This is a genomic window from Pseudoalteromonas sp. T1lg88 (assembly GCF_002964765.1).
Classification (GTDB): Bacteria; Pseudomonadota; Gammaproteobacteria; order Enterobacterales; family Alteromonadaceae; genus Pseudoalteromonas.
Map to the genome: position 1 here is coordinate 165,011 of NZ_PQCF01000006.1, position 57,671 is coordinate 222,681.

50 protein-coding genes, 2 pseudogenes and 1 riboswitch (2 of these 53 running past the window's edge) are annotated in these 57,671 nt (G+C 50.2%); of the genes and pseudogenes, 20 read left to right on the plus strand and 32 right to left on the minus strand.

Annotated features, from left to right (window positions below; genetic code table 11):
- Positions 1–670, plus strand: the 3' portion of a protein-coding gene (gene sfsA / locus C2M34_RS02470) for a DNA/RNA nuclease SfsA (RefSeq protein ID WP_105257980.1). 35 nt of this gene lie to the left of the window's left edge; only the last 670 of its 705 coding nucleotides appear in the window; its start codon lies off the left edge, out of view; the stop codon is at positions 668–670.
- A gap of 108 nt (positions 671–778) precedes the next feature.
- On the opposite strand, the gene C2M34_RS02475 is transcribed toward sfsA, so the two are convergent.
- Positions 779–3,325 (minus strand): penicillin acylase family protein, encoded by a 2,547-nt coding sequence (locus C2M34_RS02475; protein ID WP_105258122.1) that lies wholly within the window; start codon positions 3,323–3,325, stop codon positions 779–781.
- Between the two features lie 168 nt (positions 3,326–3,493).
- Here C2M34_RS02475 and C2M34_RS02480 point away from each other — a divergent pair, with 168 nt between their 5' ends.
- The 8 genes from C2M34_RS02480 (at position 3,494) to C2M34_RS02515 (ending at position 10,044) form a co-directional block, all read left to right on the plus strand.
- Positions 3,494–4,552, plus strand: a complete 1,059-nt coding sequence (locus C2M34_RS02480; protein WP_105199515.1) for an AraC family transcriptional regulator — start codon at positions 3,494–3,496, stop codon at positions 4,550–4,552.
- Between the two features lie 141 nt (positions 4,553–4,693).
- The gene (gene dksA, locus C2M34_RS02485; RefSeq protein WP_105199514.1) at positions 4,694–5,137 is read left to right on the plus strand and encodes an RNA polymerase-binding protein DksA; all 444 of its coding nucleotides are present in this window, start codon (positions 4,694–4,696) and stop codon (positions 5,135–5,137) included.
- A 6-nt stretch (positions 5,138–5,143) separates the two neighbouring features.
- The gene (gene gluQRS, locus C2M34_RS02490; protein ID WP_105257981.1) at positions 5,144–6,079 is read left to right on the plus strand and encodes a tRNA glutamyl-Q(34) synthetase GluQRS; all 936 of its coding nucleotides are present in this window, start codon (positions 5,144–5,146) and stop codon (positions 6,077–6,079) included.
- Positions 6,080–6,295: 216 nt separating this feature from the next.
- Positions 6,296–7,621 (plus strand): polynucleotide adenylyltransferase PcnB, encoded by a 1,326-nt coding sequence (pcnB, locus tag C2M34_RS02495; RefSeq protein ID WP_105199758.1) that lies wholly within the window; start codon positions 6,296–6,298, stop codon positions 7,619–7,621.
- A complete protein-coding gene (gene folK / locus C2M34_RS02500) occupies positions 7,618–8,106 on the plus strand; it encodes a 2-amino-4-hydroxy-6-hydroxymethyldihydropteridine diphosphokinase (protein WP_105257982.1) in 489 nt (162 codons plus the stop codon). The genes pcnB and folK overlap by 4 nt, the downstream gene beginning before the upstream one ends.
- Before the next feature lie 9 nt (positions 8,107–8,115).
- Positions 8,116–8,910 (plus strand): 3-methyl-2-oxobutanoate hydroxymethyltransferase, encoded by a 795-nt coding sequence (gene panB, locus C2M34_RS02505; RefSeq protein ID WP_105257983.1) that lies wholly within the window; start codon positions 8,116–8,118, stop codon positions 8,908–8,910.
- A 13-nt stretch (positions 8,911–8,923) separates the two neighbouring features.
- Positions 8,924–9,775, plus strand: coding sequence for a pantoate--beta-alanine ligase (gene panC / locus C2M34_RS02510; RefSeq protein ID WP_105199510.1), 852 nt, complete (start codon positions 8,924–8,926; stop codon positions 9,773–9,775).
- A gap of 26 nt (positions 9,776–9,801) precedes the next feature.
- On the plus strand, positions 9,802–10,044 hold the full coding sequence (locus C2M34_RS02515; RefSeq protein WP_105199509.1) for a hypothetical protein: 243 nt from the start codon (positions 9,802–9,804) through the stop codon (positions 10,042–10,044).
- A 43-nt stretch (positions 10,045–10,087) separates the two neighbouring features.
- Here the strand turns inward: C2M34_RS02515 and C2M34_RS02520 are convergent, their stop codons facing one another.
- Positions 10,088–10,483, minus strand: coding sequence for an HIT domain-containing protein (locus C2M34_RS02520; protein WP_105199508.1), 396 nt, complete (start codon positions 10,481–10,483; stop codon positions 10,088–10,090).
- A gap of 108 nt (positions 10,484–10,591) precedes the next feature.
- Here C2M34_RS02520 and C2M34_RS02525 point away from each other — a divergent pair, with 108 nt between their 5' ends.
- Positions 10,592–12,823: a S9 family peptidase gene (locus C2M34_RS02525; protein WP_105257984.1), complete on the plus strand. Its 2,232-nt coding sequence runs from the start codon at positions 10,592–10,594 to the stop codon at positions 12,821–12,823.
- A gap of 272 nt (positions 12,824–13,095) precedes the next feature.
- Here C2M34_RS02525 and C2M34_RS02530 read toward each other — a convergent pair whose 3' ends face one another.
- The 4 genes from C2M34_RS02530 to C2M34_RS02545 all read right to left on the minus strand — a co-directional run bounded on the left by C2M34_RS02530 (position 13,096) and on the right by C2M34_RS02545 (position 18,440).
- On the minus strand, positions 13,096–14,637 hold the full coding sequence (locus C2M34_RS02530; protein ID WP_105257985.1) for a M17 family metallopeptidase: 1,542 nt from the start codon (positions 14,635–14,637) through the stop codon (positions 13,096–13,098).
- A 115-nt stretch (positions 14,638–14,752) separates the two neighbouring features.
- Entirely contained in the window at positions 14,753–16,438 is a 1,686-nt protein-coding gene (locus C2M34_RS02535; RefSeq protein ID WP_105199505.1) for a carbon starvation CstA family protein, read from the minus strand.
- 109 nt (positions 16,439–16,547) lie between these two features.
- Complete coding sequence (gene dinB / locus C2M34_RS02540) at positions 16,548–17,600, minus strand: DNA polymerase IV (protein ID WP_105257986.1); 1,053 nt, start codon at positions 17,598–17,600, stop codon at positions 16,548–16,550.
- A gap of 174 nt (positions 17,601–17,774) precedes the next feature.
- Positions 17,775–18,440 (minus strand): hypothetical protein, encoded by a 666-nt coding sequence (locus tag C2M34_RS02545; RefSeq protein ID WP_105257987.1) that lies wholly within the window; start codon positions 18,438–18,440, stop codon positions 17,775–17,777.
- Between the two features lie 344 nt (positions 18,441–18,784).
- Between C2M34_RS02545 and C2M34_RS02550 the strand changes: the two genes are divergently transcribed.
- The gene (locus C2M34_RS02550; RefSeq protein WP_105257988.1) at positions 18,785–20,107 is read left to right on the plus strand and encodes a hypothetical protein; all 1,323 of its coding nucleotides are present in this window, start codon (positions 18,785–18,787) and stop codon (positions 20,105–20,107) included.
- Here the strand turns inward: C2M34_RS02550 and C2M34_RS15740 are convergent.
- Positions 20,104–20,274, minus strand: a complete 171-nt coding sequence (locus C2M34_RS15740; RefSeq protein WP_199878765.1) for a hypothetical protein — start codon at positions 20,272–20,274, stop codon at positions 20,104–20,106. The genes C2M34_RS02550 and C2M34_RS15740 overlap by 4 nt on opposite strands.
- Positions 20,275–20,431: 157 nt before the next feature.
- Positions 20,432–21,208, minus strand: a complete 777-nt coding sequence (locus C2M34_RS02555) for a DUF2982 domain-containing protein (RefSeq protein WP_105257989.1) — start codon at positions 21,206–21,208, stop codon at positions 20,432–20,434.
- A gap of 382 nt (positions 21,209–21,590) precedes the next feature.
- Here C2M34_RS02555 and C2M34_RS02560 point away from each other — a divergent pair, with 382 nt between their 5' ends.
- From C2M34_RS02560 to C2M34_RS02575, 4 genes are all read left to right on the plus strand, one after another.
- A complete protein-coding gene (locus C2M34_RS02560) occupies positions 21,591–22,655 on the plus strand; it encodes an efflux RND transporter periplasmic adaptor subunit (RefSeq protein WP_105199500.1) in 1,065 nt (354 codons plus the stop codon).
- Positions 22,652–25,750, plus strand: coding sequence for an efflux RND transporter permease subunit (locus tag C2M34_RS02565; RefSeq protein ID WP_105199499.1), 3,099 nt, complete (start codon positions 22,652–22,654; stop codon positions 25,748–25,750). The genes C2M34_RS02560 and C2M34_RS02565 overlap by 4 nt, the downstream gene beginning before the upstream one ends.
- A 93-nt stretch (positions 25,751–25,843) precedes the next feature.
- Positions 25,844–26,374: a peptide-methionine (S)-S-oxide reductase MsrA gene (msrA, locus tag C2M34_RS02570; RefSeq protein WP_105257990.1), complete on the plus strand. Its 531-nt coding sequence runs from the start codon at positions 25,844–25,846 to the stop codon at positions 26,372–26,374.
- Positions 26,375–26,802: 428 nt separating this feature from the next.
- Entirely contained in the window at positions 26,803–28,767 is a 1,965-nt protein-coding gene (locus C2M34_RS02575; RefSeq protein ID WP_105257991.1) for an ATP-binding protein, read from the plus strand.
- A 353-nt stretch (positions 28,768–29,120) separates the two neighbouring features.
- Here the strand turns inward: C2M34_RS02575 and C2M34_RS02580 are convergent, their stop codons facing one another.
- On the minus strand, positions 29,121–30,965 hold the full coding sequence (locus C2M34_RS02580) for a TonB-dependent receptor domain-containing protein (protein WP_105257992.1): 1,845 nt from the start codon (positions 30,963–30,965) through the stop codon (positions 29,121–29,123).
- Between the two features lie 41 nt (positions 30,966–31,006).
- Positions 31,007–31,162: riboswitch (cobalamin riboswitch) on the minus strand.
- An 81-nt stretch (positions 31,163–31,243) separates the two neighbouring features.
- A pseudogene (locus tag C2M34_RS02585) lies at positions 31,244–31,725 on the minus strand (YajQ family cyclic di-GMP-binding protein).
- Between the two features lie 130 nt (positions 31,726–31,855).
- Here C2M34_RS02585 and C2M34_RS02590 point away from each other — a divergent pair.
- Together C2M34_RS02590 and C2M34_RS02595 are read left to right on the plus strand one after the other, a co-directional pair.
- Positions 31,856–32,209 carry a VanZ family protein gene (locus C2M34_RS02590; protein ID WP_105213355.1) on the plus strand — a complete coding sequence of 118 codons (354 nt, stop codon included), beginning with the start codon at positions 31,856–31,858 and terminating at the stop codon, positions 32,207–32,209.
- Positions 32,188–33,108, plus strand: a complete 921-nt coding sequence (locus C2M34_RS02595) for a ketopantoate reductase family protein (protein WP_105257993.1) — start codon at positions 32,188–32,190, stop codon at positions 33,106–33,108. Before C2M34_RS02590 ends, C2M34_RS02595 begins: the two co-directional genes overlap by 22 nt.
- On the opposite strand, the gene thiI is transcribed toward C2M34_RS02595, so the two are convergent.
- Both thiI and C2M34_RS02605 read right to left on the minus strand, forming a co-directional pair.
- Positions 33,089–34,546, minus strand: coding sequence for a tRNA uracil 4-sulfurtransferase ThiI (thiI, locus tag C2M34_RS02600; protein WP_105199493.1), 1,458 nt, complete (start codon positions 34,544–34,546; stop codon positions 33,089–33,091). The two genes, C2M34_RS02595 and thiI, sit on opposite strands and share 20 nt — an antisense overlap.
- Positions 34,547–34,695: 149 nt before the next feature.
- Positions 34,696–35,337: a TetR/AcrR family transcriptional regulator gene (locus tag C2M34_RS02605; protein ID WP_105257994.1), complete on the minus strand. Its 642-nt coding sequence runs from the start codon at positions 35,335–35,337 to the stop codon at positions 34,696–34,698.
- Between the two features lie 150 nt (positions 35,338–35,487).
- On the opposite strand from C2M34_RS02605, the gene coaD reads away from it, so the two are divergent.
- Both coaD and C2M34_RS02615 read left to right on the plus strand, forming a co-directional pair.
- Entirely contained in the window at positions 35,488–35,970 is a 483-nt protein-coding gene (coaD, locus tag C2M34_RS02610; RefSeq protein ID WP_105199491.1) for a pantetheine-phosphate adenylyltransferase, read from the plus strand.
- Positions 35,967–37,364, plus strand: a complete 1,398-nt coding sequence (locus tag C2M34_RS02615) for a capsule assembly Wzi family protein (RefSeq protein WP_105257995.1) — start codon at positions 35,967–35,969, stop codon at positions 37,362–37,364. The genes coaD and C2M34_RS02615 overlap by 4 nt, the downstream gene beginning before the upstream one ends.
- Here the strand turns inward: C2M34_RS02615 and C2M34_RS02620 are convergent.
- The 7 genes from C2M34_RS02620 to argC all read right to left on the minus strand — a co-directional run bounded on the left by C2M34_RS02620 (position 37,329) and on the right by argC (position 44,889).
- A complete protein-coding gene (locus tag C2M34_RS02620; protein ID WP_105257996.1) occupies positions 37,329–37,835 on the minus strand; it encodes a hypothetical protein in 507 nt (168 codons plus the stop codon). The two genes, C2M34_RS02615 and C2M34_RS02620, sit on opposite strands and share 36 nt — an antisense overlap.
- Positions 37,836–38,274: 439 nt before the next feature.
- A complete protein-coding gene (locus tag C2M34_RS02625; protein WP_105199488.1) occupies positions 38,275–38,805 on the minus strand; it encodes a hypothetical protein in 531 nt (176 codons plus the stop codon).
- A gap of 279 nt (positions 38,806–39,084) precedes the next feature.
- Positions 39,085–40,950, minus strand: a complete 1,866-nt coding sequence (gene argH, locus C2M34_RS02630) for an argininosuccinate lyase (RefSeq protein ID WP_105199487.1) — start codon at positions 40,948–40,950, stop codon at positions 39,085–39,087.
- Positions 40,951–40,964: 14 nt separating this feature from the next.
- Positions 40,965–42,164 carry an argininosuccinate synthase gene (locus C2M34_RS02635; protein WP_105213359.1) on the minus strand — a complete coding sequence of 400 codons (1,200 nt, stop codon included), beginning with the start codon at positions 42,162–42,164 and terminating at the stop codon, positions 40,965–40,967.
- Between the two features lie 9 nt (positions 42,165–42,173).
- A complete protein-coding gene (locus C2M34_RS02640; RefSeq protein WP_105257997.1) occupies positions 42,174–43,091 on the minus strand; it encodes an ornithine carbamoyltransferase in 918 nt (305 codons plus the stop codon).
- Positions 43,092–43,100: 9 nt separating this feature from the next.
- Positions 43,101–43,871, minus strand: coding sequence for an acetylglutamate kinase (gene argB / locus C2M34_RS02645; protein ID WP_105199484.1), 771 nt, complete (start codon positions 43,869–43,871; stop codon positions 43,101–43,103).
- A 10-nt stretch (positions 43,872–43,881) separates the two neighbouring features.
- Positions 43,882–44,889, minus strand: a complete 1,008-nt coding sequence (gene argC / locus C2M34_RS02650) for an N-acetyl-gamma-glutamyl-phosphate reductase (RefSeq protein WP_105213361.1) — start codon at positions 44,887–44,889, stop codon at positions 43,882–43,884.
- A 226-nt stretch (positions 44,890–45,115) separates the two neighbouring features.
- Here argC and argE point away from each other — a divergent pair, with 226 nt between their 5' ends.
- Positions 45,116–46,261: an acetylornithine deacetylase gene (gene argE / locus C2M34_RS02655; RefSeq protein WP_105257998.1), complete on the plus strand. Its 1,146-nt coding sequence runs from the start codon at positions 45,116–45,118 to the stop codon at positions 46,259–46,261.
- Positions 46,262–46,325: 64 nt separating this feature from the next.
- Here argE and C2M34_RS02660 read toward each other — a convergent pair whose 3' ends face one another.
- From C2M34_RS02660 to C2M34_RS02720, 13 genes and pseudogenes are all read right to left on the minus strand, one after another.
- Positions 46,326–47,294 carry a PstS family phosphate ABC transporter substrate-binding protein gene (locus tag C2M34_RS02660; protein ID WP_105199481.1) on the minus strand — a complete coding sequence of 323 codons (969 nt, stop codon included), beginning with the start codon at positions 47,292–47,294 and terminating at the stop codon, positions 46,326–46,328.
- 87 nt (positions 47,295–47,381) lie between these two features.
- Positions 47,382–48,713 (minus strand): annotated as a pseudogene (gene phoR / locus C2M34_RS02665) (phosphate regulon sensor histidine kinase PhoR).
- 67 nt (positions 48,714–48,780) lie between these two features.
- Complete coding sequence (gene phoB, locus C2M34_RS02670) at positions 48,781–49,470, minus strand: phosphate regulon transcriptional regulator PhoB (protein ID WP_105199479.1); 690 nt, start codon at positions 49,468–49,470, stop codon at positions 48,781–48,783.
- A 436-nt stretch (positions 49,471–49,906) separates the two neighbouring features.
- Positions 49,907–50,971, minus strand: a complete 1,065-nt coding sequence (gene fba / locus C2M34_RS02675; protein ID WP_105213364.1) for a class II fructose-bisphosphate aldolase — start codon at positions 50,969–50,971, stop codon at positions 49,907–49,909.
- Positions 50,972–51,107: 136 nt separating this feature from the next.
- The gene (locus C2M34_RS02680) at positions 51,108–52,286 is read right to left on the minus strand and encodes a phosphoglycerate kinase (RefSeq protein WP_105199477.1); all 1,179 of its coding nucleotides are present in this window, start codon (positions 52,284–52,286) and stop codon (positions 51,108–51,110) included.
- 41 nt (positions 52,287–52,327) lie between these two features.
- Entirely contained in the window at positions 52,328–53,338 is a 1,011-nt protein-coding gene (gene epd, locus C2M34_RS02685) for an erythrose-4-phosphate dehydrogenase (protein ID WP_105213365.1), read from the minus strand.
- A gap of 151 nt (positions 53,339–53,489) precedes the next feature.
- Entirely contained in the window at positions 53,490–54,338 is an 849-nt protein-coding gene (gene ampE / locus C2M34_RS02690) for a beta-lactamase regulator AmpE (protein ID WP_105257999.1), read from the minus strand.
- Positions 54,339–54,356: 18 nt separating this feature from the next.
- Positions 54,357–54,929: a 1,6-anhydro-N-acetylmuramyl-L-alanine amidase AmpD gene (gene ampD, locus C2M34_RS02695; RefSeq protein ID WP_105199474.1), complete on the minus strand. Its 573-nt coding sequence runs from the start codon at positions 54,927–54,929 to the stop codon at positions 54,357–54,359.
- A 35-nt stretch (positions 54,930–54,964) separates the two neighbouring features.
- Positions 54,965–55,222 carry a hypothetical protein gene (locus C2M34_RS02700; protein WP_105258000.1) on the minus strand — a complete coding sequence of 86 codons (258 nt, stop codon included), beginning with the start codon at positions 55,220–55,222 and terminating at the stop codon, positions 54,965–54,967.
- A gap of 267 nt (positions 55,223–55,489) precedes the next feature.
- Complete coding sequence (gene gpsA, locus C2M34_RS02705; protein ID WP_105199472.1) at positions 55,490–56,500, minus strand: NAD(P)H-dependent glycerol-3-phosphate dehydrogenase; 1,011 nt, start codon at positions 56,498–56,500, stop codon at positions 55,490–55,492.
- Between the two features lie 3 nt (positions 56,501–56,503).
- Complete coding sequence (gene secB, locus C2M34_RS02710) at positions 56,504–56,986, minus strand: protein-export chaperone SecB (RefSeq protein ID WP_105199471.1); 483 nt, start codon at positions 56,984–56,986, stop codon at positions 56,504–56,506.
- Between the two features lie 67 nt (positions 56,987–57,053).
- Positions 57,054–57,311 carry a glutaredoxin 3 gene (grxC, locus tag C2M34_RS02715; protein WP_105199470.1) on the minus strand — a complete coding sequence of 86 codons (258 nt, stop codon included), beginning with the start codon at positions 57,309–57,311 and terminating at the stop codon, positions 57,054–57,056.
- Positions 57,312–57,330: 19 nt separating this feature from the next.
- On the minus strand, positions 57,331–57,671 hold the 3' portion of the coding sequence (locus C2M34_RS02720; protein WP_105199469.1) for a rhodanese-like domain-containing protein. Its footprint extends 91 nt past the window's final position; only the last 341 of its 432 coding nucleotides appear in the window; its start codon lies beyond the right edge, outside the window; the stop codon is at positions 57,331–57,333.

A 57,671-nucleotide genomic window follows, 5' to 3' on the forward strand; every position in this document is an offset into this window, starting at 1 on the left:
GTTAAAACGCTACAAGCGTTTTTTAGTGGATTTACACCATCCCGACGGCCATGAATTTACCGTGCACTGCGCCAATACCGGCAAGATGACCGGCTGCGCCGAGCCAGGCGTTAGCGCATACTACTCCACCAGTGATAACGCCAAACGCAAGTACCCGCATTCCTTGGAGCTCTCCAGCAATCAAGCCGGCGACTTGATCTGCGTAAACACCGCCGTGGCCAACAAGGTGGCCATCGAAGCCATTGAACAAGGCGTGATTACAGAGCTGCAAGGATACGATGAGCTGCTGAGCGAAGTGAAATACGGCGATGAAAACAGCCGTATCGATATTTTGCTGCGCGATGCCAACAAAGCCGATTGCTATATCGAAGTGAAGTCCGTGACCTTACTGGAAGAAAACGGCCAGGGTTACTTCCCCGATGCGCAAACCCTGCGTGGGCAAAAGCACCTACGCGAGTTGATGGCGATGAAGGCGCAAGGCCATAGAGCGGTACTCTTGTTTGCGGTATTGCATACAGGTATCGAAGGCGTGAGCGCAGCGGCACATATCGACCCTAAGTATGCACAATTGCTTGAAGAAGCGGTGACGGCCGGTGTGGAAGTACTGGCGTATAAGGCGGAGATCAGCGCCGAGAAAGTGGTTTTAACCCAAGCCCTGCCTTTTGCCTGAGGCCCCTGGCCTATTTGAAATTAAAAAAACGGCTTACCTCAGGTAGACCGTTTTAGTTGGGAAAGCGGGAACTGGCGCACTTACCGGTTCCCTCTGATGTTGCTTTAATTACTCGCTGGGCTTGGCGTAACTCAGCGACATTTCGGCTATCAGGTTGTTGGTAATATCCCCTTCACTAAAATACAGTGGCCGTAATGCCGCACTCTGTGAGTAATAGCGACTTTGATCGTCGAAGTGATCCGAGTCCGAGTGCGAGCTTTGCGACATGGTCAACAAACCCTTGGCTACCGGACCATTGTCGGTAAAGTTCATCACAAACATCCAGCTCGAACCATAGTTAACCGGGTAACCATCGGCACTTAAACCCGAAGCCAAGGGCTGTCCGGTAATGGCATCCGGCAAGCGGTCAAAGATCTTATAGGGAATGACCGTCGAGTTCGACAGCGCCCGGCGGTCAAAACGGAAGACATTAAAGCCCCCTTCCACATGCATAGGCCCAGCCCAAGGCAGCTTTTCACCCGAGCCCATACCACCGGCCAGGGTTTTCTCGACAAATTGCAGTTCGCCCAAAGTCGCATCCAGAGCAAAGCCATTGTCGGTCACGTTCAAGACCGCATGGGCCAAAGCCTGCAATGCCGAACCGTCGAGCTTCAAGGTGTTAGGTGTATTGGCCGCATCGGTCACAGAAAAGTTATCAAACAGGTGTACTTGCGGGTCAAACAGGTGCGCAAATTCTCGGATAAGCGCCGCGCCCTTGGTATCGAGGTTCATCTTGCCATCGAAATCAGCCAACAGGGCGCAGGCCGCACTGAGGTCTACATCGCGACCACCAACCGATACGGGCGCGCTGCCTTGTGCCTGGCATTGCTTAACCAGCGCCGGAAGCACAAGATCATAAAGATAAATATCATTACCGAGCAGCGCCTGCTCCAGCTCAACAAGAGAGAATTTGCCATCGGCGCCACCGCCTTCGCGCAATAACTTTAAGCCCATACGAGTGCGCAGAGACTGAGGGTACTGTACCTCGCCGTATTGCGCCGCATAGCCCAACAAAGGCTCGGCCGGGTTGGTAAGCCAAAAGCTGTCGTTGGAGTTTTGCACATAGTCGGTGCGCTCTAGTTTGGGCGCATCTTCGTATGCAACCACGCCGCTCGATTCAAACAAGGAGGTGTCGCCCGGAACCAGATCAAAACCGGTTTGTTGACGCAGCGCCACCAGTTGTGGCTCTAAACGCATGGCCAGATTAGCTGTATCCCCGACCTGCAACACGGTAGAGTCATCGATATAAAACACATTGCCTTCTTTATCCGAGGCCATGGTGTTATTGAAGGAAACACCATCGAATTCTTGAAATGCCTTTTTCATATCATCGAGGGAATGAGCCGCGTTCATGCGCGACCAAAAGCCGACCACGTCCATATTGAATTCGTTGGCATCCTTGATGGTAAAGGCATTGCTGTCGCTCCACCCCAGACCAAAGGCCGCCGGCGTCTCTATCATCAGGCCCTGATGCGAGTAGTAATACTCTTTATTCAGGGTGATAAACTGGCCCGGCCCTACCGCCACATCGACACTGATGCTTTTGCTGGTTATAGGCATGGGTTCGCCGTCCAGGGTGTAGGTAAGACGATCGCCCTCGCTTAGCGCCAACTGATAAATAATAAAGTGGCGCGCGGTGGAGAAGGTGTGGGTCCAGGCCACATTCTCGTTAAAGCCGATATTGATCACCCCGGGCATGCCCTGCAAACTGCCGCCCATGACATTCAGTGACTCGGGAATGGTGAGGTGTGATTGCCAAAAGCGTAAGTTCCCCTGGTGCGGGAAGTGCGGGTTAGCTAGCAGGCCGCCCTTACCGTTTTCCATTTTATCCTTACCCAGACCCCAGCCATTAGAACCTAAATGTTCATACTTTTTCTGCAGCTGCAAGGTACTGGTTTTGCTATTGAGCTCCTTGGCAAAGGCCTGAGCCTGGACACCCGCCTGGGTCATTACCGGCAGATATTCGTCGCCATCGCCGGGATTGGCGAAAAAGGCCAGATCGAGAAAGTTAGCAGAGCTGGCCAGTTGCACCGTGGCCATGGCATAGGCCAGCATGTCTTCTTTAGTTATAGTCACGGCCCAGGGCTGACCTGCGCACTCCGGCGCCAAATTGGCGACACCGGTATCGGCCACATATTTATTGAAACCGGCCACGAACCCTTGGTAATGCGCACGGCTTTGTTCGTCCAGTTCCATATAATGGGCCTGCGCATAGTCATTGACGCCCAGGGCCTTGTATCCAAAGTCGGAAATAAGATGTTCGCTATCACCACTGCCAGGCACCTTATCCGGACCAAAGTAAAGACTGCGATGACCTCGCACCTTAACGATTTGATCCATCATGATGCAGGCATTGTCCTTGGCATACGCATAGCCGCTGCCAAAGGCCAAACTTTCGATATTGTCCGCTTTTATATGCGGCACCCCGTACGTGGTCCAACGAATATCCGCTTCCAGTACACCATCGTCATCAAACAACACCAAGGGTTTGGGCTGGGGGCTGGGTTGTACGGGCTCGGGGGTGGTGACAACTTGTGCATCGTCGTTATCGTCTGAGCCGCAGGCACTGAGGGTCAGCGCCGTCAGCAAGGCCACCAGTACGGGGTTAAGTTGCATCTTCATAAAGCGTCCTTTTTGTTATTCTTAACTTTCTATTCAACATCGCTCACTTATCCACCTTGCCCTAAGTGCCCTATTAAATCTTGACGTTTAACGCCAAATATTGACTTTGGGCGCCACCTGCTCCAGTTTTAAAAGTATAAAAAAATAATAAATTGGGTTCCTATGCGCGCTTCCTATGTGAGTTATCAATTGCTTCGCTCATTGGTGTTATTCCTTGAGAGTAAGGGCTTAAGTCGTACTGCCTGTCTCACTCAGCTTGGGTGTAGCGAACAGGAACTACACGCGCACAACAGCGCCTTTAGCCTCAACCACTATCAGCGGCTGATGCGCTGGGCCCATAAACAATTAAATTGCCCCTACATAGGCTTGTCTTTTGGCGCCCAATTCGATCTCGATCGCTGGGGCGTGCTGGGTCATTTAGCCAGCGTGAGTCCGGATTTACGCCGCGTTATCGACTATGGCCGCCGCTTTCATCCCCTGGTTCGGCACACCCAAAGTCTCACCCTACATCAGCAGCCCAAGACTCTGACTTTAGACCTCGGACCAACTCAAGACGGCTGCTACTATGTAATTGATGAACTCTTTGCCAGCTGGCTTAGTTTTGCCCGCACCTATATGGTCGATGCCGAAACCCTGGCGCCGTTGCAAATTCAGCTAATGCGTGCCGCTCCTCAGGATCTCAAAGAGCGCCGTATCTACGACAATCTCTTTCGCTGTCCGCTGCAGTTTGAGGCACCCAGCAACACACTCAGCATACCCAGGGAGCTGATTAACCGACCACTCAAACAGCCGGATAAAACCTTGGAGCAAGTCTTACTGCATCAGGCGCAACAACAGCTAAATAGTCATTACAGTTTGAGCGATGCGGTTAAATTGCATATCAATGCCCACCTGCCGGAGATCATGCGCATAGAGCAACTGGCCGCCCTTTTTGGCCTACCGGCACGCTCCCTGCAACGACAATTGGCCCGGCAAGATACCAGCTACGCCAAATTGCTTGATGAGTGCCGCCAGCACCTGGCCTTGCAACTGTTCGAGTCCGGCTACAGCGCCCTTGAGGTAACTAATAAACTGGGGTTTTCCGAGCAAAGTGCGCTGCAACGGGCATTTAAACGCTGGTTTTACCTCTCCCCTAAACGTTTTTTTTTACATCAACACACCCTTGAAATAAACTCAGATGGCCCAATATCAAGGCGAATTAAAAAATCAGCACCCGGCTGAAGGCTCGCCTGAAGGCAAGAGCCGCAGCCAAGCCAAGGCAAGGTACTAAAATAAAAAGTGTTTGCTAAGGGGGTGGTATTTTGCTATTTATAGCCGCCGGTATTTACCGGGGACTTGGTATTAAGGATTTAGGAGATAGTTATGCCAGAGCAGCGTAAATTAGGTTTGATCGCTCAGGCGGGTTTAGAGCCGTATCAGGAACAGCCAGGCGAAGAGTACATGAATGAAAAGCAACGTGCTCACTTTCGCAAAATTCTGGAAACGTGGCGTAACGATCTAAGAAATGAAGTTGATCGCACTAAAACGCACATGCAAGATGAAGCTGCGAACTTCCCTGATCCGGTCGACCGTGCAGCCCAAGAAGAAGAGTTCTCATTAGAGCTGCGTACTCGTGACCGCGAGCGTAAACTGATTAAGAAAATCGAAAAAACCCTAAACCTGATCGACGAAGACGATTTTGGTTATTGTGAATCGTGCGGTATCGAAATCGGTATCCGCCGTCTTGAAGCACGCCCTACGGCCGACCTGTGTGTTGACTGTAAAGCATTGGCGGAAATCAAAGAGAAACAATCGGGTCGCGGTTAATACACCATGACCCATTTGGATGGGGATCAGGGCGCCACAGCCTATGTCGGCCGCTTTGCCCCTTCCCCTTCAGGCCCACTGCATTTTGGTTCATTGGTTGCCGCCCTCGGCAGCTACCTTGACGCACACGCGCATCAAGGACAGTGGCTGGTTCGTATTGAAGATATAGACACCCCCCGTGTGCGCCCCGGCGCCGACAGCGATATTCTCCACACCTTAGAAGCCTATGGCCTGCACTGGTATGGCGAAGTGATCTGGCAAAGCCAACGATTAGAACGTTATGCCGAGGTAAGCGAGCAGCTGACACAACAAGGCCTGGTCTATGCGTGCCAATGCACTCGCAAAGAAATTAAAGCCTTGGGTGGCATCTATAACGGCCATTGCCGCAACTTAGCACTAAGTGGTGAGCACCTGGCGCTGCGCCTCAAGCAAGAGCAGCCCATTTATCATTATCTGGATGCACTGCAAGGTTGGGTTGATATTGCCGCCGCTGAGGCCGAAGAAGACTACATAATTAAACGCCGCGATGGCTTGTTCGCCTATCAACTCGTGGTGGTCATCGATGATATCGACCAGGGCATAACCCATGTGGTGCGCGGCGCCGACTTGCTTATTCCCACGGCCCGACAAATCGGCTTGTTTCAGCAGTTAGGGCACAAAGCGCCAGAGTATCTGCATCTGCCACTGGCGGTGGCCAGCCCGGGCTTTAAACTGTCAAAACAAAACTACGCCCCGGCCATAGACAGGCAGAACCCGCAACCCGCCTTAGTAGATGCGTTGCACTTTCTTGGCTTTGCGCCGCCACCGGAATTGCTCAGCTACCCGGTTGCCGATATTCTTGATTGGGCGCATCAAGCATATCAACGCCAGGCCTTGCGCCGCGCTCTGGAAGTCCAAGTCAGCGAAGATGCCAACGGCAAGACCCTAATTCAGCAGCTATAACCAGTGCCATGGGCTTGGCGCTGCGATTTTTATCCGCGCTCGCTTAATTTTTCTGCCGTGCTGGTATATTATAAGCCACTTTCACAATCGCCATAACTGTAGCCTAGGAGAGCGATTATCATTTCTAAACTGTTTCAGCTATGCCGGCAGGTGTTGTCAGCTAAAGACGCAAGTGATGCCGAGCATGGGCAAATCACCACCTTAAACGAGCCGGTGATCATTCCTCGAAGTGAGCACGGAATTTCCCGTAGCCAGTTTAGCCCCAACGCCCTGAAGGTGTTGTACCGCCTAAAAGACGGCGGTTATGAGGCGTATCTGGTTGGTGGCTGTGTGCGCGATCTCCTGTTAGGCCTACAACCGAAAGACTTCGACGTGGTCACTAATGCCACTCCGGAGCAGGTCAAAAAACTGTTCCGCAACTGTCGCTTAATCGGCCGTCGTTTTCGTCTGGCTCATATCGTTTTTGGTCGCGAAGTTATCGAAGTAGCCACCATGCGTGGCCACCACGGTGGTGACGGCGGCGGTAAAAACAATATCAGCCACGCCTCGGAACACGGTCAGTTATTGCGCGACAATGTATATGGCACCATAGATGAAGACGCAGAACGCCGCGACTTCACCATTAATGCGCTCTATTACTCGATTAAAGATTTTTGCATTTACGATTATGCCAATGGCGTTAAAGCCATTAAAAATCGTCGCATTGAGCTAATTGGTGATCCGGAAACCCGCTACCGCGAAGACCCAGTGCGTATGCTGCGCGCCATCCGCTTTGCCACCAAGCTGGATATGTCTATTTCCCCAGCCACGGCCAAGCCAATCAAGGAACTGGCGGACTTGCTTTCCAATATTCCGCCGGCACGTTTGTTCGAAGAATGCTTAAAGCTGTTTTTGAGCGGCAAGGCCGAGGCCAATTTTAAGGCCCTGCGTGAATTTGGTTTGTTTAAACATCTGTTCCCGGCTTTGGATAAGATCCTTGATGCCAATCCGGACTCGATGCAAGAACGCTTTATTACCCAGATGTTTATCAATACCGATGCGCGCATCAATAATGATAAGAAGGTCACCCCGGCATTTATCTTTGCCGCCCTGTTATGGTTCCCGCTGCTGCAACGTTGTCAGGAACTGATGCAGCGTGAGCAGTTGCCTCATTTCGATGCCTTGGCGGCGGCCATGAATCAGGTATTAAGCGAAAGCGCCCAACAGGTTGCGGTGCCAAAACGCTTTACCCTGGGTGCCCGCGATATCTGGCATATTCAACATCGCTTTGATAAGCGTGGCGGCCAACGTGCCTATCGCTTAAGCCAGCAGCCGCGCTTTAAGGCCGCCTATGACTTTATGCTCTTGTTGGTCGACAGCGGTCAGGACGACTTAAAAGAACTCTGTGACTGGTGGACCGCCTACCTGAACGCCGACGTGAACGGCCAGAAGATGATGGTCAAGTCACTCGGTGGCACCACCCGAGGCAGCGGTCGCCCCCGTCGACGTCGCAGTGGCGGCTCAAAGCGCAAAGGCGATAAGGCCGCGGGCGAGTCATCATGAGTTATCACACCGTGTACCTGGGGCTGGGAGCCAATCTCAACGATCCCATCACGCAGTTGCAACAGGCGGTCGATGCCTTAACGCAGCTGCCCGGCACCCGGGCGCACCGCTGCTCGGCATTTTATGCCAGCAAGCCCATGGGCCCGCAAGACCAGCCCGATTATGTGAATGCGGTGATGGAGCTGCAATGTGAGCTCGCCCCGCATGAACTGCTCGACGCCACTCAGGCCATTGAATTAAACCTCGGCCGCGTTCGTAAGGCCGAGCGCTGGGGGCCACGCACCCTGGACATAGATATACTGCTGTTCGGCGACCAAAGCATAGACGATGAACGTTTAACCGTGCCCCATTACGGCATGAAGGTACGTGAATTTGTACTCTACCCCCTGTGTGAACTGGCGCCGGAACTCGAGTTGCCCGATGGCAGCTCGGTGCGCAGCCTGACAACACAAGTGCCTCGCAATGGCCTAGAACAACTCCAATAAGGAAAGCTAATGGCGAAGATCTCTGTATCCACCTTGCTCAAAAAGAAGCAAGCCGGTGAAAAAATCACTTCTTTAACCGCCTATGACGCCAGTTTTGCCAAGCTGTTTGCCGACAATGGCGTTGATGCCGTGCTGGTAGGCGACTCTCTGGGCATGGTACTGCAAGGCGGCGACGACACTCTGGCGGTCAGCATTGATGATATTGCCTATCACACCAAGTGCGTGCGCGCCGGCAGCCGAGAGCTTTTCGTTATTGCCGACATGCCCTTTATGACCTATAACAATGTCGAGCAGAGCTGTGCCAACGCTGCCACGCTAATGCGTGCCGGTGCCAACATGGTAAAACTCGAAGGCGGTCAGTGGCTGCACGATAGCATTCGCGCCCTGACTCAACAAGGTGTGCCTGTTTGTGGTCACCTCGGCTTAACGCCGCAGTCGGTGCATGTTTTTGGCGGCTTTAAAATTCAGGGGCGCGATAAAGAGCAGGCCGATAAAATGATTGCCGACGCCCGGGCTCTCGAAGCCGCAGGCGCTCAGCTGCTGGTACTTGAGTGTATTCCCAGCGTACTTGCCAAAGCCATTACCGAAGCGGTCAGCATTCCGACTATCGGCATAGGTGCAGGTAAAGACACGGATGGTCAGATTTTAGTAATGCATGATCTTGTGGGTATTTCTGCCGGTTATATCCCCAAGTTCTCAAAAAACTTCCTGGCGGAAACCGGCAATATGCCGGCGGCGGTGAAGAAGTATTGTGACGATGTAAAAAGTGGCGCCTTCCCAGGGCCTGACCACGAGTTCAATTAAGCGAAATTAGTGCATGCAAACAACCAGCGAAATCCGTTCTCTTCGTAGTCAGGTAAAGGCCTGGCGCCAGGCGGGGCTAAGCGTCGCCTTTGTACCTACCATGGGCAACCTTCATGAAGGCCATTTTTCCTTGGTCGATAAAGCCAAGACCCTGGCCGACAAGGTGGTGGTCAGCATCTTTGTTAACCCCATGCAATTTGGTGCCAATGAAGACCTGGATGCCTATCCGCGTACCCTACAGCAAGACCAACAGGGCCTTAGCGAGCGCGGTGCCGACTATCTGTTTACGCCCACGGTAGAGACCATCTACCCCAATGGCCTGGGCAGCCAAAGCTATGTCGATGTCCCCGAAGTATCCATGGGTTACTGTGGCGGCTCGCGCCCTGGCCACTTCCGCGGTGTAGCCACAGTGGTGACCAAGTTGTTTAACCTGGTACAACCGGATTTTGCCTGTTTTGGCGAGAAAGACTTTCAACAGTTGCAAGTGATCAAAACCATGGTGCGCGACCTTTCCATGCCAGTGGAAGTGGTGGGTGTACCAACCAAGCGTGACGTCAGCGGCCTGGCCCTAAGCTCGCGTAATGGTTATCTGAGCGACGAGCAAAAGCAGCAGGCTACAGTACTGTTTTCAACCCTGAACTGGGTCAAAGAGCAGATCGAGGACGGCATCAAAGACTTTGCCGATCTGGAGCAGCGCGCCAAGGAGCGTATCGCTGGCACAGGCCTGGTTGTTGATTACTTCAATATTGCCGAGCGCAATACCTTGCGTCGCGCCGAGCAGCAGGACGGTGAGCTGGTTATTTTAGCCGCCGCTTTTGTTGGTAAAGTAAGACTTATCGACAATTTGCCGCTAGACTGCAAGTAGAATAGAAGAATAAACAAGGTGATAGGATGAACAAAGCGATAACTTCTGCGGCTTTTGCGGGCGCACTAATGCTGGTACTGGGTGGCTGTCAAAACGGTGTTAACAACCCTGAGCTCAATCAATGTGCGCAACAAAACTTCCAATGTGAGAACAGCTGTAATAACAGCAGCATAGATGAAAGCATGACCAATCAGGTTTGTGTGGCACAGTGCCAGGAAATGTATAACCGCTGTAAGGAGCAGGCCGAGAAGCTCGGCGACGTGAAGTAACTCTATCCCTTGATACGGCATCCATTGGATGCCGTTTTTCGTTTTAAGGCAGTTGCAAGGCCTGCTTTAGCTCGGCAATTTGCTGTTCGCTGTATGGCTGACTCGGATGCAGTCCCCACACCGGCTTAGGCCAGGCGATATCACCGCGATAACGGGCAATATGATGAATATGCAACTGTGGCACCATGTTGCCCAGCGCCGCTATATTGAGTTTGTCCGGGTTAAACACCGACTTTAGCAACTGACTCAACCGCGCCGACTCCTGCATCAGCATAAGCTGCTCCTGCTCCGTTAGGTCGATGATCTCCGTCACCCCTTCTTTGCGCGGCACCAGGATAAACCAGGGATACTGACTGTCATTCATCAGCAACAGCTTACACAAAGGCCAGTCGGCCAGTTCAATACAGTCTTTTTGTAATTCGGGCGCCAAAGAAAACATATCTACTCCTCTTGATATAGCCATCGGCTGCGTTTGGTGGCAATAAGTTGCGCTGCCCAGGGTGCATGAGTACCATCGGGCATAGGATTACAACAATAAGGTTTACCCGTGTCTAAAACAACCAAATACTTATCTCTGGCGCTAGCCAGTGGCTTGGCGTGCAGTGCCGCCAGCGCCAAAGAGCTTAGCCTGGAGCGTATCTTCGACGACCCTAACCTTGCCGGCACGGCGCCAGTGCAATTAAAGTTTTCTCCCGATGGCAGCCGCGTGACCTATTTGCAGGGCAAAAAAGACGACTACAACCGCTACGATTTATGGGAATACAACCTCAAAGACAACAGCAATCGCCTGTTAGTTGATTCCCAGGCGCTGTTTTCCGGCCCGGAAACCCTGTCCGATGAAGAAAAGGCACGCCGTGAGCGCCAGCGTATTTTTGGCCGCGGTATTTTAGAATACACCTGGTCGAAAGACGGCCAGGCGCTGTTGTTCCCGCTCAATGGCGATCTTTACTACTACCAGTTGGCCACAGGCAAAAGCCGTAAGCTGACCGATACCGAAGCCTTTGAAACCGATGCCCGCTTCTCACCCAAGGGCAATTATGTGTCCTTTATTCGTGAGCAAAACCTGTATGCTCTGGCACTGGACAGTGGCAAAGAAGTCCAGCTAACCAAGGACGGCGGCGGCGTAATCAAAAACGGCATGGCCGAGTTTGTGGCCCAGGAAGAAATGAGCCGCATGACAGGCTACTGGTGGGCCGGTGATGAAAGCAAGATTGCCTTTACCCGTATCGATGAAACGCCGGTTGCCGAGGCGATCCGTAACGAAATCTATGCCGAAGAAGTAAAGCTATTCAATCAGCGCTACCCCTTTACCGGCACCGACAATGTTGAAATTGAACTGGGTGTTGTCAGCCTTAACGACCAGCAAATCGACTGGGTCGACCTGGGTGAAGAAAAAGACATTTATATTGCCCGTGCCGACTGGTTAAAAGACAGCAAGACCTTGGCCTATCAGTGGCAAGACCGTGCTCAGCACAATCTGGAACTGCGTTTTTATAACAGCGAAACGAAAACACAAAAAGTAGCGCTAAAAGAAACCAGCGAGACCTGGATCAACCTGCACTTCGACCTTAAGTTCTTAAAAGACAAGCAACACTTTGTCTGGGCCTCGGAGCGCGACGGCTTCAAGCACCTGTATCTGTACAAAAACGATGGCACCTTGGTACGCCAGATCACCTCGGGTGAGTGGATTGTTGAAGCCATTAAAGGCATTGATGAGAAAAAGGGCCTGATTTACTTTGCCGGTCGCAAAGACACCCCACTTGAAAGCCACCTCTACAGCACGCCGCTGTTTGAGCAAGGCGAGATCAGCCGTATCACCAACAGCGGTGAATACCACAATGTGGTGATGGCCGACGATCAGCAAACCTTTATCGACAGCGCATCTGCGGTTAATCGCCCTCCTTATGTGGCGCTGCGCAAAGCCAATGGCGACTTTATTACCTGGCTGGAGCAAAACGAGCTAAACAAGACGCACCCGCTTACGCCTTATCTGAGCGACCTGGTGGAGCCGGAGTACGGCACTATTGAGGCGGAAGATGGGCAAATTATGCACTATCGTCTGTTCAAGCCACGCAAGTTGAACAAAAAGCAAAAGCACCCTGTGATGGTGAATGTTTACGGCGGCCCACATGCCCAGCGCGTGACCAACAGCTGGCGCAGCAAGAACCTGTATTTCCAATACATGGTGCAACAGGGTTATGTGGTCTTCCAGCTTGATAACCGTGGCTCGTATAACCGCGGCAAACGCTTTGAAGATGTGATCTACAAGCACCTGGGTGAGGCCGAAGTGCGTGACCAGATCAAGGGCGTCGAATTCTTACGTACCCTGGATTACGTCGACCCGGAACGTATCGGTATTTATGGCCATAGCTACGGCGGCTATATGGCGCTGATGACCATGTTTAAAGCCGGTGACTACTTCAAGGCCGGTGTTTCCGGTGCACCTGTGACCGACTGGGCCCTGTACGACACCCACTACACGGAGCGCTACCTGAGCCACCCGAAAACCAATGCCAAGGGTTATGAGCAAAGCGCGGTGTTCCCCTATGTGGATGGTCTCAAAGGTCCACTGATGATTTATCACGGTATGGCCGATGACAACGTGTTGTTCACTCATGCCACCAAGCTGTTTAAACAGTTGCAGGATAAGGCCCTGCCGTTTGAAATGATGACCTACCCGGGCTCAAAACACAGCTTGCGCGGTAAAAAGGTGCAAACTCACCTGCATCAAACCATTACCGACTTCTTCAACCGTCACTTCGACATGGAAGAAAAATAAGTCGTACTAAAAATAAAAAAGGCTGGGAATTCCCAGCCTTTTTTATGTCTTTGATTGTAAATTGGCTTTGTCGGCGCAGAGCACCGACCTACAAGCTTACAAGGCTAAAGCCTCGCCCACAGCACCGACTCACAACCTCATCTTAAAAACGTCACGGGCGAAACAAGTGCTAGGCAAAAATTGCCGAAAAGCCGCAGTTTACATCTGGTAAATGAGGACCTTGAGGCAATTTTTAACACCGCAATTGTGAGCCAAGTAGTTTTTAACCGCTATTAACGGCAATAACGTGCGAACAGGGCTGCCACAGTCGGTGCCGTCGGCTTACCATGCTGCCAGTCGCCGCCTTCAACGCCACTACCGGCAATATCCATATGCACATAAGGCAATGGCTGATCGCTATCCAGGCCGTGCTTATCCAAGCCCGACACTATGGCGAGGAAAGCCATAGGGAACTGGTGACCACGAGCGGTAACCGCCGACGGTGCATTGTTGCTGGAAAGCAGATCATCGGCCTGAGTGCGCGGCTGCACAAAGTCATAGTCTTCACGACGCGAACGAGACACCTCGGCGCAATCAGCCCACAGGTCGCCATGCTCAACCAGCTGCTGCGATACCTTGGCGGCACGTGCCGGACCATTTTCAACATAGGCGCTGTAAGGACCTACCGCACGGGCGGCATGACCGGTTAGCGTGGCCACGGTGAAAATCTCCGGATTCACTTCGTTTTTCGCCAGGTCTTTGGCTTCGCTTAACAGATCACCCATGGCCAGACGCCCTTCGGCATCCGTGTTACCTATGCGTACACGCACGCCTTCACGGCCGGTGATGATCTCATCGGGAACGAAACAATCAGAGCCGATGGAGTTACGCACCACGGCCAGGTAAGCTATAACCTTAACGCCTTTAGGCTGCGCTTCGGCCACCGCCTTCATAAAACCGGCTACCGATGCGGCACCGCCCTTATCACGGCTCATACCGGCCATAAAACCGCCCACCTTCAGATCGGCACCACCTGTGTCATAGACCAGGCCTTTACCCACGAAGATAAGGGTACGTTCAACGTCGCCCTCTGGCACATAGGCCAGTTTCACCACGCGCGGATGATGGCGCTCGACCGCGTAAGAGGCGCGGGCTACCGTGCTCAGCAGAGGGTAATCCTTGTCTATAGTGGCGATATCGCTGATCACCTCGGTGGTTACCTTAGTATTTTTAAATAGCTCCACACAGTAATCGGCAAAACGCGGTGGTGCCATGCGCTCAGGCTCGGTACCGCACAGGTCACGGGCGGCATACTGACCGGCGGCAACGGCATTCATCTGCTTCAGCTGCTCGTCATCGGCGCCAACAACGCCTATGGCTTGAATTGGAGAGATGGCTTCGCCGTGATACTCACGCGCTTCAAGAGGCTGCCATAGCGCCTGATTAGCACCCAAAAAGGCCACTTCGCTGGCAAACTCATACCCAGCTAGCTCGCTGATACCAGACACATACAAGGCAGGCTTTACGGCACCGGCCTGCTTCGCCAGCTCAATACCGGCCTTGGCGGCGGCAAATACGCGGCGAACATCATCATAGTCACGAGTCAAAGGCCCGGTCGGAGCAATAATAAGACGCTGGCCCGGTGCCGCTTCAGATACCAAAAGCGTACATTGCTTACCAATGCGGCTGTCTACGGCACTACTTTGACGCACTTGGTCAAGGTAAGGCTGAGGTACTGAATCCAGATTGGCACTGATAATGATAAGCGCATCGAACTGGCCTTGGGCGTTTGCGGCATCAAGACCGGCGCAGGCGATAGCGTGGGCATAAGACATAAAAAAAGGTCCTAAATTTAAACAAAGGACCTTTATTATCGGTGATTTAGCGCCCCTTTACTACCGAGTGCAAGGCTTAGCAGCTCGGCCTGTAAAGGAGCTTGGCAAGCTTAGCTTACGACGAGGCTTTATTTGCCCGTTCATCGCGCCTGTGGGTGACTATGACCGACCAGGCTTCAAGCATAACCAGCACACTGACCACAAGCACTATGGCATCCAGGCTGACCAGCAGCCAGTTGCCCTGCTCATAGTATTCGACCAGTTTAATCAAGCCGGCAAAGAAGGCCATGGTGAGTACGAAGACCATGGGGATCAGGGTATAAATGGCTGGGCGTCCCGCCTTGATCAGCATCACAGAAATCACCAACAGAGTAAGGCTGGCAAGGATCTGGTTGGTTGAACCAAACAAGGGCCAGATGATCATGCCACCGCTGCCCGATGAACCACCGGCGCCAAAGGCCAGCAGCAAACAGCAAGCCACGGCGACCAAGGTGGCAATAATGCCGTTTTTCAGCAGACCAAGGTTATAAATTTCGCCCCACTCCTGAATAATGTAGCGTTGCAGACGCACCCCAGAGTCCATGGTGGTACCGGCAAAGAGCACCACCATCACAGCCAACAGGGTCGAGGCCACCTCGGTGGAGATCCCCCAGCCGCTTTCGATTAGATTGGCACCGCCGGTAATAAAGGCATTCACGCTACCGGCACCCAGGTGACTGTAGATCTCATGCCATTCCTCGGGCGACACCGCCAAGGCTACACCACTGACCGCCACTAAGGTGATCAGCGCCAAACAGCCCTCGCCCACAGCGCCGAGATAACCAACAAAGCGACCATCGGTTTCCTTATCCAGTTGTTTAGAGCTGGTTCCCGAGGAGACGATGCCGTGGAAGCCAGACACGGCACCACAGGCTATGGTTACAAATAACAACGGAATAATACTCGGGGTATCGACCGCGGTTTGGGTGTTAAAGGCCGGCGCCGTGATATCCGGCATGGAAACAAACACCGCACCGTAAAGCAGCACCAGACCTACCAGCAATTGCATGCCGTTGATAAAGTCGCGCGGTTGCAGCAACACCCACACCGGCAGCAAAGAAGCGATGGCGGCATAGATAAAGAGAATGATGATCCAGTTGGCCTTATCGGCCAGACCAAACATTTCCGTGGGCAGCGCCAGTGGCATAGAGCTGCCCATATAGATGGTGGCATAAAGCACCCCCACACCTATGGCGCACAGAGGAATAAGCGGCACCTTACGGTGCAGCAGCTGACCTATGATCAGCGCCACAACTATGGCCGACCAGGCCGGGAACACAGCGTTAGGTTGTGCCACAAAAGAGTTGGCGATCACCACCCCAAATACCGCATTCACCATCAGCAGCACCAGGAACACCACTATCATAAATAATGAGCGGGTACGCTTACCGATCACCGACTCCGACAGCGCGCCCATGGACTTACCCTTATGGCGGGCACTGGCCCACAGGGCGCCCATATCGTGCACCCCGGCGAAGAAGATGGTACCAAATACCACCCACAGCACCGCCGGCACCCAGCCCCAGTACACGGCGATGGCCGGACCCACTATGGGCGCCGCCCCGGCTACCGAGGTAAAATGGTGCCCCCAAAGAACCACCTTGTTGGTGGGCACATAATCTACACCGTCCTCTAGCTCGTGAGCTGGCGTTACAAACCTGTCATCCATGCGAAATATTTTTTCAGCGATAAACTTGGAATACACCAGCCAGCCAAATAACATGCCGACGATGCCAAGCAAGACAATAACAACCGATTGCATAGTCTTCTCTCTTTGGTTTTTGTAGTCATTAAGTATTGCAACGCACGAGCGCGTTTACGCAAAAGCCCAGATTCACCTTATCAGCATAGTGTAAAAATTCACTGGTGCTTTAGTCTAAGATGCTCAGTTGCTGCACATCGGCTTGCTCGCTGTCTATGCCCACGCCTAATCCCAGCAGCCTCACTTCCGGGGTTACGCCCCTTTCATAGGCCTTGGCCAGCAAGGCATTGAATACCTCTATACTCAGGCTGCGACCGCTCTGATCCGCCGTGGTGACATGAAAGTCGGCGAACTTCACCTTAACCGAAAGTTTATTGATGCGCTGGTGTAGCTGCTGCCTGTCCAATCGCATGATGAGTTCTTCGAGCAAGGCAGGCAGGGCTTGCTGGCACTGGGCCAAGGTTATTTTGTTGTATTCGTAAGTGTGTTCCACGCTGAGGGATTTGCGCACCCGCTCGGTGCTCACTGCGCCGATGACCTGACCGGCACATTTTTGATATAAGGAAGCACCGAAATTCCCCAAATGTTGCTGCATCCAGGTCATACCCTTATCCAGCACATCCTGACCTTTAAACAACCCCTGGGCGTGCAGTTTTTCTATGGTGACCTTGCCCACTCCGGGGATTTTTTTAAGGTCTAGCGCCGCTAAAAACGCCGGCACCTGATCCGGGGTGATCACACATTGGCCATTGGGTTTGTTTTCGTCGCTGGCAATTTTGGCAATAAACTTGATGGGTGCTATGCCCGCAGATGCCGTCAGCCCGGTTTCGGCCTGAATTTCCCGCCTGATTCGTTCGGCAATCAAGGTGGCACTGCCCTGGCAAGCCTGAGCGTCGGTGACATCGAGATAAGCCTCGTCCAACGACAGGGGCTCAATCAGCTCGGTATAACGGCGAAAAATCGTGCGAATCTGCTGCGACACCTCTTTGTACACCTGCATGCGCCCGGGCACTATTACCAGCTCAGGGCAAAGCTGCTTGGCATGATAGTTGGACATGGCCGAACGCACCCCGTATTGGCGGGCGATATAATTGGCGGTGGACAGCACCCCACGACGACTCTTGCCACCAATAGCCAAAGGCACTGTGGCAAGCTTAGGGTTATCGCGCATTTCCACTGCAGCATAAAAGCAATCCATATCGATATGGATAAATTTCTTCATGACCATAAGAGAAGAAGATTGTTTTGCCTATCTTCGCAGATATGAAATTATAAGGCCACAAAAATACTGTATAAAATACTGTATGAACTAATGAATAGCGTTACGTTTCAACTAAGATTTTAGGTTGGCATAAAAAAACCGGCCAGGGCCGGTTCTTATACTCGTTGTCTCAGCTTAGAAATGCTTACTAGACTTGGCCCACTTGGCAATATCACTGCCAAGAGTATTTACTGTGTGTGCTAACACAGAGCAAGAGCCCTTAAAGCCACCTAAGAAACCACCGGCCGAATTACGCGTTTTGCTGGTGCTGTCGACCACCTTGCCATCGATCATCAGTTTTGCCGATACCGAGGCCGATTTACGGTGACCAATAAAGGCATTACCGCCACTGTACACATTATCTATGCTCAATTGCAGTACCTTACCGCTTTGTGGCAATTCCCCTTGAACTTGCTTAATTGCCAGACGCTGCGCCTTGGCATACTTCACCAAAGAATCTGAAAACTGATTACCCAACTGGTAACACTCGTTTCTAACGTTGTCGGCAATAACATTGGGCTGTGAATAAGGCACATTGGCTAGGATATAGATCACCTCGTCACCTTGCGCAGACTTTGGTGCCTTGGCAAGGTTCGCTTTGCTAACCGAGTCCTGTTGAGGTGCTTGAGCAGAAGCTGGCGCAGCAGCCGGGGCTGTATGTGTTGTTGCCTTGCTCGCTTCAGCACTGCTCACTGCGGCATTGTTAGTTTGCAGGTTAGATGGGCTTGCAGTGGTGTTATTATCGGTCGAATTACAGCCGCTTAGGGCTAATGCAGTTAATGCGATAAGTGGATATTTCATGTTAACTCCCTTTATTATTGTTGTAAGCCGGATATTGTTACAGGGATGTAACTAATTGTAAAACCCATCTTATAGATGAAATGAAATTATTCGCGACTCCCTCCTTCCTGATTAGATAATTTTCTTCAGTAACAATGAGGTAAAACAGGTATTCATATTGGGATTCCCTTCACCTAATTGTTCAAATAACAACCTTCATACATCCCTTAGAAAAACGGTGACTCCCGGCACAACTGTTATACTTAATGCAATAGATAATAAGGGTGTGGACACGCCCCTTACACTGGGTATTGTCAGCACCGCCATGGCCAATCATCTTCACGCTTTTGGAAGGAGTGGCAGCTATGTTAAAACGTGTCTTACACTGGGCTTGGGTCGCACTTCTTGTCGCCCTGCCTCTAACTGGATTTACCGCCACATCAACCTGGAAGATTGCCTCGCTGGAATGGCCTCCCTATGCCAGCGAGCATATGGACAATGGCGGCGATGCCATTGCCTCACTGCGCGACCTGCTGGCGCCTCATGATATTGCCATCGAAGTTGATTATCTGCCCTGGGAGCAGGCCCAGCTAAGGGCGGCTGCAGGCGAATACGTCGGCTATTTCCCGGCCTGGCCCTCTGAGGTACGCAGCGGTTTTATCGCTTCTGCACCGCTTGGCTTTTCTCACCTTGGCATACTCGGTAAAAGCGACAACGACCTGGATTATCGCAACCTTATCCACCTGTTTGAGCAATATAAGGTGGGGGTAGTTGCCAGCTATGTGTATCCCACCAACATACAAAATGTACTCGACGCCTACGGAGAAACCCTGCACTACGCCAGCTCGGAGCGGGAATTGGTGAATATGCTCAACAGGGGCAGCGTCGATTTAATCCTGGCAAGCCCGGAAGTTGTAGGTCACTTCTCGCCAAGCAAACGGGCAAAAAAACTCAAAATGGTCACCCAGTTTGCCGATATTCCCCTGGTGTTGGCACTTAAACAAAACGACACCAATCGCGCTCGCAAGGGCTTCTTGGATGACCTGCTCCAGCGTCACCTGCATAGCAATACCGCCTTTACCCGGCCAACGCATCTGGTTGGCACCTATATCAATACCCCAGGCGTTGAGCCCTTTATCCATTTTATTGAACAGATCTACGCCGAGCTTGGCATCAGTTTAAAACTGGAAGCGGTTCCGGCTCGCCGTGGTTTGGTACTGCTCAATGCCGGACTGAGTGATCTTGATGTAGTGCGAGTAGCGGCAAATATGGCCAGGTTTAAGAATGTGCGTGTGGTTGAGCCCACGCTGGCACTTGGAGAGCACATCTTGTTGTGTGACAAGGCGGTCCCTTGTAATTTGGCGGCCTTAAGTAAGCCGAGCAACAAAATACTGGTGACTCGGGGAGCCTTAGAGTCCCTGACCAACTTTGATATCAAGGCCAAGCTGATGTTTAACGAAAAGCTCAGGCGTACGCCCGAATTGTTAAAACGCTATGAATTTGAATATGCGATATTTTCTACTGTGTTTGGTGATGGCCAGCAATACGCGAATGACTTTAATATCTTGCCGTTGCGGCGGTTTCGCCTTAATCATGTGGTTAATCGCCGGCTCGACCCCTTGGTCCCCGAGCTACAAAGAACGATTCAGGCCAAGTTAGACGACTTTACCCCAAACAGTGTGCATTAAGACTTATTTTGCTTTTTCTTGGAGCGTTTAAACAGGCCTAACCAAAATGCGCCTTCTAAAAATGCGCCGACGATCAATAAGGCCAACACTCCTTTTTCGGCGCCTATGGCATAACAAATCAGTGCCAGCGGCAAGGCCCATAGCCAAAGGTATTTACGTACACTCATCGCCCAATCCCTATCTAGTTGATGGCCTAGGCTATCTAACTTAGCGATATTGAACAAGAATTGTGCAACATAAAAGTGTAAGCATGTATTACCAGGAGAGGTTGCTGAGGTACCCTGATGTTGGCATGGGCCTCACCGTTAACAACCAGCTCCCCTTCTAGTCACTACCACTGGCTGCAGACAGCTCCTGCCGCAACCGGGACACGGTAAGCTCCGGGTCTTGTTGCCAACGGTGTAACATATAACTGAAGGTCCAGATATCCCGGTCTAATGCCGCCGCTGGCAGCAGGAGATGGTATCCGGTCAATAGCTTTAGGTTGTTCATCCTATTCGCAAACATGGCCAATAACCCAGTATATTTGCAGCCAGCCTCGCTCACATAATCGGTGTCTTCCACCAGCCAGTGCGGTGGACATTCCTTGCCATCCTGGCAATAAGCCTTGATCGCCTGCATCAAAAAGTGGCGCTGCTCTACCAGCAAACGCCCGGCCAGGCGCGGCGACAGTCGCTGTAAGAATTTGTCTTCATCACGCAGGCAAATGCCTATCACATTAAGATCTAACACCTCGCCCTGGCGGTGTACCTGCACCACGCCGACCCGGGCCAGATTACTCACAGCTAACTGCCAGCAACCGTATTTATGGTTATAACTGAGCTTATCCTTATCGAGATAAATGCTGTAAAAGGGCTCGCGTAATTTCAAAAAGCCCACCAGCACGCCCACCAAGGAGGCGCTGAGAATAAAGATCTCCGCCAGCAAGACCTCTCCGGGGCGAAACTTGATCACCGCCACCAGCACAAGTAATACACCAGCGCTGATCAGCAAGGTTTGCGCACCATAACGTGCCCCCTGGGCTCTTATCTTGGCGCCCTGATAGCCATTATTTTCCCCCATGCGCTCACCTTGATGTTGTGGCGAAGAATTGTGCGTCATAACTCGCCCCTACTTCTATACTCTACCTTGAGTGTAGATAATACCAATTCACTTAAATAGCTAATCATTCTAGCGGGCTAAATATCGTGCTAACCGCGTTGGAATTTTTCTTTGTAGCATAACTACATAAGAAAAACTCCGCCTTGTTATCACATCATTTATCCAGCGCTATATATGATCACATACTTAACAGAATTGGTATAAAGATGCGCGGCAATGGCTAGTTGCCTTTGTTGTTCTTGTTTTGTGAACAAAAACTGTAATTTTTCATCACAAAATCGTTATTTTCGGTTAACACACAAAAATACAGGATTGGCGGTCTATGTGTATGCCGACAAATTCGTAAACTATCTTCGGGCTAAAACAACAAAAGGCATCATCAATGAACCACAGTAAACACTCGGGCAAGGCACTGTTTCCCGTTTTTATTATTATCTTTTTAGGGCTGTGCGTTTATTTGTACCTACCTAATGGCCAATCGCAACAAAATACCATGCAAATGCAAGCAACCAAGGTGCAGGTGCATACCGTCGAGCAACAACAGCGCGCCGTTAGCGTTGATGGCATCGGCAGCAGCCGTGCCAACCAGGCTATTTTTATTAAAAGCGCCCAGAGCGACTATGTGGATGATATCTACTTTGACGATGGCGATCTGGTTAAGGCAGAGCAACTGCTGGTGCAATTACGCGACACCGAAGAAAAGCTTAGAGTAAAAGAATTAGAAGCCAATCTCTCCGAGGTAGAACGCCAATTAAACCGCCTCACCGAGCTGGCCCGCTCGCAAGCGGCCGCCAAGTCTTTACTGGAAGAGCAAAGAGCCAAATTTGAAGCCACTCAGGCGCAACTTGAAGCCGCGAAAACCAAGCTGGCAGAAATGCAGGTTCGCGCTCCATTTGCCGGCACCCTGGGCAAACGCATGATTTCTAAAGGTGCCTTTGTCTCCAATAGCACGGAAATTACCACCTTGGATGACCTTAGCGTAATTAAGGTCGACTTTAATGTGCCGGAAAAATACCTGGCGCAACTGCGTGTCGGCATGTCGGTGAGCGCCCGCAGCGACGCCTACCCGGCGCGCACCTTTAACGGCAAGGTCACCCATGTGAGCTCGCGTGTCGATATGAACACCCGCAGCGTGCCCATTAGTGCCAGTTTTACCAATAACGAAGCCCTGCTACGTCCGGGCATGTTACTCAATACGACCCTGGAGCTTAAAACCTACGAGGCCCTGCTGGTGCCGGAAAAAGCCATTATCCCGCGTCAGGACAAGCATTTTGTCTTCCAGGTGGTCGATGGCATAGCCCAAGAAGTGGAAGTGAAGGTAGATAAACGCTACGACGGCTGGGTTGGCATCAGCTCAGGTCTGCAAGCGGGCGCCCAGGTAGTGACCGAAGGCGTGATTAAAATTCGCTCCGGCTCGCCTGTGAATGCACAGGAGAGTGAACAGTGAAGATCACAGATACCGCGGTAAAACGCCCCGTCTTCGCCATAGTAATCAACCTGCTGTTGCTTACCTTTGGTTTAGTGGCCTTCTCGCTGTTGCCACTGCGTGAATACCCAGACATAGAAAGCCCCATAGTCAGTGTCAGTACCAGCTACACAGGTGCTTCGTCGGAGATTATTGAAACCAAGATCACCCAGGTAATCGAAAACCGTATTTCCGGTATCGAGGGTATTAAAAGCATCACCTCGTCGAGCCGTAATGGCCGCTCCAATATCACCATAGAATTTAATATCGACCGTGATATCGATGCCGCCGCCAACGATGTGCGCGAGCGCGTTTCCCGCGCTTTGGACAGCCTGCCGGATCAGGTGCGTCCACCGGAGGTGTCAAAATCCGACTCCGATGAAAGCCCCATCGCCTGGTTTGTGCTTAACAGCGGCACCATGGATACTCTGCAACTTTCAGACTATGCCCAGCGTTATATCGTCGACCGTCTGGCGGTGGTGGACGGCGTGTCCAATGTCCGCGTTGGTGGTCAGCGCCAGTACGCCATGAAAATCTGGCTTAACCGCCAGGCCATGGCCGCCCGAGGCATTACCGCCGCCGATATCGAGCGCGTACTGCGCGCCGAAAACGTTGAGCTTCCGGCCGGTGAAATCGAGTCGAAAGACCGCGACTTCTCGGTACGTACAGCCCGTAGTTACCTCGACCCGAAGGATTTTCGCAACCTTGTAGTGGCCCGTGGCGAAGGCGGTTATCTGGTACGCCTTAACGAAGTAGCCGATGTACAACTGGAAGCCGCGGACGAAGAAAGCATGTTCCGTGGTAACGGCCGCAATATGATAGGCCTGGGGATAGTTAAACAGGCCAAGGCCAACACCCTGACCGTGGTGGAAAACGCCCGTAAAGAGATCGAGAATATCAAGCGTAACCTGCCTCCTGGCACTACCATAGAAGACAGCTACGATTCCTCCATCTTTATCAAGGAATCGATCAACGAGGTATATCGTACCCTGGCCATTTCCATGGGTCTGGTGGTGTTAGTCATCTTCCTATTCCTTGGCAATATTCGCGCTACCCTGATCCCGGCGGTGACCGTACCTGTAGCGCTGATCGGCAGCTTTATGTTCCTGCTGGCCATGGGTTACTCCATTAACCTGCTTACGCTGTTGGCTCTGGTTCTGGCCATCGGCCTGGTGGTGGATGACACCATAGTTATGCTGGAAAACATTCACCGTCGTATCGAGCTTGGTGAGCCACGCCTGCTTGCCGCCTATCGCGGTGCCCGCGAGGTGGGCTTTGCTATTGTCGCCACCACGCTCGTGCTTATAGCGGTATTTGTGCCCTTGGTCTTTATGGACGGTCGCATCGGCGCCTTGTTCACGGAATTTGCCATGGCGGTCAGTGCTGCGGTGTTTTTCTCCAGCGTAACCGCACTGACCCTCTCCCCGGCACTGTGCTCCAAGGTGCTTAAACAAAGCGCCAACTCGGGACGCTTTAGCCAATGGATGGACCGTCAGTTTGCTCGCTTAGAAAATGCCTACGAGCGCACCCTGGCCGGCAACATTCGCCGCTCCGGCATGCTCACCATTATGTTGTTACTGGCCGGCGCCGCCTGTTATGGCCTGTTCCAGAAAATTCCTTCGGAATTAACGCCTAAAGAAGACCGCGGCACCTTCTTCGTGATGATGAATGGCCCTGAAGGCGCCAGTTACGAAAACAACGCCGAAAACATGGCAAAAATTGAAGAGCGCCTGCTGCCTTATGTGGAGTCCGGCGAGCTTAACCGCGTACTGGTGCGTGTACCCGGCTGGGGCGGTCAAGGCGGCGTGGCCATTATCGGCATGGCCGACTGGGACGAGCGTAAGCGCGATACCTGGTCGGTAATGGGCGAGATCAGTGGCAAGATGCGTGAAGTGACCGATGTACGTGCCTTTGCCATTATGCGCCGCGGCATAGGCGGTGGCGGCTCGTCGCGCCCCATCGAGTTTGTACTGCAAGGCAATGATTATGACGAACTGGCTGACTGGCGCGATCGCATCATAGCCCGTGCCCAGCAAAACCCGGGGCTGGTGCGTATCGACCATGATTATAAAGAAACCTTCCCGCAATTTTTGGTGAGCATAGATAAAAACAAGGCCGCCGATTTAGGGGTTTCGGTGTCGGATATCGGCCGCACCTTGGAAACCATGCTTGGCCAGCGCCGCGTTACCACCTTTATCGACCGCGGTGAAGAATACGACGTGATCTTAAAGGGTGAGAAACAAGACTTTGCCAGCCCACAGGACGTGTCGAACATCTATGTTAATTCCCGCTCCGGCGAGCTGGTGCCCTTGGATAGTTTAATCACGGTATCCGAAGAGGCCACCGCTTCACAGCTTAACCGCTATAACCGCATGCGTGCCATTACCCTGAGTGCCAACCTGGCCGATGGCTACACCCTGGAAGAAGCGCTGAACTTCCTTAACCAGGTGGCGATGGAAGAAAACGACATAGATGGCGCCATCGACTACAAGGGCGAATCGCAACTCTTCTACGAAGGCGCCTCGGCCATGGTGTATGTCTTTGTTCTGGCGCTGACGGTTACCTTCCTGGTGTTAGCGGCGCAGTTTGAAAGCTTTGTGCACCCCTTTGTGATCATGCTGACCGTGCCTTTGGGCATAGCCGGCTCGCTGTTTGGACTGTATGTCACAGGGCTCACCCTGAATATCTACAGCCAGATAGGGATAGTTATGCTGATTGGTCTGAGCGCGAAGAACGGTATCCTGATAGTGGAATTCGCCAACCAGTTGCGCGATAAGGGCATGGAATTTAGTGCCGCCTTGTTGCAAGCCTCTAAGCAGCGCTTGCGCCCTATTATTATGACCTCACTGACCACGGTCATGAGCTCAGTCCCTCTGGTACTGGCCAGTGGTCCGGGAGCGGAGAGCCGTATGGTAATAGGTGTGGTGATCTTCACCGGTGTTACCGTGGCCACCTTGCTGACCCTGTTTGTGGTGCCCAGTGCCTATTATGCCCTGGCGCGTAAAACCCAATCGCCGGAGTTCCTGCAGCACCGCCTCAACAAGCAGGTGCAACAGCATCCGCTGCAAGAAGAGTAATCCCTAAAAAGGCAGAGCAATCTGCCTTTTTGCTATTATTAGCACCTAATCGCGCTACACTTGAACTAGGTATTGCAAACAGGACAAAACGCAATGAGTGAGCTACGCACGGCCACCTTAGGTGGTGGCTGCTTTTGGTGTATCGACGCCGCCTTTAGACGGGTCAAAGGCGTGCAACAGGTTTCTTCCGGCTACAGCGGCGGCCATGTTGAACACCCCACCTATCATCAAATTTGTGCCGAAGACACAGGCCACGCCGAGGTGGTGCAGCTCGTCTATGACGAGCAAAAGGTTGACTACCCGACGCTATTAAAGATGTTTTTCGCCCTGCACGACCCCACCACCTTAAACCGTCAGGGCAATGATATCGGCCCCCAGTATCGCAGCGTGATCTTCTATCATGGCGACAAGCAAAAACACCAGGCCGAGCTGGTTATGGAGCGCCTGCAAGAGCACCTGGACGATGCCATAGTCACCGAGCTTCTTCCGGCGCAGGAGTTTTATCCTGCCGAGAGCTATCATCAGGATTACTTTAGCGCCAACCCAAGGCAGCCGTATTGCAATCTGCTTATTGCTCCGAAAATAGCCAAATTTGAGAAGGAATTTGATGCTTATTTGGTGTAGAACTTGTCGGGTCGCCGACTTCGACTTAGAGGAAATGCTTGTCCATTTCCTCTAAGAACTCCTAGGACACCCCAGCATTTGCTTTATTCTTCACTTGTCGGTGTTGCCTACGCACCCGGCGAAACTCGGCTATCCCTGCCTCGATTCGCCTAACTCGGCAAACCCTGCCGAGTTGTACTACCAACCCCACCAACCTCAGCGCAAATGCACGGGGAATAAGCTGAAACATCGCATTTCACATTAAGTCTTGCTCAAGCTGTTAGGTGTGGGAGATAAAAGCCATTGCTGGCAAAAGGTTAAAGGATTTGTTATCAATAGAGAAATAATCGAGTAGGGAAACTTGTAAGCAGATCAACGCCAAAATTCCCCGCTATTAAACAGTTAACATTCAGACACATTAAAGAATTTTGGAATAATTAAGGATTAGTATGCAACGTACAACATGGGATCCTCTGCTTTCGAGTAAAGATGCAGATGCGGAGATAGTTTCAGCTGCGCAAAAGAGAGAGATTAAAAATATTCTCAAGTCATATGTCGGAATGTATGACTCGTTTTCAGAGCTGATTCAAAATGCCATGGACGCGGTAGACAGGAGAGCACTAGCCGAAGGAGATGATTACCAAAAGAAACTCTGGTTAACTATTGACCTTTCTGAAAACTCATTTTCGATTACAGACAATGGGATTGGCTTTAATGAAAAAGAATTTGAAGCTTTTCTGGCTCCCAATATTTCTTTTAAAAATGGTGGTAGTACCCGAGGAAACAAGGGGGTTGGTGCGACATATATTGGATATGGTTTTGATTACCTTCAGTTTGGAACCAAAGGCAATGGACATGAGTTTGTTGGTGAAATGATTGATGGTAGGGATTGGGTTGAAGATTACAAAGGAATAGTTACAAGGCCTGTTGTTAATGCTTCTACATCAAATAACCCTGCGTTTTCAAATATATCTAGAGGGTCTACTTTTAAAATAAAATTTGGAGGTGAGCATACTAGGCCGAAAGACTTATCTTGGTATTCAGCTACTACGCCAGAACAATGGCTATATCTGTTGCTGATCAAAACACCACTAGGCTCAATAGACTATGTGACCGATGATTCCGAAAATATTTTATTTGAGCTAAAAGTTGTTGACAGAAAAGGGAATGAAAAAGTTTTAACTGATAACGAAGCAAGATACATATACCCGCATACCAAAATTAAAGCTAGTGTAAACCTTAAGGATATTATCCAGCTTCAGAACAACCTAATTTCACAAGGGAAGGATGCTTCAGCAATACCTACAAAATACCTGAAATCAAATGGAATCTACGAACACTTTGATACTAACGAGGTACTTGCTTTAAGGACAAACGATGAAGACTATGAAAAGTTAGTAAAAGAATACAATGTTGAAGCATATGGTTATTTTACATATTCGACATCAGTTTGGGATCAATTCAATGATACTTTAGCTAAGTTAAGAAAAGGATATCGGGTCTTAAAAGGCGGCTTACAGCTTGCAAACAACAATATGACTCAAGGTGAGCTTATCGCAATTCCGCTCACATCCAATATCGGCTACCAAAATCAATGCCATATCATTGTTCATTTTAAGGATGCTGACCCTGATCTTGGAAGAAAGGGCTTCCAACCTGAACTAAAAGAGGCTGCCGAAAAAGTATCTGTAGCGATAGTTAATCGTTTCAAAAAATGGAAAAGGCTTTTAAAGTCTGACAGTGGCGTAAAACCTGATATTACCAAAGAGATAGAGCTACACGAGTGGGTTAAGGCCCAAGAAAGCCATGAAGCAGAACACCCACTAGTTTTAACTAATAAAAACTTCTTTGCACCGATAAATGAAATCTCCATAACTTCAGAGCCTCAGTCCGAACAAGATGTAATTGTACTGTTCAATCAGTTAATTGCTGGCGGGGTGATTAGAGGCATAAACCTGCTGGCTACTAGTCAAGTTAAGCAATACGATGGCGTGTATAAATATGTAGTCAAAGAACCTTTCGATAATCATGTCTTCGACAAAGAGAACAACCCTCTTGGAGTTGATGAGCTTCACTTCCAATCGGAACACGTTAGCCCACCGAAAATTCTGGAATACAAATATAATCTTGACGCACTAATCCATGAGTTTGAAAGTGAATATAAGAGTGAGAAAGATATTCACTTGGCTGTTGCTTGGGAAATGGGTAAGGAATGGCTTAAAAACTATGAAGCAATTTCGTTGCTAGACCTAGATAACCTTCATCAGCGAGACTTTCATGGACTTACACATATTTTAGATTCTGGCACTACACGGTTTCATGTAGTTGTTTTAAAAGAGCTAGTGACTTATTTAAATGATGTAGATGGAGTGCAACAATATCACAAAGAAAATTATGGTGATGATTTATTCTAGATACAAGCTAAAAGGTATCGCCCTTCCCGTTTAGATTCGCGCTGGAGAAATCGGCTTTTGTTGTGGAGCGTGGAGTTGATAGCGAGGCACGATGCCGAGCTAGATTTATCAGTACATGGATGTGCTGTTAAATCGCATCAAGGACTAAGCGGAGCGCTTAACAAAAAACCGAGTTCGTAAGCATTTGCGAATCACGGGCGCCTTGGGGTTCCAAGGGGTGGTTGGCGTAAACCACCCCTTGGTTGCCGTCGCCAACGCGACAAGATCTATCAGTTACCGCTACTGTCGGCGGCTCGACAAAAGATATCGGTTAGAACCGCTGTCGACGGCCCGACTCCGAAGACACTCACCCGTTACAGCGATAAACTCACCCCTGCATATACCTTGCGCTCGGCGCCGATATATTCAGAAGTAATGGCACCCGTGGTCCAGTCCGTGGCGGCAACATTGGTGACGTATTCCTTATCGGTCAGGTTTTCAATGGCAAAATCGAAGCTGATATTGTCCACCAACTGATAACGCGCATTCACATTAAGCAAGGTGTAGCTTGGCAAATGAGTACGGTAATAGCTTACGCGATCCGAGCGGTACTGCAGCTGGGCGCCCACATACCACTTATCAAATTCCTTACCCAGACCCCAGTTAAAGGTGCGCTTGGCACGCAATACCAGGTCTTCACCTGTGTTGTCGTCCTGGGCATCCACATAGCTGAAGTTCAGCGTATGGTTAATGCCAAACCAGTCCTCAACTTCGGCGCTCAACTCAACGCCTTCAAAACTGGCTTTATTGATGTTTTCCGGGCCATTAAAGCCCCAGTCGATAAGGTTATCGAAGGTATTTTTATACACAGCCACATCGTACTGGCCGCCGGCGATATTCAGGCGCAGGCCAAGTTCGGCATTGGTCGACTCTTCCGGCTGCAAGTCTGGGTTAGCACCCCAAATTGAGCTGGCATCGTTAAAGGTCGGGGCCTTAAAGCCTGTGCCGTAGCTGGCGCGTAAGGTAGCGATATCGGCGAAAGGGACGCCAAGCGCCAGATTATAGGTCGACTCGCCACCAAACTCGCTGTGATCGTCGTTACGTACCACGGCATTGGTGCTAAAGGCGTCATGAAGATAGTAGGCCCCCACATACACACCCTTGTTGCTCTGTGTTTCGTTGACAAAACCGGACTGCGGTTGACCCTCAAGGGCGTAGGCATTGATGGAATCACCCACATCCTCATAGTAATAATCCAGACCCGAGCTGATAGTCAGGGCGTCATTTAGGGCGATATTTAGCTGATAACCTAGCTCGTCACGCTCGGTAATGTACTGATTGGCCTTATAACCCGGGTACGGGTTTTTCAGGGTGTTGAAGTTGTCATCCTTCACCAAGGCGGTTTTTAAGGTATGGGCATAACGGCCGTGGGCTTTTTGCCAGCCCAGTTGCAGATGGTAGTTTTCAAACTTACTGAAATCACTGCTGGTGCCGTCATACTCTACTTCCGCATCGCTGTATTGACCAACAAACTCCAGCTTACCTAAGGTATCAAAGTCATAACTCAAGCGAGCACCGATATTTTGGTTTTCATAACCGTCGCGATCCGGGTCCTGGCCTGTGGTCACATTGTAGCCATCGGTTTGTTCATAACCCAGGTTAATGGCGCCCTTAAAAGCACCTTGAGTCAAGGCATAGGCACCTTGAACATTCACATAGTTATCGCTGCCGCTCGATACCGACAGAGTTTTGCTGTCGCCATTGCGGGTGATGATGTTGATCACCCCGGCCAGAGCATCTGAGCCGTACCAGGCTGCACGGGCACCACGGATGATTTCCACCCGCTCTATGCTGTTCAGTGGCAGGGTTTCCAAGGCCTTGTAGCCTAGGCTTGCGGAGCCAACGCGGACACCGTCAACAACTACCAGAGAGTGACGACTGGCAGCACCGCGAATAAATAAGCTGCTGGTTTGTCCTTGACCGCCGCTGCGGACAATATCGATCCCGGCATAGCTGGAAAGCAATGCGGGCAAGTCGCGCACACCGGTACGTTCAATATCATCACGGGTGATCACATTAACGCTGGCGAGCACCTGCTCAAGCGGCTGTTCAAACTTGTTGGCCGTGACCGTGATATGTTCGATTGTCTGTGACTGAGCCGCCACAGATGCAGAGAAAAGTGCCGCCAAAGACAACGCCACAGGGGTTTTGCTATACATGTAGATCCCTTAACCCGCGCCCACCGCACAGGATTATTCTTGGTTAGATAAGCGTTATGGCCGGTCTCCGGACTGATTGGCGAGTGCCAAAATCACCGTTGCGGGGGCAGCGTAGGATTCACACCTACTTCCCGATTATCCCTGAGCTCATTCCCACTGGGCGAGATCTGCAAGGCACCATAACAAGGCGGTGTTATTGTGCGTAGTAAGGAGGGGAAAGTCAATGGACGTCTATACATCCATTGACGAAATAATTACAAGCCTAGAATTGGGCTGTTTTAGTCGCGGAAGTTTTTGAACTGGAACGGCTGGCCTAGATCGGCTCCGCGCACGACTTGCATGGCGGCCTGAAGGTCGTCGCGCTTTTTACCCGTTACGCGAACTTCTTCGCCTTGGATAGCGGCTTGCACCTTGATCTTGCTGTCTTTAATAGCTTTTACCAGCTTTTTGGCCACTTCTTTGGAGATACCCTGCTTCATAACCACCTTGCGGGTCACGTATTTACCATGCAGGTCGGCTTTTTGAATCTCAAAGCTGTTCACATCAAGACCACGCTTAGATGCTTTGCTGGCGAAAATACAAACAGCTGCATGACTTGTTGCTCGGCTTCGGCAGTCAGTTCTATTTGCTCGTTATCAAGCTCTATTTTGGCGTCAACACCACGAAAATCAAAACGCGTTTCCAATTCACGCTTGGCATTCTCAACGGCATTTTTGGCTTCGCTCATATCAATTTCAGAGACGATATCAAATGAAGGCATGGGGCTCTCCTAAACTTAAATTTTTGTGATTATACCCTGAGATTTACAATTTTGTGCGTTAGTACACGGTGAATTCAGTTTTTAGTTTGTTATACTGCCTGCGTTTTCACCAGATTTTAAGGTAGTAATAGTGACGCGCCGTGTCTATAAGGGTTTGTTTTTAATTAGCCTTGTTGTATTTACTTTGCTGTTTACCAAAGAAGTTAAAGGCGCGGCAGTAAACCTGTTTCCGCATATTGATAAGGTCGCCCATTTTGGTATTTTCTTTATCCTCGCCTTTATTATGGATAAAGCCTTTAAAATTCCCTTTATCATCCAAGTCATTCTGCTTTGTCTCTACGGTGCCGCTATCGAATGGATGCAAGGTGTACTGCCCCATCGCCAAGCCTCTGTCGCCGACTTTATCGCCGATGCCTGCGGTGCCGCCAGCTACTTTGTTCTGCATTATATTTGGCAAACACAATGGCAAAAAAAGAACAGTTAACGCCAGTGTATATCCTAGGCCCGGGCGCTCTGGGCCTGGCCTTTGCCAAGCTTTTTAGTGAGCACCGCCCGGTCAAGCTATTGACCAAGACCCACCACCCACACCAGTATCAATATACTTATCAAGCACATAGCGAGCCCTTACAGGTGCAGTGCATCCCCTCTCCCTCAGGGGAGCAGGCGCCACAACAACAAATAGGCGAGCTGTGGCTTTTTGCCAAGGCGCATCAGGTTGTTGAGGCGCTTACCCCACTGCTGCCGGCATTAAAAAGTGATGCAAAAATAGTTATCAGCCATAACGGCATGAGTGATTTAAGAGCGCTAAATCAACTTCTGGGGCCAAATCAGTCACTGTATTTTATGCTTACGCAACAAGCGGCCTATAAACCGGCGGCGGATAAGGTGGTGCATGTAAGCCAAGGTCTAAGCACACTTGGCGCCGCCAACAAGGCCGCTGAAAAATCTTTAGCGCGCCAGTTACCCCTGTGGCAACAGCAAATACCGAATCTGGTGGGCAGTGATAATATCCACCACGCCCGCTGGCAGAAACTGTTGGTTAATTTAGCCATTAATCCGGTGGCCACCTGGCAGCAGCAACGCAATGGCGCCCTGCGAGCACCCGAGTACGCCAGCGATATTATGGCGCTGGTGCATGAAGCCATCACTGTAGCCAAGGCTCAGGGCTTGGATTTTTCGTTAGTTCAGGCGCTTAATTTGGCCTATAAGGTGATGGCGCAGACAGCTGAGAACCGCTGTTCCATGCTGCAAGACAAGCTGTTGGGAAGGGAAACGGAAATAGACGCCATGTGCGGCTATGTATATAAAACGGCGCAGCAATTAGGCTTGGCTGCGCCGGTTAATCAGCTTTATTATCAGCGTATTAAGGGCGATACACCTTAACGGTTTTAAAGCCATTTTCATGCAGGATCAGCGCCTGCAACTGGCTCATCACGCCCTTGGCACAGTAAAGGTAATATTCCTTATCCTGTGGCAAGTCGCCGAACTTAGTGGCTAGACGGAAAAACGGCAGGTGTACTACCTCAATGCCATCAAGCTCAAGTGGGTTGGCATCTTCTTCCTCAGGTGAACGAATATCGACCACCACGGCATCTGCAGGTAACTGAGATACGGACTCAGCTTCTTTCACCTCTTCCTTGGCCTGGGTTTCAATATCGCGCACGTCCATAATGGTGGCATTGGCGACAACCGTATCAAGTATCTCAAAGTCGAAGTTTTGCTCTTGTTTTTCAATCACATCAAGCTTGGCTTTAACCGTAGGCTTGCGTGAAATAACACCACAGTATTCGGGCATGGCTTCGGCCATTTCCGCCGTGCCTATGGCACGGGCGATATCGATGATCTCCTGCTTATCGTGCTGAATAAGCGGACGCAGGATCAGGGTATCGGTTACACGGTCAATCACGCTCAGGTTAGCCAGGGTTTGGCTTGAAACCTGACCTATGCTTTCCCCGGTTACCAGAGCTTGAACACCCAGCTTTTCGGCCACCTGACTGCCAGCGCGCATCATCATGCGTTTAAGCACCACACCCATTTGCGAGTCTTCGATATTTTCCAAGATTTCAGCCACCACGGGCTCAAAGTCCACGGTAATAAACTTCACCTTATGGGTAGAGCTAAAACGTGACCAGATATAATGGCTGGCTTGCTTTACACCGATTTCGTGAGCCGCACCACCTAGGTTAAAGAACAGGAAGTGAGTACGGGCACCTTTGCGGATCATTTGGTAGCTGGCCACTCCCGAGTCGAAGCCGCCGGACATCAACGACAACACGTCTTCTTGCGTTGGCAACGGGAAGCCACCCATGCCCTTGTGGGCGTGAGTTACTATGTAGGCGCGCTGGTCCTTGATTTCAATCTTAACCGTTACTTCCGGGCGACTCAGTTTTACCCGTGCCCCTTCAACGTGCTGGTTTAAGCCGCCGCCTACATATCGCTCCACATCGGTAGAGGTAAAGTCATGCTGACCCTGGCGCTTACAGCGCACGCAAAAGGTTTTACCGGCGATTTGGTCGGCAAGTAACAACTGGGCTTGCTGATAGATATCATCCAGGGTGGTAAATTCCACCTCGGTGACCTCGTTGAATAGCACGATACCGGGAATACGACCCAAGGCGTCCGCCATCTCGGCACGCACCGCATCATCAGCGCTCAGCGATTCTACCGTGAGGTTATCCCAGTTGTTGCGTACCTTTACCTGCTCATCAATGCGACGCATCATGATCTTAATGTTGTTTTCCAAAACCTTGGTAAAACGCTTGCGAACAGACTTACTCTTGATCGCAATCTCTGGGTGCAACTTAACAATAAACTTGATCATGACTTACTCATAGCGGCTCAATATCGGCCAACGGCTAACGGGGAAAATGCCCATTTCCGCGACCCTGGATTCAAAGCGCGCGATTATAGCAAAACCACGCGCTTACGGAAATAATAGCGAAGATGTTACGCAAATGCGGCTTTGCGCCGCTAGAGGTTATCCTGACGCTGCTGATAGGTTTGCTTTAATGCCGCTAATTGTTCACGGCCGGCATCGGTCGCAAAGGCAGAAAACAGGGTAATAACCTTGAGCAGGCCCTGATAAATATCGCCGCGATTAAGCTCGCCACTTTGGCGTCTGGCCTTGATATAGGGCGTCCAAAAGCTCACCGTCAGTTTCAACATATGGGTCAGCTCAGCCGCATCTTCATCTTCAATGGCAATAATACCCTTGCTGTTAAGCACCAGAACTATGTCCTTTACCTGCTCAAACAAGCGTTGTTGAAATTGAATATAGTCGGCCTTTAATTCCGCATCGCGGGCGAGAATGTCGGTCATATTGTCGTAGAAGAAATGGAAGTTCCACATCAGCTCGAACAGGGCATCAAAATAATGGGTTAACTGACTCAGGACTTCGACATCGTCTTGCAGCGGCTTGAACTGAGTGTCCAGGTGCTGACGATAAAGCACAAAAATATGCCTTAAAATATCTTCTTTATTTTTAAAGTGATAGTAAAGATTACCCGGGCTTATGCCCAAATGGGCGGCGATATGATTGGTGGTGATGGCGCGTTCACCGTGGCGATTAAACAATTCAATGCTCGCCTGAATAATGCGTTCCTTAGTACTCATGTTTACTTCTACCCAGCTTTTTATCCTTAGCAGTATAAACAATCTTGGCTTGGCTGAACAATGACTCCTTATTTGTCGCCGATTTGGGGCTGGCAACCTGGGCAAAGATTGTTAAAATGCGCCCAGCACCTTAAAAGAATGAGAACGATAATGAAGGTAACCGCACTCTATCCTGGCACCTTTGATCCTTTGACCAATGGCCATTTGGATCTGATTGAACGCGCAGCAAAAATGTTTGACAGCGTGATAGTGGCAATCGCCCACAACCCGAACAAAAAACCCTGTTTTAGCCTGGATGAGAGAGTCGACCTGGCACAAAAAATCGTTGCCCATTTAGATAATGTTAAGGTTATTGGTTTTACCGGCCTGCTAGCGGATTTGGCCAAAACCCAGAACGCTAATGTGTTGGTACGGGGTATTCGCGCCGTGTCTGATTTCGAATACGAGTTTCAGCTCGCCAATATGAATCGCAGATTGAACCCCGACTTAGAAAGCGTGTTTCTTACCCCAGCAGAGGAAAATACCTTTATTTCCTCAACCCTAGTCAAGGAAGTCGCATTGCATGGCGGCAATGTATCAGAATTTGTTGCCCCCGAAGTGGCGGCGGCATTAAAGGAAAAATTATCAAAATGACCCTATCTCGCTGTGCGCTAGCTCTTAGCGCCCTGTTTTGTGCTGCCCAGGTGCAGGCAAGTCCCTGGATTGAACCCGACTCGGCGCTGCTACGCAGCTCCATTGATATGCTGATAAATCAAGGCGTGATCAAGCGCCCCGTTAATACTTATCCGCTGATGTGGAAAGGCATTGCCGGCGATTTACAAAGCGTGTCGATACAGGACTTAACGCCGCAGGCGCAATTTGCTTATCAACATGTACAACATGCGCTTAAATACGCCCAGCAAGGCACGGTTTCCCGGGTGCGTGTCTTTACCAATTCTGAGCCGCACACAATTCAGGGCTTTGGCCCGCGCAATCAGGCTAAAAGCGGCATTGAAACCAGTGGCAGCCTGACGGGTAAAACCGCCAGCGCCAAGGTCAGCGTCACCTATCGTGACGACAGCAACGACGGCGAATATGTTAATTACGATGGCAGTTACGTCGCCGCCCTGTTGGGCAATTGGTCCGTAAGCGCCGAAAAAATTAACCACTGGTGGGGACCGGGACAGGAAAATGCCCTGGTGCTATCGAACAATGCCCAGGCCATGACAGGCGTGCGCCTGACTCGCCACGATACCAATTATTATGGCCCAAGCTGGCTGGCCTTTATCGGTCCCTGGAACTTCACCGCCATAGCCGCCAAGCAGCAAAGTCAGGTGAGTAAAATTAATGAAGAAAAAGTCGAAGACGGCGACTTTTGGGGCTGGCGTTTAAGCGCAACTCCTATTCAAGGTCTTGAGCTTGGCCTAAGTCAAACCAAGACTGAATGGTTACACTATCCCGAGTCTATTGGCGACCTAGTTATTGATGAGCTCGCCGATGAGCAAAAGCTCAGTAGCCTGGATATTAAATACTCCACCTTGCTTGGCACACTGCCTCTGTCCATCTATGGCGAGTATGCCGGTCATATCGAATCGGCTCTGATAGCCGAAGACGGCGCCCTGACCTTAGGAGCGCAAACCCATTATGGCACGGAGCAGGCACTGCTCAGCGGTTATATCGAATACACGGATACCGGCAGCGAGTGTGTGTCGCAATTACCCGAGTACAACTGTAACTATGGCAATCTGGACATAGCCCAAGGCTACCAGCATAGAGAGCAGAACCTTGGACCGGCCATAGGAGCGGACGCCGAAGCGCTGACGCTGGGCGCCACTTATCATCGTATTGGCGGCTATGGTGCGCATTTAAAGCTTGGTCGCATCGAAAAGGAGTATCTGGATACGGATATTTCTCGCCTTGAGATCGGCTATCAGCAAGGCGTATTAGGCGCTTTGGTCAATATCACCGGCCACCTATGGCGAGAGTCGAACGACCTTGACTCAGATACCCACTCAGCCTTGAGCCTGGCGCTGGAATACCGTTTTTAACAAACGGCCAGCGCGGCACAGGCCGAGAAAGTCCCGGTTAACCACCAGCACTATTATCATCAAGGCATCATTCAAATTGATGCCTAACGAATACAGAGTCCACAGCCACCAGGGTTCGTAGTTACCCGCTACGCCCAGATCTAAATACATTGCTATATGCAAAATTGCATTGAGCACCAAGCCCACAGCACAATAATATAAGGCAGGAATTTTCTCCCGCTTTCTTTGCACCATAAACAAAGCGACCAAGGTCAACAAATCGGCACTAGCCCAGAAGGGATATACGTAACTCACATCAATAACAGAAGTGATTAAATAAGAAAGGTTAATGGTCAGGCAGAGCCATAAGGGCGAGCGCGCGCGATAACTAACCTCGGAGTAACTGACAAGGTTAAACAGCAGCGCCATCATAAACCCCCAGTTTACGAAGGTACTTAGTAGCTGAGCTAATTCTCCACTGGCAAAAAACATCTAATCCAGGCCTTTATTTTAATTATTATCTCGCCCTACATAGGCTTTTAGCCCCAGCCCAAACGATAAGATCTGATATCACACAACTTAAGAAGTCTAAGACTCTAGTCGCTGCATTCGAGTTGGATGCACAAATCAAAGGGTTGAGAAATATAACACCTTATTAACAGAACAACTAGAAACACCGCATCGATTATTGCGAATACCTCAAGCATAAGTGGTAGCAAGGCTATTAAATATCAATTTATAAGTTGTTGGGGGCAGGAGCAGTGTCAACCGTATTGATTATGGATTATCCCTATAAATCATGGCATTACATTTTTTGTTATGTCTTCATTGCGAGAATATCTTTTAACGTAAGAGTCATTGTGATTGATTCTCGCTGATAATGAATTAGAGCAATGGTGCACTCTATTGCATCTCAAAGGTCCGAGGGTATTTATTTAGAAGTGACGATTTTTTGGCTTGAAACTTGTCTTTTCACATAGTCTTTAAGCGTAATAAAACCAAGAATATCTCGATCAACGATTAGCGCAACTATCATTAACAAGTCTGATAAGTTTATGCCTATAGAGTAAAATCCCCACAACCACCATTTTTCTCGATTGTCTAACACCACAATATCCAAATGCATCAGTAGGAGTAGGATTGAGTTAAATATCAAGCCCGCTACGGCATAGATAACTCCAGGAGAAGGCTTGGCTTTTTTAAAGAAAAACACAGGCAAGATAACAAGCAAAGTGACTAGATCGTAAATAAGCCAGGTTTTGTACACTTCTGAACCGCTAAAAACGCTATTAAAGTGATCACTCGTAAAATAAGACGAAAACATGACGATGCTAACAAAAAGAAGTTTAAAATCTTCCTTAGCCTTAAAAGCTATTAGCATTAAATTGAAAAACATAGCCATCAGAAAGCCCCAAACCACGAAGCCTCCCATAAAAATAACTAAGCTTTTTTCAAAGAACATCCGTCATCTCACTCTTAGTTCTCTTTCTTCGGTGGACCGAGAACCACATCAGCACCACAGCGCTGGATATTAGCTTCGCTTAGGGTTAGCGCACTAGTTGAGCAAGTCACTGTATCAGATTGCAGTGCCTAAACGCTAGTGGTTTGCGTTGTATGCTTTTGAATTTGCTGGTGTAATTTTTTAAAATCGGATTTGAACTTGTGTGCTGTTATTAACTGATTTAGCGATTGCTATGGTCAGAGAGGAACGCGCGCCAAAACTGGCAGCGCGTTCTAAATTTTAAGCAATTAGCTTACAAGGTATCTCGCCTATGGGAACATGCTGGAGGTAGAAGTCCATGGCCACCTCATCGCAATTCGCCTTGCGCAGACAAAGTTCACAGTCTTTCATTACCTTCTCAGGTAAGCTGTCCTTACTGCTTTGCTCGAATCCAAGTTTAGCGAAGAAGTTGGGGACACGAGTTAAGACTATCACCCTTTTCAGCGCCAATTTTTTGGCTTTTACAAGCAAGTGATCCACCAGCATACGCCCCTGTCCTTTGACGCCACAATCCGGATTAACTCCCAGCGAGCGAATCTCCGCCAAGCCGGTATCATAGATATAAAGCGAAGCACAGCCGGTGACCTTACCATTGACCTCGGTAACGGCAAATTCATTGATCGAGTGCACCATATCGCTTTTGGCACGCGGCAAATTTTCACCGACCTTGGCCCAATACTGGATCAGCTCGCTAATGGCTTCGACATCATGCAAGTTGGCGTCACGCACGGTAATAGTGTGCTGTTGCTGTGCATGCTTAATGGCATGGGCAACCTGCTGCGGCGAGGTACCGCCCAAGGCCTTACGTGCCTGCAAGCAAGCATCCAATTCAAGTACCGGATACACATCTTCTTCGATAACACTGCTCACCGCCTGGAATTGCTCAAGGGTCAGCTGTTCCAGGTTTTTACCCTCGCCTATGGCGACCTGTACCAATTGACCGACGATATGATGTCCTTCACGGAAAGGGATCCCCTTAGCAACCAGGTAGTCCGCCAGCTCGGTGGCATTGGCATGGCCGCCTTGGGCCGCTGCTCGGGTTCTCTCACCATTGACCTTAATGCCGTTGATGCAGGACTGCGCCATATGCAAACAGGCCAACCAGGTTGGCAGCGCATCAAACAAGCCTTCCTTGTCCTCTTGCATGTCCTTGTTATAGGCCAGGGGCAAAGATTTAAGTGTCATCATCATGGCACTCATGGCGCCAAAAACCCGTCCGGTTTTACCACGGATCAGCTCCAGGGCGTCGGGGTTTTTCTTTTGCGGCATCAAGGACGAGCCGGACGTGACGTTATCCGCCAGCTCCACAAAACCCGCCTCACCTGAGTTATAGAAGATCAAATCTTCAGCAAAACGCGACAGATGCAGCATGGAAATCGACGCCGTGCTTAACAGTTCAACCACAAAGTCCCTGTCCGACACTGCATCCAAACTATTGCGCGTTGCCTGAGCAAAGCCAAGATCCTGAGCCAACAACTCACGGTCGATGGCATAAGCAGTACCGGCTAAAGCACCGCTGCCCAGTGGACATTGATCCATACGCTTAACCGCATCTTGTAGACGGCTGGCATCACGCTCAAGCATTTCCACATAGGCCATACACCAGTGGCTAAAGAGCACCGGCTGGGCCCGTTGCAAATGGGTATAACCAGGCAGAACCGTACCAAACTCACGCTCGGCTAAGGCCAGCAGCGACTGCTTGGTGGCAATAAGGGCATCGGCAATGGTGCTCGCGGTTTGCTTACACCAGAGGCGGAAGTCGGTGGCCACCTGATCATTCCGGCTACGTCCGGTGTGCAACTTCTTACCCAGGTCGCCTACCTTATTGATCAGCGCCGCCTCAACATGCGAGTGAATATCTTCTTCGCCGCTGAGGGCAACACTATCTGGGTTTGCCTGAACCTCTTCAAGCAGTTCATACAATGCCGCCACCAAACGCTGGTGCTCGTCATCGGTTAACACGTTAACGCGGTTTAACGCCCCCGCCCATGCCACAGAGCCGATAATGTCTTGCTCCGCCATCACATAATCAAACGGCAAAGAATCGTTAAACTGTTTAAATGCTTCATCCGGACCCGATGAAAACCGTCCGCCCCAAAGTGCCATTGCCTTCTCCTACCTTACTTCTTCAACGCCGCTATTCTGCTTGATAGCGAGAACAAGCGAATAAAGCCTTCGGCGTGTGATTGGTCATATACATCATCGGCGCCAAAGGTAGCGAAATCTTCGCTGTATAGGCTGTTTGGTGATTTCTTCTGCACCGCCACAACCTGACCTTTATACATTTTCAACACCACTTCACCACTGGCAAACTCGGCAAATGCCTCGGCCGCTGCCAGAATGCTGTCTTTTAATGGCGTAAACCAACGGCCGTCATAGACCAGGTGTGCAAACTCACCGCCCAGGGTTTCTTTCCACTTACGACTGGCCTTATCCAGAACCAACTCGTCAATGGCCTGCAGCGCCGCCATCATTACTGTGCCTCCCGGAGTTTCGTAACAACCGCGCGACTTCATACCCACCAGACGGTTTTCGACGATATCTACACGGCCAACACCGTGAGGCGCCGCCAGTTCATTCAGCTTCACCAGACACTGATACGGGCTGAGTTGCTCGCCATTTACGGCAACGATCTCGCCTTTTTCGACGCTGATGCTGACCATTTCAGGCTGATCTGGTGCTTGCTCTGGTGAATTAGTCCAGGTCCATACCTGCTCGCTTGGCTGACACCAAGGGTCTTCCAACTCGCCGCCTTCATGAGAAATATGCCAGGCATTGGCGTCACGGCTGTAAATCTTGGTCGCCGATGCGGCACAAGGAATGTTGCGCTCGGCCAGGTAATCAAGCAGGGATTCGCGGCTGGAAAGATCCCACTCACGCCAAGGGGCGATCACTTTAAGATCCGGCGCCAGGGCGGCAAAACAAGACTCGAAACGCACCTGATCATTACCCTTACCGGTACAACCGTGCGACAAGGCATCGGCGCCAACCTTACGGGCTACTTCAACCTGGGCCTTGGCAATAATAGGACGAGCCATAGAGGTGCCAAGCAGATAGGTGCCTTCATAAATAGAGCCGGTTTTCAATGTTGGGTAGATATAATCGGCAACCATTTCTTCTTTAAGGTCAACGATATGGCACTCAGATGCGCCCGAGGCAATGGCCTTTTCTTCCACCCCTGCAAGCTCTTCTGCGCCCTGGCCCACATCGGCCACAAAGGCAACCACTTCACAGCCGTAGTTTTCTTTTAACCAAGGCACAATTGCCGAGGTGTCCAAACCACCCGAGTAGGCCAATACAACTTTTTTAATAGTGCTCATCTCAAGTCCTTAAAAATTTGGGTTTAATAATGTAACTAACAGGGCGTTTTGTGCATGCATGCGGTTTTCCGCCTGTTGAATAATCTTAGAATAGTCGCTGTCCATCACTTCGGAAGTAATTTCAAACTCACGATGCGCGGGCTGACAATGCAAAACCGTTTGTGCTCCGGTCATATCTAGCAGCTGTTTGTTAAGCTGATATGGCATATATTTTTCTTTTACCTGTTCAAGTGGGGTGTTATCGCCCATGGAGACCCAGGTATCGGCATACAGGGCATTAGCGCCCACCGCCGCTTCCACTCTGTCACTGACCAGGATAGAGGCGCCCTTGCTGGCGGCGATCTGCTCCGCCTGCTTCACAATCTGCGCATCCGGGCTGCTGCCTTTAGGGCATACGGCGACAAAGTCGGTGCCCAGGGTGGCCGCCAGTAACATCAGTGAGTGGGTGACATTGTTGCCTTCACCTAGGTAAGCCAGCTTAAGTTGACTGACATCGCCATACACTTCCTGCAGCGTCAAAAAGTCGGCTAGTGCCTGACAAGGGTGGTAAAGGTCACACAAAGAGTTCACCACTGGCTTGGAAGAAAACTCGCTCAGCTCTTCAAGCGTTTTATGCTGGTTAACCCGAGCCACAATGGCATCGGCCCAGGTGCTGATATTCAAGGCAAAGTCTTTCACCGACTCCCGCGAACCCATGGCACCGTTTTGCTGGTCAAGATACACCGCATGGCCGCCGAGTTTGTTAATGCCAATATCAAAGCTCAGCCTTGTACGCAGGCTCTGCTTTTCAAATAAAGTGACGATAGACTTGCCAGCCAGTGCCTGAGCATAGTCCTGGGGGTGCGCCTTCATTTTTTGCGCCAGGGATAAAAGCGTTAAAATCTTTTTTTCGTCCAGCTCAAGGCCGGTAATAAAATCTTGTTTCATTGGTGTTATCTACATACTAATTTGGGTGCCAACATGCTCTCCTTGGAGCAATGCAATAAGGTTTTCTGGCTTTTGCCAGCTGGAGATATACACACCACGTCGTAAATGCTGGGCAGCAAGAAGGCTGGTCTTTACTTTGACCTCCATCCCGCCCGAGATAACTCCTTGTGCTATCAGGTCTTCGATTTGTGCTTTATCTAGTTGATGCAGGGCTTGACCTTGTTGGTCCAGCACGGCTTCCACATCCGTCATAAAAATAAGTTCGGCGCCAAGTAGCTTGGCGATGGCCGCCGCTGCTTCATCGGCGTTAACGTTGTACCAGTGTCCTTGCTCATCAAAACCAATAGAGCTCACTAACGCCAAGCGTCCGGCTTCAATAAGCAGGGGTAAAATAGAGTCCGCAGTGGGGATACACTCACCGACCTGGCCCAGTGCCTTTAGCTTTTGCTCGGCATTAATACCCGCCTCAAACAGGCTCAAGCCCACTGGCTGTAACTTGTTTTTCAGCGCTGCACCCAGTAATTGCTTGTTAGCACAACCGGCCAGGGCGCCGACGATATAAGGCATTTGCTCCACCGGGCTAATGCGTAAGCCCTGATGTTTGGCGGTAGCAAAACCTGCGTCTTGCAGCCAGCTGTCAACAAGAGCACCGCCGCCATGGACAACCACGAAATTCGCCTGTTGCTGCGAGCCCAAAGCCACAAAGAGCGCATCAAGCGCCGCGGGATTATTTAATACCGCACCACCGAGTTTGATTACCCAAGTTTTCTTAGTAGTCATCATGTGTTCCTCATACCAAACCGGTGTTAATGGCCAGGCCCGCATTCAGGTTCATACACTGCAGTGCTTGACCCGAGGCGCCTTTAAGTAGGTTGTCTATGGCGGCGCTGACAATCAGCTGCTGCCCTTTTACATGCCAACCAAGGTCGACATAAGGTTGATTTTCTATGCCCTTAATGGAGGCCACCTGATTGGCGCCCAACAGGCGAATTAGAGGTTCGTCGGCCAGTACCTGGTAGGCACTGCTGACATCATCCAGGGTCACACCGGCATTTAAGGTGGCGTAAATAGTGGCCAAAATGCCGCGTTTAAAATTACCCAGATGCGGCGTAAAGAGCACAGGATGCTGCAAAGACTGCTCGATTTCCGGTGTATGACGATGGTTAAACAAACCATAAGGAGCCAAAGAGACTTCACAGAAGTGGGTGCCGATAGCGGCTTTGCGCCCGGCTCCTGTTACCCCTGATACCGCATTGATGATCACCTGCTGATCGCCAGCCAACAAGCCGGCCTGCTGCAAAGGTTTAAGGGCATTTAAACTGGCGGTCGGGTAACAACCAGCCACAGCCACCAACTGCGCGGTCTTAAGCGCTTCGCTGTGCCATTCCGCCAGACCATACACGGCCTGCGCTAACAGCTCGGGATGTTGATGGGTGAAACCATAGAATTCTTCATACAAATGGGCATCGGCAAGACGAAAGCCACCGGATAGATCAAACACTTTCAGACCATGGGCAAGAAACTGAGGAGCCAGATCTACACTGACTTTATGATCTGTACACAGACACACAGCGTCGGCCTGCGCAGCTATGCTGGCAATCGCATTATCGTCCATGCCTTGCAGCGGCAGATCCACTATGCCTTTGTGCTCTGGATACAGGGCACTTAAGGGCTTATGAAGATCCGCACTGCCGGCCGAAACATAACAGCCAACAAGTTCAAAGTGAGGATGTGTTGCGACTAATTTGGCTAGCTCTGCACCGCTGTAGCCACTCGCGCCAATAATTACAATATTCATTAATTACACTCAAAATCAGACAGTAAGTAACGGGCGAGACGCCCGACGAAAAAAATCGAGTACACAAGGGAGATATGTGTACTCGAACTATCGTCGTGACGTTATGCTAAAGAGGTAGTGAACCATTAAACCAAACCAATATTTATGCTTAAAATGTGAATTGATATTCACTATAAAGACATTTATATTGTTATGCAATCTTTATGAATAAATATTTGGAATTTATATGTCGAACCCAGACTTTCTGACGCGCTACCAGCAGCTTATCGCCGCCCCCTCGATAAGCTCCCTCGATCCTGCGCTTAGCCAGAGTAACCGTGGCGTTATTGAACTGCTGGCAACCTGGTGCGAGTCCCTGGGTTTTCACTGTGAAGTTATTGAACTGCAAAGCGCCCCCGGAAAATACAATCTGCTGGCCAAACGCGGCAGCGGCGCCGGTGGTTTAATGCTGGCCGGGCATACGGATACCGTGCCCTTCGACCAAGGACGCTGGCAGCGGGATCCCTTTAAGCTTATAGCCGAAGACAACAAGCTCTATGGCTTAGGCAGTATTGATATGAAAGGTTTCTTTGCTTTTGTGCTCAGTGCTATTGCCGAGCTCGATAGCAGCAAGCAACAACGCCCCTTATTGTTGTTGGCCACCGCCGATGAAGAAACCACCATGGCCGGAGCTCAAGAAGTGGCCCGTTATCCGGACCTTAAACCCGAACGCTGTATTATCGGCGAGCCCACCGACATGGTGCCAGTATTTACTCATAAGGGGCATATGACCTCGGCGATTCGCATTGTTGGTAAAAGCGGCCACAGCTCAGATCCAGAGCGCGGCATAAATGCCATTGAAGTGATGCATTTGGTGATTCAAAACCTGCTGAAGTTAAAAGAAGAGTTAAAGAATAAATATTCAGTTCCCGATTTTGCTATTCCCTACCCAACCCTGAACCTGGGTCATATCCATGGTGGCGATAATGCCAATCGGATTTGTGGCTGCTGTGAATTACAACTGGATATGCGCCCACTGCCCGGGCTTAGCATCGCCGAGCTGCAGGCCATGCTGCTTGATGCTACCAAGGATATCAATGCTCGCTATCCAGGCTCTGTGGAGGTTTGGGATATGCACGAGCCCATTCCAGCCTTCGCCGGCAGCAAGGACAGCGCCCTGGTGAAACTGGCAGAAAAGCTTTCGCAACAGCAGGCGGTGGCGGTTAACTACTGCACCGAAGCGCCCTTTATCCAACAGCTGGGCTGTGAAACCATAGTCATGGGGCCGGGATCTATCGAGCAGGCGCATCAGCCTAATGAATATTTGGCCATGGAGCGTATCGCCCCTTCACAGCAGATCATAAAAGAGCTTATCTATCAAAGCTGCTGGTAAACAGGCATAAAAAAAGCCCCTCAATGTGAGGGGCTTTGTTATCTAATCAACAAGATTCAAAGGATTACATCAAGCCTAGCTTTTTAAGCTCAGCTTCAACCATTGTATTAGAAAGTGGCACATAACCGTCTTTCTCAACAATTGTTTGACCTGTTTGTGAAAGTACCATTTTAATAAACTCAGCTTCGATAGGCGCAAGCGGTTTATTTGGGTGCTTGTTCACGTAAACGTATAGGAAACGTGATAGTGGGTACTTACCAGTAGCAACATTCTCTAGAGTTGCATCTACGAACTTGTCGCCTTTCTTCGCTAGAGGTACGGTACGAACACCAGAAGTTTTGTAACCGATACCAGAGTAACCAATAGCGTTAACTGATGATGAGATTGACTGTACTACAGAAGCAGAACCTGGTTGCTCGTTTACGTTGTTACGGAAGTCACCTTTACACAGTGCTTTTTTCTTGAAGTAACCGTAAGTACCAGATACCGAGTTACGACCGTAAAGCTGGATGTCTTTAGCAGCCCAGTCGCCCTCTAGGCCGATATCGCCCCAACGGTTAACTTCTTCTGCTGCACCACATTTACGAGTAGATGAGAAAATAGCATCTACCTGATCGATACGTAGACCTTCAATTGGGTTGTCCTTGTGTACGAATACAGCTAGAGCATCAATCGCTACGCGGATTTCAGTAGGCTTGTAACCGTGACGCTTTTCGAAAGCTTCGATTTCTTTCGACTTCATCTTACGGCTCATAGGGCCAAAGTTCGCTGTGCCTTCAGTCAATGCCGGTGGCGCAGTAGATGAACCAGCCGCTTGGATCTGGATATTTACGTTAGGGTAAATACGCTTATATTCTTCTGCCCAGAAAGTCATCATGTTGGCTAAGGTATCAGAACCTACTGATGAAAAGTTACCAGAGATGCCGCTTGTTTTTTCATATTCTGCGATAGCTTGATCTGTGGCCATCGCCTGACCTGCAGTTAGGGCACTAACAGCAACGCCCATTGCAGCAACTAAGTTTTTAAATTTCATTGGGTTCTCCAATTTATCGTCCCATGTTTCAACTGTGACCATTGTGCAGTGACAAAATGACAGTTAGATTACTCGAAAATGACAATTTTATGACTTTGCCGAAAGTGCTGAATTTGGATTATTGGTCACTATCCAGCTCGGCGCGAAAGTAAACCAAAAACACGAGCCCTCGCCCACTGTGCTTTCTATGTGCAACTGAGAATCGTGGCGCGAAAGCACATGCTTGGTAATAGCCAGACCCAGGCCTGAACCGCCGGTTTTGCGGCTGCGAGCCTTATCAACGCGATAAAAACGTTCGGTCAAACGATTAAGATGCTCAGGTGCTATGCCCTCGCCGTTGTCGTTAACGCTAAAGTGGGCATAACCATCCTTACGCTGCCAGCGCACGGTGATTTCACCGCCTTCCGGGGTGTAATGCACGGCATTGAAAACCAAGTTCGAAAACGCGCTTCGTAATTCATCGGCGGCACCGAGAATATCGAGATCTGCATCCACCTCAAAGATCAACTTGTGCTGTTTGTCCTGATTGAGCGACTGCGCCTCGGTATGAATAATTTCCAGCATCTGTGGTACATGCACCGGCTTATCATTGTCATGTTTACGCGCCCCTTCGATGCGGGACAAAGACAACAGCTGATTGACCAGCGAGTCCATGCGTTGACACTGCTCTATCATGGTGCCATGCGCCTTATTCCACATCGCTGGCGGCGGCATATTGTCGCTATCCATCATTTCCAGCTAACCGGTTACCACGGTCAGCGGCGTACGTAGCTCATGGGAGACGTTGGCGACAAAGTCTTTGCGCATCTGCTCGAGCTGTTTTAAACGGGTAATATCGCGCACCACCATCATGATCTGCGACTGAGCATAAGGCATCACCCGGAACTCCAGCACCTGCTCACCATTGTGGGCTATGTCCAGCTCCAGGGCTTCCTCATAGTCGCCATCGGCCATATAGCTGCTGAATTTAGGGTGGCGGATCAGGTTGTCGATGCGCTGGCCATGATCGGTAGGCCATTGCAGTCCTAATAATCGCAGCGCCAATTGGTTACACCAGCCTATGCTGAGATCTCGCTGCAGCACGATAACCGCATCGGGCACAGCTTCCGCCCCCTCGCGAAAACGGCGAATTAAATCGGCCAGTTCATTGCGCTTTTTGCGATTGCGTTGTTGCAGATGGTAGATCCCTTCGAAGACCTGCTCCCAGGCCCCCTCTCCCTCGGGGGGATTAAAGCTACGCTGGTTTATCAACCAGTCGCTGAGACGATACAGTTGGCGATAATGCCATAACAAGAGGGTAAAGGCGCCGAGGAAGAGAAGCAAAAAAGGCGCGCCTACAAGCACGCCTATCAGCACCAATGGTAAAAAATACATAAACAAACGCTTGGTTAGGGTTCGTTTATTAACTACTCGATACATAAAATATCTCTGCTTTATGCCTGGCTAGGCATAAACCTACTCATCCATGAAAGTAATTGATGGCAGGCTAAACCTTACTTGAAAAACGATAACCGGCGCCACGTACGGTCTGTACTAAACGATCATGACCCTTAGGTGAGATGGCTTTACGTAAGCGACGAATATGCACATCCACTGTTCTGTCTTCCACATACACGTTTGTGCCCCACACATGATCCAGTAACTGTTCGCGACTGTACACGCGCTCAGGATGGGTCATAAAGAAGTGCAATAAACGGAACTCGGTAGGACCCATATCCAATTCACTGCCCTGCGAGGTAACGCGGTGTGAAATAGGATCCAGACGTAGGCCATGTACCTCAATGGCCTCTTCCAAAGAAGTAGGCGCCACGCGGCGGATCACGGCTTTAATACGTGCCATTAACTCTTTTGGTGAGAACGGCTTGGTTACATAATCGTCGGCACCAACCTCAAGACCACGAACCTTGTCTTCTTCTTCACCACGAGCGGTCAGCATTATAATGGGGATCTGACGGGTATGCTCATTTTGCTTAAACTTTTTGGCAATTTGAATACCACTGCCACCGGGAAGCATCCAATCCAGTAGCACCATATCTGGGTAAGGCTCAACCATGGCCGCTATCGCAGAGTCGTAATCTTCAGCTTCGATAGCCTGAAAACCATTCTGTTCTAATACAAACACCAGCATCTCGCGGATGGGTGCTTCATCATCAACAACAAGAACTTTACGTGACATTCCATTTATCTCTAATCAGTTTTATTGGACTGATGTCATTATTATGACTTTTTGTGACAGTTTTATGAAAGACTACACCCATAACGGGGATCTCGCAAAAATCCTTTTGATCCGCAGGGATCAGCGTTTTACTAAGCGACCTTGGCAGGATCAGATTTGTACTAAGCAGGCCATGAGGGATCAATATTTTACTAATTGATCCCGGCCGGGATCAGTTTTATACCAAGTATGGCTAAGCCCTCTTTAACTAACCGACTGATAATTGTTCACTTCTTAATCAGGGTTTGCGGCCCTTAGCGGGCAATAGGTAAGATATTGATCCGAAAACATCGTTGGGTTGATAAAAATCTGATCCCAAAGATCGATTCTTGATAAAAGACTGATCCAAAAAAGCCCCGTGAAATACGAGGCTTTTTATCGGGCTAAGTCGCTAAAATTATTTAATTTTAGGGCTTAACTCACCGCTTAGGTAACGCAGATGCATGTCATCAAGCGAGATAGGCTTGATCTTGCTTGCCTGACCGGCAGTACCGAAGGCTTCATAACGCGCTACACAGATCTCTGTCATCGCCTTAGTTGCTTCAGCAAGGAACTTACGAGGATCGAAGTTCGCAGGGTTCTGCGCCAGGTGACGACGAACGGCACCGGTTGACGCCAAACGTAGATCCGTGTCGATGTTTACCTTACGTACACCGTGCTTGATACCTTCAACGATCTGCTCTACCGGCACACCGTAAGTTTCAGGGATTTCACCGCCGAACTCGTTGATCACAGCTAGCCACTCTTGTGGTACCGATGACGAACCGTGCATTACCAGGTGCGTATCAGGAATACGGCTGTGGATTTCTTTGATGCGATCGATAGCAAGAATATCGCCCGTTGGTGGACGAGTAAACTTGTAGGCACCGTGCGAAGTACCACAGGCGATTGCCAGGGCATCAACACCGGTTTTAGCAACGAAATCCGCCGCTTCTTCTGGGTCTGTAAGTAGCTGATCGTGAGATAGTTTACCTACCGCACCGATACCGTCTTCTTCACCCGCTTCACCGGTTTCAAGTGAACCTAGAACACCTAGCTCACCCTCAACAGAAACACCACAAGCGTGGGCCATTTCTACTGTGCGACGAGTTACGTCTACGTTGTACTCATAAGATGAAGGCGTTTTACCATCGTCAAGCAATGAGCCATCCATCATGACCGATGAGAAGCCAAGCTGGATAGAACGCTGACATACCGCCGGTGAAGTACCGTGGTCTTGGTGCATTACTACCGGGATGTGTGGCCACTCTTCGATTGCCGCCAGAATCATATGACGAATAAAAGGGGCACCTGCGTATGCACGCGCGCCGGCAGACCCTTGCACAATAACCGGGCTGTTTGTTTTGTCGGCCGCTTCCATGATGGCACGCATTTGCTCTTGGTTATTTACATTGAAGGCTGGTACGCCGTAACCAAATTCCGCCGCATGGTCGAGAAGTTGACGCATACTGATCAAAGCCATTTCGCTTATCTCCAATTTTTGATAGCACCAGACTATCGGGTTTTTTGAACGGGATGATGTTTGAATTATTTCAAACAAGAGCCTATTGGCTCCAAACACAAGGCCGGCAAAAGTGAGAGGCCGGCCTTATAGTATTTTATTGCTTTGCTCGCTCTTCTAGCATAGCAACCGCAGGTAGTTTTTTCCCTTCCAGGAACTCCAAGAAGGCACCACCACCGGTAGAGATGTATGAAATCTTATCAGCCACATGATATTTATCAATGGCAGCTAAGGTGTCACCACCACCGGCAATCGAGAAGGCATCCGACTCGGCAATCGCTTTAGCTATGCTTTGTGTGCCGTTACCAAATTGGTCAAACTCGAATACGCCAACCGGGCCATTCCATACGATAGTGCCGGCTTTAGCAATGATCTCACCAAGCTCTTTCGCCGTGTCCGGGCCGATATCGAAGATCATGTCTTCGTCGGTTACTTCCTGCACGTCTTTAAGCTGGGCTACCGCCGACTCAGAGAATTCGCTACCAACAACCACATCAACAGGCACCGGAATATCGCCGCCGTTAGCACGGGCTTTCTCGGTCAGCTTTTGCGCTTCGCCAATAAGGTCCTGCTCGTATAAAGACTTACCTACCGGGTGACCGGCCGCTGCGATAAAGGTGTTAGCGATACCGCCACCGGTAACCAATTGGTCCACTACATTTGATAGTGAATCAAGCACGGTTAGCTTGGTTGATACCTTAGAGCCACCAACAATGGCAACCAAAGGACGTCTTGGGTTATCAAGGGCTTTGCCTAGCGCGTCTAGTTCCGCTGCAAGCAACGGACCGGCACAGGCTACAGGAGCATGCATGCCGACACCATGAGTTGAAGCCTGAGCGCGGTGCGCGGTACCGAAGGCATCCATTACGTATACGTCACACAAGGCGGCTAGTTGCTTCGCCAGCGCTTCGTCGTTAGCTTTTTCGCCCGGATTAAAACGTACGTTCTCGAATACCACAACTTCGTTGTCAGCAACTTCTACGCCGTTTAGATAATCTTTCGCTAAACGTACATCTTGTGACAGCTTGTCGTTCAGGTAATCAACCACAGGAGCCAGTGAGAATGCATCGTCATATTGACCTTCTGTAGGACGGCCCAGGTGCGACATAATCATCACCTTAGCGCCCTTGTCTAACGCCAATTGAATGGTCGGCAAGGCAGCACGTAAACGCGCATCAGAACTTACCTTACCATCTTTAATAGGCACGTTTAGATCTTCACGGATCAATACTCGTTTGCCTGCTAAATCTAAATCCGCCATCTTAATGACCGACATTCTCATCTCCTTAGTTATACGTTTTATACAAAGTTAGATGCTTATTGTTGCATCCACGCAGCCGAGGTATCGAGCATTCGATGAGCGAACCCCCACTCGTTGTCACACCATACTAATAGTTTTATCAAACGTTTATGACTAACCCGTGTCTGTGTACCGTCGATGATACAAGAATGTGCATCATGATTAAAATCGACCGACACCAGAGGTTCTTCGGTATAGTCTAAAATGCCCGCGAGGCGCCCGTGTACCGCCTTGGCAATGGCCTGGTTAACATCACTGAGCGAAACATCGCTGTTGACGGTTACGCTCAGGTCCATGGCGGTCACATTAATGGTTGGCACGCGCACAGCAATGGCCTCAAAGCGGCCATGGAATTTAGGTAAAATGCGCTCTATGCCACGCGCTAATTTAGTATCCACCGGAATTATAGACTGACTTGCGGCACGGGTGCGGCGCAAATCATCATGATAAGCATCGATGACCTGCTGATCGTGCATGGAAGCATGTATGGTGGTAATGGCACCAGACTCGATACCAAAAGCATCGTCAAGCACCTGGATCACAGGGACAATACAGTTGGTGGTGCAGGAACCATTGGAAACAATTGTCTGCTGAGCGTTTAATTCGTGGTCGTTAATGCCAAAGACTATGGTGGCATCAACATCGGCATCGGCGGGCTGCGAAAACAGCACCTTTTTGGCGCCGGCCTGCAAATGTTTTTGCGCATCTAGGCGAGAGTGGTACACCCCGGTACACTCAAGTACGATATCAACCTCGTGCTCTTGCCAAGGCAAGGCGCTGGCATCTTGCTCACAGTACAAGGCAATGCTGTCGCCATCAACGATCAAGGCCTGCTCGCCTAGCTCCACGGGAAAGGCAAAACGCCCATGGGCGGTATCATATTTGAGTAAATGAGCTATACCTTCTGGCTTGGCTAACTCGTTGATTGCAACAATTTCAAATTCGTTGCGGCGTCCGCTCTCATATAAAGCACGTAAAATATTACGGCCGATGCGGCCAAAGCCATTAATTGCCAGCTTAATTGCCATAACTACAGACTACCGCCTTGAAAAGTTGCCTATATGCAGGTCTTAAAAGAATGGCCGCTATTGTAATAGACATGGGGCTCAAGTGTAAGGGGGGAGTATAAATAAAAACCGCCGAGCCCCCTAGGTAGGAGGCCCAAGCTTAGCATGGGCTCTAAGACAAACCACCGAACAGGGTAAGTAAAGCGATAAGGGCTAAGAAGAAGAGTACATTACGCTTAACCAAACGCATCATGCATTGGGCTTCAATGGTGCAGCCATAATGTTCTATTTCAATTTGTTCCGCGGCCAAGGCAGTTTCTGTGATCACCTGACGGTTTGACACCGAAAAATCAAGCACGTGGCGCAGCCAGCACTGAGTGCCCTTGGAAAAGTTACCTATCACCAGGTAGCCTAGGCTGGCCACCCGCGCCACCGGCCACTCAAGCCAGTAGATAATCTTGCCCAGAGCCTGATGCCAGGGTGACAATTCATGTTCGGTTTCTTCACTGAAATCGAGGAAACTGCGCACCAAAGAATAAAACAAGGCGCCCGCCGCACCTAAAAATACAAACCAAAAAATAACCGTACAATAAAAACGAAAGTTTACCCAAGCCAGGGTTTGCGCAAAGGTTTCGCCCCCTTCTTCATCTTCGGTGCGTTTTTGTCCCATTTGCAAGGCATAGAGGGTGGCGGCTTCGCCGTCATCCCGAGTCAGGGCGTTCAAATACCCTTTGTAATAGCCGCGCAGGGTGGCACAACCAAAGCAGGTCAAAACCACAGTGGTATTAATAAGCAGTTGCCACAGAACAAAGTCACTCAGATTAGCGAGCGCAAAAACCAACAGACTGGGGATCAGTAACCAGAGGATCATCCCCGCTTCTTTGCCTAGGCCGCTAAAGCGTTTTAACAGCGTCAAACTTTGCCCTTGATACCAGTGGGCATAGGTGGCGATTTGCCAGGTTTTAGAGCGCGCTCCGAGGCGTTCGGCAATAAGCGCAAAAATTATGGCGATCAGGGTCATAGTGGCAAATAAATTAACTTAGATTTCCTTTAGTCTATCGCAATTACTGGTAAATGTAAGGTCAAAAAAGTATGTCCAATCAAACGCTTCCCCCGGATCAGTTTTACGACCTGGGGCAATATCACTGTGCCCGACAATGCGCTCACGGGTGATCTCTGGGTAGCGTTCCATGATGGCCAGGGTCAGTTGCGCCAGGCTCTGATATTGAGCTTGAGTGTACTCACTGCGGTCTGTGCCTTCGAGCTCAATCCCTATGCTGAAATCGTTACAACGCTCGCGCCCGGCAAATTGTGATAAACCGGCATGCCAGGCGCGCTCACTGAAGGGCACGTATTGGCGTACTAGGCCTTCGCGGTCAATTAAGCAATGGGCTGACACCCGAACCCCTTGCAATGAACTAAAGCTAGGATGAGCATCGCAATCGAGGCACCCGGCAAACAAATCATCGATATAAGGGGTGCCGTAGTGCCCCTCGGGCAAGGAAATGCAGTGGATCACCAGCAGTGAAACTTCCTGCTGTGGTCGCACATCGAAATGCGGGCAGGAATACTGCTGCGCGCCGGCGTAAATCCCTTGATCATTAATTGCCATAAGCTCTCCCATCACTTTGCCGTCATGGTAAAAGCCTAGGACTGATGGCGCAAGGGCACTTCGGGATAAAAGTCACATTCACCCTGAGCGTCGATAGCCACGAGTTCATGGTTGCGGTGCAATACCGCCAACCGGGGTGGCGGACAATAGGTGCGCACAAAATCCAGCTCGTAACCTAATTTTGTCAGGCTGTACACCTTGTCAACCTGCTCACCTGTCAGCCTGGCGTAATGTTGGTTGAAAGTCCGTTGGCCGTGGCGGCGCTCAGTGTCCACCTGCTTTGTTGATGCCATGATATCCATCCTTTAGGTATTATACCAATTCACTTAAATAGCTAATCATTCTAGCGGGCTAAATATCATGCTCACTGTGTTGGAGTTTTTCTATGTAGAATAACTACATAAGAAAAATTCCGCCTTGTGATCATATCATTTATCCAGCGCTATCTCTGATCACATACTTAACAGAATTGGTATTCTCCGGATCTTACAGCTTAGAGCATAAAAAAAGCACGGGCAAAAACCGTGCTTTTTTGTGACTGACAGAGCTTGCTCACAAGCTTACTCGGCGCGCTGTTCGCGCCCCAGTAGTGCCATGGCGGCCTCTTTCACGTCTTTGTTTTCATACAGCACCTTATAGATTTGCTCGGTGATCGGCATCTCTATACCACTGCGTTTAGCCAGCATATAGACTTCTTTGGTGTTTCTGTAGCCTTCAACCACCTGGCCAATCTGTTGCTGCGCCGCTTCCACGTCCAGTCCCTGCCCCAAGGCTAAGCCAAAACGGCGGTTACGTGACTGGTTATCGGTGCAGGTGAGGATCAAATCGCCCAGTCCGGCCATCCCCATAAAGGTTTCCGACTTGGCGCCCAGGGCACAGCCCAGGCGACACAGTTCCGCCAAACCTCGGGTGATAAGCGCGGTACGGGCATTGGCACCAAAGCCAAAACCATCTGAGATACCAGCGCCTATGGCGATGACGTTCTTAACCGCTCCACCGAGTTGAATACCAATAAAGTCATTATTGCGATACACCCTAAATGAGCGGCCGCAATGAAGCAGACTAGATAAGCGCTCACAGAAGCTGTCGCTGGTCGCCGACACCGAAATTGCTGTCGGTAATCCCGCCGCCATTTCTTTGGCAAAGGTCGGGCCCGACAATACCGCCAGTTCCACCTTATCGCCAAGTTTTTGCGTCGCCACATCCTGTAATAAGCGCCCAGTTTCCGGCTCTAAGCCCTTGGTTGCCCACGCCACCTTGGCATCGCTGCGCAACATGGGTGCAATCGTTTCCAATAGCCCGGCAAAAGCATGACTCGGCACCACCACCAAAATGATGTCGCTGCTTTGTACCGCTTTTTCTAGTGAGCTTTCAAGGGTCAGGGTTTCGGGAAAAGGAATATCGCCGAGGTACTGTTCGTTTTTGCGTTCGCGAGCGAGCTTTTCTACTTGCTCGGCATCGCGACCCCATAAGGTTACCGGGTGGCCGTTACGGGCGAAACAAATAGCAAGGGCGGTGCCATACGACCCCGCCCCCAGAACAGTTACAGCTGAAGGTGCTGTTGTGCTCATAACTTATGCGTCAGCTTGCTGTGCTTGCTCTGCAGCGCGTTGCTGCATGTATTGGGCAAATAGCGCGTCAAAGTTAACCGGAGCCAGGTTCAACTGCGGGAAAGTACCACGGTTAACCAGGTTAGATACGGCTTCACGAGCGTAAGGGAAAAGTACGTTCGGGCAGAAAGCACCTAGCATATGCGCCGTTTGTAACTCTTCTAGTTCACCGATAGTGAAGATACCAGCCTGTTGGATTTCGCATAGGAAAGCCGTTTCTTCGCCGATAGTCGCGGTTACTGTTAGTGCCAGCACTACTTCGTAGATGCCGTTTTCTAGCTTGTTTGAACGCGTATCTATGTCTAGTTTAACTTCCGGCTTCCACTCTTTTTGGAAAATAGCCGGCGAGTTTGGCGTCTCGAAAGACACATCTTTAGTGTAAATACGTTGAATTGAGAATTGCGCTTGTTGTTGCTCTTGTGCTGCGCCTTGATTTTGCTCTTCCATTGTCGTTCCTTTCAATCTGTTGGTGGTAACGAGCCACAGTCGCTGCGGCCCGATACCTAATAAGTTGTTATACGTTAAGTAACGCGTTTAATTCGCCACGAGCTTCGAGTGCCATCATATCGTCGCAGCCACCTATGTGCTGGTCGCCGATAAAGATTTGCGGCACGGTGTAACCACCATTGGCACGCTTGATCATTTCATCGCGTAGCTCAGGCTGAAGGCCGATATCATACTCGGTATAAGTTACACCTTTTTTATCCAGCAATGCCTTGGCACGCTGACAAAAGGGACAATAATCTTTGCTGTATAAAACTACATCGCTCATAACTTGCTCTTACTATTAATTAGCGGCCCGATACCTGAGGTAGACCGGCACTTTGCCAAGACTGCATACCACCAGAAAGGATAAAGACACTCTCAAACCCAGCTTTACCTAGGTTGTTGGCAATACCCGAGGCCGTCATACCCGTAGCGCATACCAATATAATGGGTTGGCTTTTATGCTTTTCAAGCTCTGCAAAGTCACTTTGTTTCGCTTTTTCCGCGCTTAGGTGAACAGCATTGGCAATACGCCCCGCCGTAAAATCTTTCTGGGCGCGAATATCAACCACTACAGCGTTTTCACGATTCACTAACAAGGTGAGTTGTTGTGGATTGATCTGCTTAATGGCCGAAAACTTACTTT

Coding starts and splice junctions, on each gene's coding strand:
- C2M34_RS02475 (WP_105258122.1), bottom strand. CDS start 3,325: ATGCAACTTAACCCCGTACTGGTGGCCTTGCTGACGGCGCTGACCCTC.
- C2M34_RS02480 (WP_105199515.1), top strand. CDS start 3,494: ATGCGCGCTTCCTATGTGAGTTATCAATTGCTTCGCTCATTGGTGTTA.
- dksA (WP_105199514.1), top strand. CDS start 4,694: ATGCCAGAGCAGCGTAAATTAGGTTTGATCGCTCAGGCGGGTTTAGAG.
- gluQRS (WP_105257981.1), top strand. CDS start 5,144: ATGACCCATTTGGATGGGGATCAGGGCGCCACAGCCTATGTCGGCCGC.
- folK (WP_105257982.1), top strand. CDS start 7,618: ATGAGTTATCACACCGTGTACCTGGGGCTGGGAGCCAATCTCAACGAT.
- panB (WP_105257983.1), top strand. CDS start 8,116: ATGGCGAAGATCTCTGTATCCACCTTGCTCAAAAAGAAGCAAGCCGGT.
- panC (WP_105199510.1), top strand. CDS start 8,924: ATGCAAACAACCAGCGAAATCCGTTCTCTTCGTAGTCAGGTAAAGGCC.
- C2M34_RS02515 (WP_105199509.1), top strand. CDS start 9,802: ATGAACAAAGCGATAACTTCTGCGGCTTTTGCGGGCGCACTAATGCTG.
- C2M34_RS02520 (WP_105199508.1), bottom strand. CDS start 10,483: ATGTTTTCTTTGGCGCCCGAATTACAAAAAGACTGTATTGAACTGGCC.
- C2M34_RS02530 (WP_105257985.1), bottom strand. CDS start 14,637: ATGTCTTATGCCCACGCTATCGCCTGCGCCGGTCTTGATGCCGCAAAC.
- C2M34_RS02535 (WP_105199505.1), bottom strand. CDS start 16,438: ATGCAATCGGTTGTTATTGTCTTGCTTGGCATCGTCGGCATGTTATTT.
- dinB (WP_105257986.1), bottom strand. CDS start 17,600: ATGAAGAAATTTATCCATATCGATATGGATTGCTTTTATGCTGCAGTG.
- C2M34_RS02545 (WP_105257987.1), bottom strand. CDS start 18,440: ATGAAATATCCACTTATCGCATTAACTGCATTAGCCCTAAGCGGCTGT.
- C2M34_RS02550 (WP_105257988.1), top strand. CDS start 18,785: ATGTTAAAACGTGTCTTACACTGGGCTTGGGTCGCACTTCTTGTCGCC.
- C2M34_RS15740 (WP_199878765.1), bottom strand. CDS start 20,274: ATGAGTGTACGTAAATACCTTTGGCTATGGGCCTTGCCGCTGGCACTG.
- C2M34_RS02555 (WP_105257989.1), bottom strand. CDS start 21,208: ATGACGCACAATTCTTCGCCACAACATCAAGGTGAGCGCATGGGGGAA.
- C2M34_RS02560 (WP_105199500.1), top strand. CDS start 21,591: ATGAACCACAGTAAACACTCGGGCAAGGCACTGTTTCCCGTTTTTATT.
- msrA (WP_105257990.1), top strand. CDS start 25,844: ATGAGTGAGCTACGCACGGCCACCTTAGGTGGTGGCTGCTTTTGGTGT.
- C2M34_RS02575 (WP_105257991.1), top strand. CDS start 26,803: ATGCAACGTACAACATGGGATCCTCTGCTTTCGAGTAAAGATGCAGAT.
- C2M34_RS02580 (WP_105257992.1), bottom strand. CDS start 30,965: ATGTATAGCAAAACCCCTGTGGCGTTGTCTTTGGCGGCACTTTTCTCT.
- C2M34_RS02595 (WP_105257993.1), top strand. CDS start 32,188: ATGGCAAAAAAAGAACAGTTAACGCCAGTGTATATCCTAGGCCCGGGC.
- thiI (WP_105199493.1), bottom strand. CDS start 34,546: ATGATCAAGTTTATTGTTAAGTTGCACCCAGAGATTGCGATCAAGAGT.
- C2M34_RS02605 (WP_105257994.1), bottom strand. CDS start 35,337: ATGAGTACTAAGGAACGCATTATTCAGGCGAGCATTGAATTGTTTAAT.
- coaD (WP_105199491.1), top strand. CDS start 35,488: ATGAAGGTAACCGCACTCTATCCTGGCACCTTTGATCCTTTGACCAAT.
- C2M34_RS02615 (WP_105257995.1), top strand. CDS start 35,967: ATGACCCTATCTCGCTGTGCGCTAGCTCTTAGCGCCCTGTTTTGTGCT.
- C2M34_RS02620 (WP_105257996.1), bottom strand. CDS start 37,835: ATGTTTTTTGCCAGTGGAGAATTAGCTCAGCTACTAAGTACCTTCGTA.
- C2M34_RS02625 (WP_105199488.1), bottom strand. CDS start 38,805: ATGTTCTTTGAAAAAAGCTTAGTTATTTTTATGGGAGGCTTCGTGGTT.
- argH (WP_105199487.1), bottom strand. CDS start 40,950: ATGGCACTTTGGGGCGGACGGTTTTCATCGGGTCCGGATGAAGCATTT.
- C2M34_RS02635 (WP_105213359.1), bottom strand. CDS start 42,164: ATGAGCACTATTAAAAAAGTTGTATTGGCCTACTCGGGTGGTTTGGAC.
- C2M34_RS02640 (WP_105257997.1), bottom strand. CDS start 43,091: ATGAAACAAGATTTTATTACCGGCCTTGAGCTGGACGAAAAAAAGATT.
- argB (WP_105199484.1), bottom strand. CDS start 43,871: ATGACTACTAAGAAAACTTGGGTAATCAAACTCGGTGGTGCGGTATTA.
- argC (WP_105213361.1), bottom strand. CDS start 44,889: ATGAATATTGTAATTATTGGCGCGAGTGGCTACAGCGGTGCAGAGCTA.
- argE (WP_105257998.1), top strand. CDS start 45,116: ATGTCGAACCCAGACTTTCTGACGCGCTACCAGCAGCTTATCGCCGCC.
- C2M34_RS02660 (WP_105199481.1), bottom strand. CDS start 47,294: ATGAAATTTAAAAACTTAGTTGCTGCAATGGGCGTTGCTGTTAGTGCC.
- phoB (WP_105199479.1), bottom strand. CDS start 49,470: ATGTCACGTAAAGTTCTTGTTGTTGATGATGAAGCACCCATCCGCGAG.
- fba (WP_105213364.1), bottom strand. CDS start 50,971: ATGGCTTTGATCAGTATGCGTCAACTTCTCGACCATGCGGCGGAATTT.
- C2M34_RS02680 (WP_105199477.1), bottom strand. CDS start 52,286: ATGTCGGTCATTAAGATGGCGGATTTAGATTTAGCAGGCAAACGAGTA.
- epd (WP_105213365.1), bottom strand. CDS start 53,338: ATGGCAATTAAGCTGGCAATTAATGGCTTTGGCCGCATCGGCCGTAAT.
- ampE (WP_105257999.1), bottom strand. CDS start 54,338: ATGACCCTGATCGCCATAATTTTTGCGCTTATTGCCGAACGCCTCGGA.
- ampD (WP_105199474.1), bottom strand. CDS start 54,929: ATGGCAATTAATGATCAAGGGATTTACGCCGGCGCGCAGCAGTATTCC.
- C2M34_RS02700 (WP_105258000.1), bottom strand. CDS start 55,222: ATGGCATCAACAAAGCAGGTGGACACTGAGCGCCGCCACGGCCAACGG.
- gpsA (WP_105199472.1), bottom strand. CDS start 56,500: ATGAGCACAACAGCACCTTCAGCTGTAACTGTTCTGGGGGCGGGGTCG.
- secB (WP_105199471.1), bottom strand. CDS start 56,986: ATGGAAGAGCAAAATCAAGGCGCAGCACAAGAGCAACAACAAGCGCAA.
- grxC (WP_105199470.1), bottom strand. CDS start 57,311: ATGAGCGATGTAGTTTTATACAGCAAAGATTATTGTCCCTTTTGTCAG.